Annotated in this window: 50 protein-coding genes, 3 pseudogenes and 1 riboswitch (1 of these 54 cut by a window edge); of the genes and pseudogenes, 16 read left to right on the top strand and 37 right to left on the bottom strand. The window is 69.2% G+C overall.

The annotated features are described in order from the left end of the window. The 3 genes from ABZS97_RS13580 to ABZS97_RS13570 form a co-directional block, all read left to right on the top strand. On the top strand, positions 1–629 hold the 3' portion of the coding sequence (locus tag ABZS97_RS13580) for a ferredoxin reductase (protein ID WP_356137067.1). 427 nt of this gene lie to the left of the window's left edge; 629 of the gene's 1056 nt are visible here — the last part of the coding sequence; its start codon lies beyond the left edge, outside the window; its stop codon occupies positions 627–629. Positions 630–636: 7 nt separating this feature from the next. Then, on the top strand, positions 637–1755 hold the full coding sequence (locus ABZS97_RS13575; protein ID WP_356137065.1) for an acyl-CoA desaturase: 1119 nt from the start codon (positions 637–639) through the stop codon (positions 1753–1755). A 301-nt stretch (positions 1756–2056) separates the two neighbouring features. Continuing rightward, positions 2057–2500, top strand: a complete 444-nt coding sequence (locus ABZS97_RS13570) for an adenylyltransferase/cytidyltransferase family protein (RefSeq protein ID WP_356137063.1) — start codon at positions 2057–2059, stop codon at positions 2498–2500. A 158-nt stretch (positions 2501–2658) separates the two neighbouring features. Here the strand turns inward: ABZS97_RS13570 and ABZS97_RS13565 are convergent, their stop codons facing one another. Beyond that, entirely contained in the window at positions 2659–4578 is a 1920-nt protein-coding gene (locus tag ABZS97_RS13565) for a hypothetical protein (protein WP_356137061.1), read from the bottom strand. 306 nt (positions 4579–4884) lie between these two features. Between ABZS97_RS13565 and ABZS97_RS13560 the strand changes: the two genes are divergently transcribed. Both ABZS97_RS13560 and ABZS97_RS13555 read left to right on the top strand, forming a co-directional pair. Next, positions 4885–5655, top strand: a complete 771-nt coding sequence (locus ABZS97_RS13560; RefSeq protein ID WP_356137059.1) for a calcium-binding protein — start codon at positions 4885–4887, stop codon at positions 5653–5655. Between the two features lie 153 nt (positions 5656–5808). Next, positions 5809–8193, top strand: a complete 2385-nt coding sequence (locus ABZS97_RS13555; RefSeq protein WP_356137057.1) for a Helicase associated domain protein — start codon at positions 5809–5811, stop codon at positions 8191–8193. 103 nt (positions 8194–8296) lie between these two features. Here ABZS97_RS13555 and ABZS97_RS13550 read toward each other — a convergent pair whose 3' ends face one another. After that, the gene (locus ABZS97_RS13550) at positions 8297–9040 is read right to left on the bottom strand and encodes a TetR/AcrR family transcriptional regulator (RefSeq protein ID WP_356137055.1); all 744 of its coding nucleotides are present in this window, start codon (positions 9038–9040) and stop codon (positions 8297–8299) included. 206 nt (positions 9041–9246) lie between these two features. On the opposite strand from ABZS97_RS13550, the gene ABZS97_RS13545 reads away from it, so the two are divergent. After that, the gene (locus ABZS97_RS13545) at positions 9247–10818 is read left to right on the top strand and encodes a carboxylesterase/lipase family protein (RefSeq protein WP_356137091.1); all 1572 of its coding nucleotides are present in this window, start codon (positions 9247–9249) and stop codon (positions 10816–10818) included. 167 nt (positions 10819–10985) lie between these two features. Then, positions 10986–11714: a hypothetical protein gene (locus ABZS97_RS13540; protein WP_356137053.1), complete on the top strand. Its 729-nt coding sequence runs from the start codon at positions 10986–10988 to the stop codon at positions 11712–11714. 181 nt (positions 11715–11895) lie between these two features. Here the strand turns inward: ABZS97_RS13540 and ABZS97_RS13535 are convergent, their stop codons facing one another. Beyond that, positions 11896–12558, bottom strand: a complete 663-nt coding sequence (locus tag ABZS97_RS13535; RefSeq protein ID WP_356137051.1) for a response regulator transcription factor — start codon at positions 12556–12558, stop codon at positions 11896–11898. Beyond that, positions 12533–13705, bottom strand: coding sequence for a sensor histidine kinase (locus ABZS97_RS13530; protein ID WP_356137049.1), 1173 nt, complete (start codon positions 13703–13705; stop codon positions 12533–12535). Before ABZS97_RS13530 ends, ABZS97_RS13535 begins: the two co-directional genes overlap by 26 nt. A 175-nt stretch (positions 13706–13880) precedes the next feature. Between ABZS97_RS13530 and ABZS97_RS13525 the strand changes: the two genes are divergently transcribed. Next, complete coding sequence (locus ABZS97_RS13525) at positions 13881–16151, top strand: MMPL family transporter (RefSeq protein ID WP_356137047.1); 2271 nt, start codon at positions 13881–13883, stop codon at positions 16149–16151. Between the two features lie 67 nt (positions 16152–16218). Here ABZS97_RS13525 and ABZS97_RS13520 read toward each other — a convergent pair. From ABZS97_RS13520 to ssuE, 5 genes and pseudogenes are all read right to left on the bottom strand, one after another. Further along, positions 16219–16763 (bottom strand): annotated as a pseudogene (locus tag ABZS97_RS13520) (transposase). Between the two features lie 130 nt (positions 16764–16893). Continuing rightward, complete coding sequence (locus tag ABZS97_RS13515) at positions 16894–19242, bottom strand: alpha-L-fucosidase (protein ID WP_356137045.1); 2349 nt, start codon at positions 19240–19242, stop codon at positions 16894–16896. Positions 19243–19467: 225 nt separating this feature from the next. Beyond that, positions 19468–20625: an LLM class flavin-dependent oxidoreductase gene (locus ABZS97_RS13510; protein ID WP_356137043.1), complete on the bottom strand. Its 1158-nt coding sequence runs from the start codon at positions 20623–20625 to the stop codon at positions 19468–19470. Between the two features lie 36 nt (positions 20626–20661). Next, positions 20662–20817 (bottom strand): annotated as a pseudogene (locus tag ABZS97_RS13505) (SfnB family sulfur acquisition oxidoreductase); the annotation flags it as partial. A 201-nt stretch (positions 20818–21018) separates the two neighbouring features. After that, positions 21019–21576, bottom strand: coding sequence for an NADPH-dependent FMN reductase (ssuE, locus tag ABZS97_RS13500; protein ID WP_356137041.1), 558 nt, complete (start codon positions 21574–21576; stop codon positions 21019–21021). Positions 21577–21655: 79 nt separating this feature from the next. Between ssuE and ABZS97_RS13495 the strand changes: the two genes are divergently transcribed. Beyond that, entirely contained in the window at positions 21656–21784 is a 129-nt protein-coding gene (locus tag ABZS97_RS13495; RefSeq protein ID WP_356137039.1) for a hypothetical protein, read from the top strand. Between the two features lie 203 nt (positions 21785–21987). Here the strand turns inward: ABZS97_RS13495 and ABZS97_RS13490 are convergent, their stop codons facing one another. The 18 genes from ABZS97_RS13490 to ABZS97_RS13405 all read right to left on the bottom strand — a co-directional run bounded on the left by ABZS97_RS13490 (position 21988) and on the right by ABZS97_RS13405 (position 39187). Further along, positions 21988–23136: an LLM class flavin-dependent oxidoreductase gene (locus tag ABZS97_RS13490; RefSeq protein WP_356137037.1), complete on the bottom strand. Its 1149-nt coding sequence runs from the start codon at positions 23134–23136 to the stop codon at positions 21988–21990. Then, the gene (locus ABZS97_RS13485; protein WP_356137035.1) at positions 23129–24220 is read right to left on the bottom strand and encodes an LLM class flavin-dependent oxidoreductase; all 1092 of its coding nucleotides are present in this window, start codon (positions 24218–24220) and stop codon (positions 23129–23131) included. The genes ABZS97_RS13490 and ABZS97_RS13485 overlap by 8 nt, the downstream gene beginning before the upstream one ends. Next, positions 24217–25587: an NtaA/DmoA family FMN-dependent monooxygenase gene (locus tag ABZS97_RS13480; RefSeq protein ID WP_356137033.1), complete on the bottom strand. Its 1371-nt coding sequence runs from the start codon at positions 25585–25587 to the stop codon at positions 24217–24219. The genes ABZS97_RS13485 and ABZS97_RS13480 overlap by 4 nt, the downstream gene beginning before the upstream one ends. 20 nt (positions 25588–25607) lie before the next feature. Then, entirely contained in the window at positions 25608–26825 is a 1218-nt protein-coding gene (locus tag ABZS97_RS13475) for an LLM class flavin-dependent oxidoreductase (RefSeq protein ID WP_356137031.1), read from the bottom strand. A 77-nt stretch (positions 26826–26902) separates the two neighbouring features. Next, positions 26903–26989 carry a putative leader peptide gene (locus tag ABZS97_RS13470; RefSeq protein WP_356137089.1) on the bottom strand — a complete coding sequence of 29 codons (87 nt, stop codon included), beginning with the start codon at positions 26987–26989 and terminating at the stop codon, positions 26903–26905. 59 nt (positions 26990–27048) lie between these two features. After that, complete coding sequence (locus ABZS97_RS13465) at positions 27049–27810, bottom strand: GNAT family N-acetyltransferase (RefSeq protein ID WP_356137029.1); 762 nt, start codon at positions 27808–27810, stop codon at positions 27049–27051. 86 nt (positions 27811–27896) lie between these two features. Next, positions 27897–28925 (bottom strand): ABC transporter substrate-binding protein, encoded by a 1029-nt coding sequence (locus ABZS97_RS13460; protein ID WP_356137028.1) that lies wholly within the window; start codon positions 28923–28925, stop codon positions 27897–27899. A gap of 63 nt (positions 28926–28988) precedes the next feature. Continuing rightward, a complete protein-coding gene (locus tag ABZS97_RS13455) occupies positions 28989–29786 on the bottom strand; it encodes an amino acid ABC transporter ATP-binding protein (protein WP_356137026.1) in 798 nt (265 codons plus the stop codon). Next, the gene (locus ABZS97_RS13450; RefSeq protein WP_356137024.1) at positions 29783–30763 is read right to left on the bottom strand and encodes an amino acid ABC transporter permease; all 981 of its coding nucleotides are present in this window, start codon (positions 30761–30763) and stop codon (positions 29783–29785) included. The genes ABZS97_RS13455 and ABZS97_RS13450 overlap by 4 nt, the downstream gene beginning before the upstream one ends. 324 nt (positions 30764–31087) lie before the next feature. After that, positions 31088–31196, bottom strand: a riboswitch (SAM riboswitch). A 65-nt stretch (positions 31197–31261) separates the two neighbouring features. Then, positions 31262–32125, bottom strand: a complete 864-nt coding sequence (locus ABZS97_RS13445) for a glutathione S-transferase C-terminal domain-containing protein (protein ID WP_356137022.1) — start codon at positions 32123–32125, stop codon at positions 31262–31264. 132 nt (positions 32126–32257) lie between these two features. After that, positions 32258–32368, bottom strand: coding sequence for a putative leader peptide (locus tag ABZS97_RS13440; RefSeq protein WP_356137020.1), 111 nt, complete (start codon positions 32366–32368; stop codon positions 32258–32260). Positions 32369–32608: 240 nt separating this feature from the next. Beyond that, positions 32609–33421: an ABC transporter permease gene (locus ABZS97_RS13435; RefSeq protein WP_356137018.1), complete on the bottom strand. Its 813-nt coding sequence runs from the start codon at positions 33419–33421 to the stop codon at positions 32609–32611. Beyond that, complete coding sequence (locus ABZS97_RS13430; RefSeq protein WP_356137016.1) at positions 33418–34206, bottom strand: ABC transporter ATP-binding protein; 789 nt, start codon at positions 34204–34206, stop codon at positions 33418–33420. The genes ABZS97_RS13435 and ABZS97_RS13430 overlap by 4 nt, the downstream gene beginning before the upstream one ends. A gap of 46 nt (positions 34207–34252) precedes the next feature. Then, positions 34253–35578, bottom strand: a complete 1326-nt coding sequence (locus ABZS97_RS13425; RefSeq protein ID WP_356137014.1) for an LLM class flavin-dependent oxidoreductase — start codon at positions 35576–35578, stop codon at positions 34253–34255. After that, positions 35575–36630 (bottom strand): ABC transporter substrate-binding protein, encoded by a 1056-nt coding sequence (locus ABZS97_RS13420; RefSeq protein ID WP_356137012.1) that lies wholly within the window; start codon positions 36628–36630, stop codon positions 35575–35577. The genes ABZS97_RS13425 and ABZS97_RS13420 overlap by 4 nt, the downstream gene beginning before the upstream one ends. Before the next feature lie 42 nt (positions 36631–36672). Further along, positions 36673–37404, bottom strand: coding sequence for an ABC transporter ATP-binding protein (locus ABZS97_RS13415; RefSeq protein WP_356137010.1), 732 nt, complete (start codon positions 37402–37404; stop codon positions 36673–36675). Next, positions 37401–38294 carry an ABC transporter permease gene (locus tag ABZS97_RS13410; protein ID WP_356137008.1) on the bottom strand — a complete coding sequence of 298 codons (894 nt, stop codon included), beginning with the start codon at positions 38292–38294 and terminating at the stop codon, positions 37401–37403. The genes ABZS97_RS13415 and ABZS97_RS13410 overlap by 4 nt, the downstream gene beginning before the upstream one ends. Further along, positions 38291–39187 carry a TauD/TfdA family dioxygenase gene (locus tag ABZS97_RS13405; RefSeq protein ID WP_356137006.1) on the bottom strand — a complete coding sequence of 299 codons (897 nt, stop codon included), beginning with the start codon at positions 39185–39187 and terminating at the stop codon, positions 38291–38293. The genes ABZS97_RS13410 and ABZS97_RS13405 overlap by 4 nt, the downstream gene beginning before the upstream one ends. Positions 39188–39830: 643 nt before the next feature. Between ABZS97_RS13405 and ABZS97_RS13400 the strand changes: the two are divergent. Both ABZS97_RS13400 and ABZS97_RS13395 read left to right on the top strand, forming a co-directional pair. After that, positions 39831–40473 (top strand): annotated as a pseudogene (locus tag ABZS97_RS13400) (LLM class flavin-dependent oxidoreductase); the annotation flags it as partial. 241 nt (positions 40474–40714) lie between these two features. After that, positions 40715–41419, top strand: a complete 705-nt coding sequence (locus ABZS97_RS13395) for a hypothetical protein (protein ID WP_356137004.1) — start codon at positions 40715–40717, stop codon at positions 41417–41419. Positions 41420–41573: 154 nt separating this feature from the next. Here ABZS97_RS13395 and ABZS97_RS13390 read toward each other — a convergent pair whose 3' ends face one another. Genes ABZS97_RS13390 through ABZS97_RS13380 form a run of 3 tightly spaced genes read right to left on the bottom strand, consistent with a single transcriptional unit; the run spans position 41574 to position 44153 of the window. Beyond that, complete coding sequence (locus ABZS97_RS13390) at positions 41574–42740, bottom strand: thiolase family protein (RefSeq protein WP_356137002.1); 1167 nt, start codon at positions 42738–42740, stop codon at positions 41574–41576. 1 nt (position 42741) lies between these two features. Continuing rightward, positions 42742–43413, bottom strand: a complete 672-nt coding sequence (locus ABZS97_RS13385) for a 3-oxoacid CoA-transferase subunit B (RefSeq protein WP_356137000.1) — start codon at positions 43411–43413, stop codon at positions 42742–42744. Then, positions 43410–44153, bottom strand: a complete 744-nt coding sequence (locus ABZS97_RS13380; protein WP_356136998.1) for a 3-oxoacid CoA-transferase subunit A — start codon at positions 44151–44153, stop codon at positions 43410–43412. The genes ABZS97_RS13385 and ABZS97_RS13380 overlap by 4 nt, the downstream gene beginning before the upstream one ends. Before the next feature lie 350 nt (positions 44154–44503). Between ABZS97_RS13380 and ABZS97_RS13375 the strand changes: the two genes are divergently transcribed. After that, positions 44504–45097: a CGNR zinc finger domain-containing protein gene (locus ABZS97_RS13375; protein ID WP_356136996.1), complete on the top strand. Its 594-nt coding sequence runs from the start codon at positions 44504–44506 to the stop codon at positions 45095–45097. 34 nt (positions 45098–45131) lie between these two features. On the opposite strand, the gene ABZS97_RS13370 is transcribed toward ABZS97_RS13375, so the two are convergent. Further along, positions 45132–45980, bottom strand: coding sequence for an MBL fold metallo-hydrolase (locus tag ABZS97_RS13370; protein WP_356136994.1), 849 nt, complete (start codon positions 45978–45980; stop codon positions 45132–45134). 219 nt (positions 45981–46199) lie between these two features. On the opposite strand from ABZS97_RS13370, the gene ABZS97_RS13365 reads away from it, so the two are divergent. After that, positions 46200–47375 carry an alpha/beta hydrolase gene (locus tag ABZS97_RS13365; RefSeq protein WP_356136992.1) on the top strand — a complete coding sequence of 392 codons (1176 nt, stop codon included), beginning with the start codon at positions 46200–46202 and terminating at the stop codon, positions 47373–47375. A 2-nt stretch (positions 47376–47377) separates the two neighbouring features. Then, positions 47378–48295, top strand: a complete 918-nt coding sequence (locus ABZS97_RS13360) for an alpha/beta hydrolase (RefSeq protein ID WP_356136990.1) — start codon at positions 47378–47380, stop codon at positions 48293–48295. Positions 48296–48466: 171 nt separating this feature from the next. Here the strand turns inward: ABZS97_RS13360 and ABZS97_RS13355 are convergent, their stop codons facing one another. Both ABZS97_RS13355 and ABZS97_RS13350 read right to left on the bottom strand, forming a co-directional pair. Then, entirely contained in the window at positions 48467–49738 is a 1272-nt protein-coding gene (locus ABZS97_RS13355; RefSeq protein WP_356136988.1) for an aldehyde dehydrogenase family protein, read from the bottom strand. Between the two features lie 144 nt (positions 49739–49882). Beyond that, positions 49883–50038: a hypothetical protein gene (locus ABZS97_RS13350; RefSeq protein ID WP_356136986.1), complete on the bottom strand. Its 156-nt coding sequence runs from the start codon at positions 50036–50038 to the stop codon at positions 49883–49885. A 37-nt stretch (positions 50039–50075) separates the two neighbouring features. Here ABZS97_RS13350 and ABZS97_RS13345 point away from each other — a divergent pair, with 37 nt between their 5' ends. Beyond that, the gene (locus ABZS97_RS13345) at positions 50076–50246 is read left to right on the top strand and encodes a hypothetical protein (RefSeq protein ID WP_356136984.1); all 171 of its coding nucleotides are present in this window, start codon (positions 50076–50078) and stop codon (positions 50244–50246) included. A gap of 201 nt (positions 50247–50447) precedes the next feature. Here the strand turns inward: ABZS97_RS13345 and ABZS97_RS13340 are convergent, their stop codons facing one another. Beyond that, positions 50448–51257: an SDR family oxidoreductase gene (locus tag ABZS97_RS13340; RefSeq protein ID WP_356136982.1), complete on the bottom strand. Its 810-nt coding sequence runs from the start codon at positions 51255–51257 to the stop codon at positions 50448–50450. 171 nt (positions 51258–51428) lie between these two features. Further along, positions 51429–52850 carry an aldehyde dehydrogenase family protein gene (locus ABZS97_RS13335; protein WP_356136980.1) on the bottom strand — a complete coding sequence of 474 codons (1422 nt, stop codon included), beginning with the start codon at positions 52848–52850 and terminating at the stop codon, positions 51429–51431. Positions 52851–53009: 159 nt separating this feature from the next. On the opposite strand from ABZS97_RS13335, the gene ABZS97_RS13330 reads away from it, so the two are divergent. Beyond that, positions 53010–53636 (top strand): TetR/AcrR family transcriptional regulator, encoded by a 627-nt coding sequence (locus tag ABZS97_RS13330; protein WP_356136978.1) that lies wholly within the window; start codon positions 53010–53012, stop codon positions 53634–53636. A 148-nt stretch (positions 53637–53784) separates the two neighbouring features. Here the strand turns inward: ABZS97_RS13330 and ABZS97_RS13325 are convergent, their stop codons facing one another. Together ABZS97_RS13325 and ABZS97_RS13320 are read right to left on the bottom strand one after the other, a co-directional pair. Beyond that, the gene (locus ABZS97_RS13325) at positions 53785–54729 is read right to left on the bottom strand and encodes an alpha/beta hydrolase (RefSeq protein WP_356136976.1); all 945 of its coding nucleotides are present in this window, start codon (positions 54727–54729) and stop codon (positions 53785–53787) included. Positions 54730–55154: 425 nt separating this feature from the next. After that, a complete protein-coding gene (locus ABZS97_RS13320; protein WP_356136974.1) occupies positions 55155–55763 on the bottom strand; it encodes a CGNR zinc finger domain-containing protein in 609 nt (202 codons plus the stop codon). Positions 55764–56014: the final 251 nt, after the last annotated feature.

Raw genomic sequence — 56014 nt, 5'->3', positions numbered from 1 at the left:
CCGCCAAGGTGCTCTACCTGACGGCCGGCAGCGGCATCACGCCCGTGATGGGCATGCTGCGCGACACCGAGTTCGACGACGTCGTCATGGTCCACTGCGCGCCACAGCCGCAAGACGTGATCTTCCGCAACGAACTGCACGACCTGGTCGCGGACAAGAAGCTGCGTCTGACCGAGTTGCACACCGCCACACACGGCATGCTCGACATCGCCCGTCTCGACGAACTCGTGCCCGACTGGGCCGAGCGCGAGACCTGGGCCTGCGGGCCCGCGGGCCTGCTCGACGCCGCCGAAGAGCACTGGACCGAGCACGGCATCCAAGAGCGCCTGCACACCGAACGCTTCCGCCCCGGCATCGTCGTCACCGGCGACGGTGGCGAGGTCACCTTCAGCACCACCGGCAAGACCGTCGACGCGGACGGCGCCACGCCGTTGCTGGACGTCGGCGAGGAGGCCGGCGTACTCATGCCCTCCGGATGCCGCATGGGCATCTGCTTCGGCTGCGTCACGCCGCTCAAGGCGGGCGCCGTTCGCGACCTGCGCACCGGCGAGATCACCGAGGCCGAGCCGGGCGTCCTCATCCAGACCTGCGTGTCCGCCGCGGCGGGCCCCTGCGACATCGAACGGTAGGAGCACCTTGACCGCCATCGACCCCACCGCCCATCTGACCGCGGAGCAGATCGAGGAGCTCGGCCGCGAGCTGGACGCGATCCGCGACGAGGTGATCGCCGCCCGCGGCGAGAAGGACGCTGCCTACATCCGCAAGGTCATCTCGACGCAGCGCAGGCTCGAGCTGGTCAGCAGGGGCGTGCTGCTGTTCTCGATCTTCCCGCCCGCGTGGCTGATCGGCACCGCCGGTCTGTCCGTGGCAAAGATCATGGACAACATGGAGATCGGCCACAACATCCTGCACGGTCAGTGGGACTGGATGCGGGACCCGAAGATCCACTCCACCACCTGGGAGTGGGATCATGTCTCGCCGTCCGAGCAGTGGAAGCACTCGCACAACGAGCTGCACCACACGTACACCAACGTGATCGGCAAGGACAACGACCTCGGCTACGGCATCATGCGCGTCGACGAGGACCAGAAGTGGCACCCGTTCCACCTCGGCCAGCCGCTGTGGAACTTCCTCAACGCCTGCTTCTTCGAGTACGGCATCGCGGCGTACGACCTGGAGCTCGGCAAGAACCTGCACAAGCGCCGCCGCAACAATCCGGAGTTCCGCGCGCGGGCCAGGGCCGTGGGCCGCAAGATCCGCAAGCAGGTCCTCAAGGACTACGTGATCCACCCGCTGCTGTCGGGCCCCTCGTTCCTCCCCACCCTCGCCGCCACGTTCACCGCGAACCTGGTCCGCAACATCTGGACCCACTCGGTCATCATGTGCGGGCACTTCCCCGAGGGCGTGCAGGTCTTCGAGCGCCGGTCGATCAAGGGCGAGACGCGCGGACAGTGGTACCTGCGCCAGATGATGGGCTCGGCGAACATCAGCGGCAGCAAGGCCATGCACTTCATGACCGGCAACCTGTCGCACCAGATCGAGCACCACCTGTTCCCGGACCTGCCGAGCAACCGGTACGCCGAGGTCGCCGTGAAGGTGCGCGCGTTGTTCGAGAAGTACGAGCTGGAGTACGTCACCGGGCCGCTGCCCAAGCAGGTGTTCTCCGCGTGGCACAAGGTCTTCCGGCTCTCGCTGCCGAACAAGAAGCCCCAGGTCAAAACGCCGGACCGCGAGCGGGAACTCGTCGCGGCCTGATCCCGTACCGGCGGCACCACCGGGTTCGGTGAGATCCGTTGCGGACGGCGGGCGACCGCGACGGCAGACCCCGTAACGACACTGGATCCGAGGCAGACGCGGACGGCGCGACGCCGCTGCTGCCGAGCACTCGGTTTGCCGACGGGCGGGCTGAGCGGGACGCATGGGGCTGTGACGTGGACACTGCCGGAACCGATGCTCTCCGACCCTGCTCTGCTGCCAGGGTGGGCGAGCGGAAGTGATGGACAGGGTTTGCATCTCGCCGTTGGCCAGCCGGACGATGCGGAGAGGAACAACAGCCGTGGCCGACCATGCTGAGACGACCAACCAGCCGAATGTCTACGTCGACATGGTGGGTGATCTCTTCCACCCGGGACACGTGGCGCTCCTCAAGGCCGCGCGCACCTTCGGAGAACGGTTGATCGTCGGCGTGCTCTCGGACGAGGTGGTGACCGAGTACAAGCGCAGGCCCATCATGACCCTGGCCGAGCGGGTCACGGTGATCGAGGCATGCCGATACGTCGATGCAGTGATACCGAACGCTCCGGAACGCGTGACGACTGAGTTCCTGGACGAACACGACATCGCGGTGGTCGTGCACGGGGACGACATCTCGCCAGATGCCATCGATGAGGTCTTCGGGCCGGTGGCCGCTGCGGGGAAGTTGCAGCTTGTGGGGTACACGGCGGGTGTCTCCACCACTGACCTCATCGGAAGATGCCTGGCGCGAGGCGTTTCCTCGTGATCTTCGCGTGATGCCGCTCGGCGGACGCGGGTCACTGCAGTTCAGGACACACGGTGCCGCGACATCACCCGTTGGATCGCCGCTGTGTGGCAGGGGTCTACCGCGGTGTGCCGGAGTCGGCATCGGACCGCCACGGCCTCAGTGCGGGGTGTCGGTGTTCAGCGCAGGGCTGCCACGGCTGCTTCGGCCGCGGCCAGGATGCGGTGCAGGACGGGGACTGGGATCGCCGGGTTGGTGACCGCTGCGCATGCCGTCTCGCGGTCGTGCAACAGCCCGGCCAGGACGCGGGCCGGCAGTCGCGGATTGCGCACGGCGGTGCCGCGGACGTGGGCCTGCGGGTCGTTCAGCAGCCGCATCGCGTCGGCCGGTGAAAGCCGGGGGTCCTCAGCCGCGCGGCGGCGCACCTCGGCTTCGGGATCCCGGGCCAGGCGGGCGACGTCGGCCGGTGTCGACTCCGGATCGTCCAGGGCCAGGCGGCGCATTCGCCCGCTGGGGTCGGCGGCGTAGCGCAGCAGGCCCGCACGAGGGAAGTTGGGATGGCTGCGCGGCCGGTCGGGGTGGCTGAAGCTGCCGTCCCACCAGCGCCAGACTTCCAGCAGCAGGTCGCCCGGCGCGTCCTCACACGATTCGGCGAGGAACAGACGGACCACCCGGTCCCCGTCCCGCGACAGGCGCGCCACAACATCCGGCGGGAGGTGCCGGGCTCGAGCAACACTGCGGCGGATCAGCGGGTGGGACGACGCGGCGAGACGGCGCATTGCCTCGGCGTCGCCGTGCAGGGCCTCGACCCAGGGCACGGTGTGCGACATCGACGTCGGGTCGAAGTCATGGCGAACCGTGGCACGTTGCTCCTCGGTGAGGTCGGGGCGCAGCGCCACCGCGGAGCGGATGTCGTCCTGCGGGTCCTCCGCCAGCGCGGCGACGCCAGGCCGGCCCAGGCCCGGGTTGGCGGCCAGCGCCCGACGTACCTCCGCGTCCCCGTCCCGGACCAGCTCCGCCTCCAGCCCGGGCGTGAGCCGGCACCGTTCCAGGGCTCGCCGTGGGTCCGGCAGCGCGGCGAAAACCTCGCGAGGCATGGGTACGCCGGTGTGGTGGGCGAGCAGCGCAGCCGTTCGCACCGCGTAGTCGGTGTCGGCGAGCAGCCGCTCCCGCAGCGACGCAGCGAGGTCGTCCCAGCGGGCACAGGCCGCCGCCCGCACACGGGGATCGGTGTCGGCCGCGAGGTCAGGGAGTTGCTGTGCGGGGAGCCCTGGGAGTTCGGCGGCTTGCGCGCGGGACGGGTCGGCGAGGAGGTCGTCGTACACGTCGTCGGGGAGTTCGGCGCCCCAGATGCAGGCGCGCTCCGCCCAGAGCACGCGTCGGTTGGGCGACGGCTCGGCGCGGACCAGGTGTACCCACTGGTCGGACGTGAGCTTGGGCCGGAAGGTATCGGCGGGCCTTGACCGCACCCGCGGATCGGGGTGTGCCAGGGCGGCGTCGAGGACGGCGGGCCGGTCGCATCCGTGCAGGAAGCCGTCCTCCACATCCAGCAGCCGGATCAGCAGTTCGTCCGTCGCGGTCGAATTGAACCCGATGCCCTCCGCCCAGTGCAGAGGCCACGCACGTCGGCCGGGCACCGCCGCCCACACCTCGGCGCGCTCGACCTCCGTCTCACGCCCGGCGGCCACGGCGGCCTCCTCCAAACGCTGCGGCAGTCGGTCGAGGGCCGTCACCCGGGGCCCACCCACGTCGGGCACCTCCGCCAGCAGCACCTGCCCGTCGAGGGAGAGCGCCACGAACCCGGGGTCGCCCGTCAACTCCGGCACGCCGCTCCCGGCATGCCGGACCCGGGTCCACCAGGAGTCGTTGCCGCCGATCCGGTGCCTGAGGACGGCCACCAGGAACTCGCCGTCGACATCGCAAAGACGGCGCCACCACGCGGCATCGAGCCCTTCCCGGACCACTCCGTCCGGCGCCGCGATCCCCCGCGCGATCCGCCAGCCGGCTTCCGGCGGGAACAGGCTGCCCGGGCTCACCTCCTCGACGACCGTGAGTCCGGCGCGTGCGAGTAGCTCGTGAAGTTCCTCTCGGTGCTGCACGCGGTCATGATCCCTGCCGGATCGTGGTGCGACAAGGTCCTCAGTCCAGGCCCAACCGGCCATCGGTGAGGCCGGGCCCCAGCTTCAGTGCGGATCGCGTCTACGCCGGCGGCGCCTGGACGGCCGCGGCGCGCCCGGCGGCGCGGTCTACGTGACGTACGGCGCAGACATGTTGGCGCCCCTTACGGGAGGTGCAAAGGACCCCGGTCGTGGTACCCCGGGCGGCAGTTGTGACGACCGGGCGCATACGATGCGCCCACCCCGGAGCGACGCGGGTTCCGTCGTCACTCGACCTGTGAGGAAGCCATGCGCATATCCGTCCTCGGTGCCACGATCGGCGCCCTGGCAGTCACCGCTGTCGGTGTGCCGGTCGCTCATGCGGACGGCGCGCCGCCGGTCATCCTCGATGTCACCGTCAATGGCGGAAAGGACGTGGTGATCGGCACCTCCACCAAACTGATCACCGCCACGGTCACCGCGAGCGACGCAGCCACGATCACCAACGGCTCGGTGACGTTGTTCCACGGCGGCACCGACATGAACGACGACGAGTTCGACGCCGTCCTCCATGCGACCAAGAACCAGGCGTCCTGCTCCCGAGTGAGCGGTCACACCTGGAAGTGCAGCCTCCTCATCAACGGCAATCCGACTCTGATCAAGAATTCCGACGCCGGAACCTGGCACGTCTATGCCCAGGCATACGCCGGCCCCAGCTCGTACACGACACTGACTCCCGATCCGGCCCTGCGTGTGCTGCGAGCGTCGAAGCTGACCGTGAACGCGTCCCCGGAGCCGGTGAAGGAGGGCAGGACGATCACGGTCGCCGGGAAGCTCTCGCGTGCTTGGTGGGACGACGAACTCGCGTACCACGGGTACGCCGGCCAGCTGGTCAAGCTGCAGTTCCGCAAAGCGGGGACGAGCACATACAACACTGTCAAGTCCGTCCACACCGACGCGTCCGGCACGCTGAGGACGACGGTCGCCGCCTCCACAGACGGCTACTGGCGCTACTCCTTCGCGGGTACCTCGACGACGGCCCCCCTCACGACAGCGGGCGACTACGTCGACGTTCGATAGCGGGATGCACGGCCCGCCCGGCGAGCGGCACTCTGGCTATCCAGGCCGCGGCGCCCGGCATCAGCCGCGGCACCGGCCGCTCCTACGTCGACCATGCGCTGGACTTCACTTCTGACGAAGCGCCGCACTCCACGAAGAGGAGACCATGGCGGCATGACAGTGAAGTTGCGTGACCACCAGATCGAGGCCGTTGCCGCCATCGTGCGCGGTCTCGATGTCCCGCCGGGCGGTATCCCTTTTCATGGGCTGCGCGGGCAGGTGCACGCCGCGTGCGGGACGGGGAAGACTCTCATGGCGGCCGCGTCGGCGAAGCGGCTGGTGCCCAGGGGGCGCGTCTTGGTGCTGGTGCCGACGCTGGATCTGCTGGCGCAGACGGTGAAGGCGTGGCACGAGGCCGGGCACAAGGGGCCGGCGGTTGCGGTGTGTTCACTGCAGGACGATCCGGAGCTGTGGAGTCTGAAGGTGCGCTCCACGACTAACCCGGTGCAGTTGGCGCTGTGGCACGGCCAAGGGCCGGTCACCATTTACGCGACGTACGCCAGCCTGGGTGTGCTGGCTGAGGCGTTCGAAGGCGTGTACGGGCAGCAGTTGACTCCGGTGGACCTCGCGGTGGTCGATGAGGCGCACCGGACGTCGGGTTCGATGGGTAAGGCGTGGGCGGACGTCCACGATCAGAGGGTCATCCCGGCGTACCGGCGGTTGTACATGACGGCGACGCCGCGGATTTGGCAGGAGCGGCCGAACTGGGAGGTTGCTGAGGGGGTGCGGGAGGCGCTGGTGCAGGAGATGGCGGCGTCCATGGATGACGAGGCCGTGTTCGGGCCCGTGTTGTACAAGCTCAGCCTCGCGTCGGCGGTCTCGCGCGGTCTGCTGGCGCGCTATCAGATCATCGTGCTGGAGCTGAAGGACCCGGTCGTCACTCCGGAGCGGCTGATGGGTGAGGAGCGGCGCAGCGAGGAAGTGCGCGGTCAGCGGCTCGGGGCGCTCCAGGCCGCGCTTCTGCACACCATGAGCGAGCATCAGCTCCAGTCGTGCATCACCTTCCACCACAGGACGATGGAGGCGGCGGCGTACGCGGAGGGCCTGGAGCGTGTGGCGGCGAAACTGCACGCGAACCAGCCCGAGATGTACCCGTCGAGGATCTGGGCCGACTGGCTGTGCGGCGAGCACGTCCCCGAGCGTCGGCGCGGCGTCCTGGGTGAGTTCGGTGCCACGACGCGGCGTGCTGTGCTCTCGAACTGTCGCGTACTGGGCGAGGGTGTCGACATCAAGAGCGTGGACAGTGTGGCCCTGTTGGACCCGAAGGGTGCGCCGCATGACATCGTCCAGGCCATCGGGCGGGCGCTTCGGCAGAAGCCGGGACAGGGAAAGCTGGCCTCTCTCATCGTTCCCGTTTTCCTCCAGCCGGGAGAAATGCCGGAAGACATGTTCACCTCCGGGTCGTATCGGCCTTTGGTGAAGGTACTTGAGGGCCTTCGGGCTCACGATGAAGAGGCCGTGGAGCTGCTCGCCATTCCTCAGGAGCCGCAGAAGGACGTGGCGCAGCCGTCCGAGTACATCGGTGCGGCGCCCGGGGACGGCGAGGAGGAGTCGCGTCTGCTGCTTCGTTTTGCGGCTCCCCGAGATCCGGTGATGGTCGCGGACTGGGTGTCCTTCAACGTGATCGACACAGAGAAGCAGGACTGGGCGCGCGGCTGGGCGGCCCTCAAGAAGTTCACCGAACGTGAGGCTCACGCCAGGGTGCCGTACGGGTACAAGGAAGGCGCCTACCCGCTCGGGCAGTGGATCGCGGAACAGCGACGGGCGTACGGGGGAGGGCAGATGACCGGCCAACGCGCGGCACGGCTGGAGAAGCTCGGCATGGTCTGGAGCCTGGTGGACGAGCGGTTCCAGGAGAACCTGGAGGCCGCCCGGGTGTACTTCGAGGAGCACTGGACGTTGTGCGCTCCAAGGTCGGCGACGGCGCTGGACCGACCGGTCGGGCAGTGGCTCTCCAACCTCCGCCGCCCCGCCGCGCTGGCCGAACACCCCGAGTGGGAGGCGGCGTTGAAGGAAATCGACGAGGACTGGAACCCGGCATGGCCGGCCGACTGGCAGCGGCACTACGCCGCGCTGCGCGAACTCGTACGCGACGAGGACCGGACCGACGTCCTGCCCGGCGTCACCGTGCACGGCATGGATGTCGGGCGGTGGCTGGCCAAGCAGCGCAAGCCGGAGGTCTGGCAGGCCCTGACAGGCGGACAGCACGAACGCCTGGAGCAGCTCGGCATCACGCCGCTGCCCCCGGAGCAAGAGGCGCCCGCCAAGGCGGCCTCCGGCACCTTCGAGAAGGGCGTGGCGGCCCTGGCGCAGTACAAGACCCGCACCGGTACCGTCACCGTCCCCAGGGGACACGTCGAGACGATCGTGGTTGACGGCCAGGAACACCCTGTGAAGCTCGGAGTGTTCCTGTCGAACAGCAAGAGCCGCCGTGCCAAGCTCACCGCCGACAAGCTCCGTGCGCTGGCCGCGCTCGGGCTCGGGTGGGCGGCAGCCTGATCATGGGTTTCCCTGGCCGAACCGGGCCGTTTGCCGGCAACACGACAGCCCTTCCGGTGTTTCGGCGTCCATAGCTGTGGTTTTCCGCTTGTTGAGGCGCAGTTCAGTGGGCTTTCGTTCGTTGAGCGATCAGGACCTCGATTCCGTCCAGGATCCGGGTCAGGCCGAAGTCCACGTCGTCGTCGCCGATGGCGTCGTCGTATTCGTTGTGCGTCATCATGGACGCCAGAATCGGATATCCGTGCTCATGCAGGAGCGGTTGAAGGAACCGTGTCACGGCGGCCGACTGAACCGGAGCCGCACTGCTGTTGCGTACGTCGCGGCGGGCACTGGCGATGCGCCGCGCGTAGCCGTCGAGCAGCAGCGCGCACCCTAGCGATTCGGCAGAGCTCAACCCGGCGCCGGTGAGCGCTTCGAGCAGCACTTCTGTCCAGCGCAGCAGGTTCGGGGTCGCGGGCGCCCCGCGGATGGGCAGGTCGGGCAGCCATGGATGGATGTCGCATCGCTCGATCATTGCCCTGGTCCACCTGGCGGCCGCGGCTCGCCACTGGTCCGTGCCGGTTTCCAGGTCCGGCGCCGGGCCCCACGCGGTCTCGGCGGCGAGCACCAGCAGTTCGTCCCGCGAGCTGACGTACCGGTAGATCGCGTTGGCGGTGAGCCCGACCCGTCTGGCGATGTTCGGCATGGACAGGGCCGCGAAGCCTTCCTCGTCGGCGAGCCCGACAGCTGCTTCGACGATTCCCTCGACGCTCTGCGAGGGCTTCCGGCCCAGTCGCCCCGTCTTGGTGGTCAGCCCCCAGGCCAGGACGAGGCCAGGTGGCAGCCGCTCGTCGTCACTTGTCGGCATCGGGCTCATCTCCATGTCTCGTCCACACGGCATTGACTTTGTGAGTGCCTCACACTTTATATTAGTGTGGACCCCACACGAACTGTTTGAGGATGTGAACGCGCGTGAATCCCTTAGGCCCGGATCTCTCACCAGGACAGCGCAGGAGGAAGGTCCCGGCGCGGCCGCGGCTACGGGCCCTGCTGACCGCTCTGCTCTGCGGCGCCATGATCAGCGGCGCAGCCGGATCCTCGCAGGCAGCACGTCACGCCGAGGGTGGCCAAGGCGGTCCTGCCACCGTGGTCAGGACGGACGCCGGTTTGGTCGAAGGCAGCTTCGGCACGGACACCCGGATGTTCCAGGGGATCCCTTACGCCGCCCCGCCGGTCGGACAGCTGCGGTGGGCATCGCCCCAGCCGGCCGCGTCCTGGCCAGGCGTACGGACCGCGACCGAACCCGGCAACCGGTGTGCACAGGCAGCAGGGCTCATCGACCAGCCGAGCAGCAGCGAGGACTGCCTCTATCTGAACGTCACCACGCCTCTGCGCAGCAGCGCCCGCAATCTGCCGGTGATGGTGTGGGTCCACGGCAACGGCTTCATCAACGGCGCCGGGAGCCTCTACGACGCACAGCGCCTGGCCAGCAGGGGCAAGGTGATCGTCGTCAGCTTCAACTACCGGCTCGGTGTCTTCGGATTCCTCGACCATCCCGCGCTCGACCACGGTCTGGCCAAGCACCTGTCGGGCAACTTCGGCCTGGAGGACCAGCAGGCCGCGCTGCGGTGGGTGAGGCGCAACGCGGCGGCATTCGGCGGCAACCCGGCGAACGTCACGCTCTTCGGCGAGTCGGCCGGCGGCACCAGCGTCTGCGCGCATCTCGTGGCGCCGGGGTCAGCGGGCCTCTTCCACAAGGCGATCCTGCAAAGCGCCCAGTGCACGGGACGCAAATGGTCACCGGGTCCGGCGACCTGGTTCCCGCTGCCGCGCGCGGAGCGCGAGCAGCACGGGCTTGACGTAGCGGCCCAGGTCGGCTGTTCCGACCTCCGGACAGCGGCTGCCTGTCTGCGCGCCCAACCAGTGGAGGAACTCCTCAAGTGGTCCGACTACGGACTGGGATCCGGACCCACGGTCGGCGCCGGCATACTGCCTGCGAGCCCCGAACAGGCCTTCGCCACCGGCCACTTCAACCGGGTCCCCATCATCCAGGGAACCACCCGGGACGAACATCGTCTGTTCACCGCGGCCATCGAAGCCGTGACCGGCCAGACGACGACCGACACCGGCTACCGGCAACAGATCCGGACACTCTTCACCCCGACCGACGCGGCCCGCGTCCTGATCCGCTACCCCACCGACCGCTTCCACTCCCCTGGCGAGGCGCTGTCCGCCGTCATCAGCGACTGGGCCTGGGGGTGCACGGTCCTCGACCGGGACCAGACCCTGGACCGGCAAGTGCCCACCTATGCCTACGAGTTCGATGACAACGAAGCTCCCTGGTTCAGCACCCTCAAGAAACCCAATTTCCCCACCGGAGCGTTCCACGGCAGTGAACTGCAGTATCTCTTCGCCGACGAGCAGCTCCCCGGTCCGGCCACACCCGCTCAGCACCAACTCGCGGACACGATGGTGCGCTACTGGGCCCAGTTCGCCTACACGGGCGACCCGAACGGCCACGGCGCGGCGCCCTGGCCCCGCTTCGGAACCGGCCGGCACGTCCAGTCGCTGCAACCGGGAAGGACGGAACCGGCCGATCTCGCCCAGGAACACCAGTGTCGCTTCTGGAAGACCATCGGCAGCTGACGGCTTCCACGGAGCTGTCCTCCCTGGGCCCGCAGCCCGTCGGTCTGCGGCAGCTCCTACCCGCAGCAGCAACCCTGTTGGGCAGTCCCAGCCCGGGGGAAAACCCCCGGGCAGAGTGGGGGCGGCCATGAGTGACGTGGCTCTCGCCCGCTGGGATGGTGCTGGGCATGAAGCCGACGATGAACCGCATGGCAACTCCCACAACTCCGATGACGCGGGCGACTTTGACCGTCCGTCTGATGTTCGCCGCCGCACCGGCGTGCTTTCTGGCCGGGTGGCTGCTGATGCGGCCGATCGGCGGGCAGGCGGAGCCGGGGGGCTGGTGGACGGCCGCGCACGCGGTCTGGCTGGCGGGGTTCTTGATGTTCGCGGCAATGAGCCTGCACTTCGGCCGGCTGGTCACCGGGGGCAGTGCCGCAACGGCGGGACTGACGGCTGGGCGCAGGGCTGCGCTGCGGGCGAGTGTGGTGGTGGTCCTGCTCAGTTCGCTGGCGAACGTGGTGCAGTTGCTCCTGGATCTGGTGGGCGGGTTCCGTGCTGCGAATCGGACGGAGTTGCAGGACATGTTCGCAGGGGTGAAGGACATTCCCGGTGCGGAAGCGCTGATCTACGGTGTCGGGGCCCAGCTCGTCTTTGTCGGTCTGGTGGGGTTCGCCGTACTGGCCGCGGTCGCGCAACGGGCCGGGGCGTGGACGGCGGCGCTGGTGACTGCAGCCACGGTGGTGTTGGCGGTCGCGATGGGATTCGGACGCAATCACTGGCTGGTGCCGGTCGGTATGACCCTCCTGCTGGCCGGACTCACCGTGCTGGGCGGACAGTTGGCCGAACGTTCGGGCGCACCGCGCGAGTCCCGCCGGGCGCCTACGGCGTGGTTGTCGCGGACACCTGCCAGCTGATTGCCGACTTGCCCAGACCTGCTCTGCCGCGCCCAGGGGACGGCGGCCGAGCAGGTAGCCGAATGCGAGCGACCCGACGACGACCAGGGCGCGTATCGAGTCGTGATCATCGGGCGGTCCTGCTGCTATCGGGTGTCTCACCGTCCCAGTTGACTCAAGGGACATGGCCCGGCACCTCGGCTCAGGTTCCGGGGAGGATACGGCGCGTTTCGTAGGCCCACATCGCGATCTCGACCCGGTTGCGGGCGCCGAGTTTGGCCATCAGGCTGGCCAGATGCGTCTTCACCGTGCTGAGGCTGATGTGCAGTGCATCGGCGATCTCGGTGTTGGTCAGACCGCGAGCGACGGCGAGGAGCACCTGCTCCTCACGGGCGGTGACGGGGGAGACCGGCTGGGCCACGGGCCGGCTGGCGGGCAGGTCCGCGAATGCCTGGAGCAGACGGACGGTGACGCTGGGCGCGATGAGCGCCTCACCGTTGGACGCCGACCGTACGGCCTGGGCCAGAAGGTCCGGTCCCGTGTCCTTGAGGAGGAATCCGCGGGCGCCGGCACGCAGTGCGCCGTAGACGTACTCGTCGAGGTCGAACGTGGTGATGACGACCACGGCCAGCGGGTCGGCGACGCCGGGGCCGGCGACCAGCCGGGTGGCCTCGAGCCCGTCGAGCCCGGGCATGCGGATGTCGAACAGGCAGACGTCGGGACGCAGTTCGCGGGCCAGACGTACCGCTTCCTGTCCGTCGGCGGCCTCGCCGACCACCTCGATCCCGGGCTGGGCGTTCAGCATGATCCGCAGCCCGGTACGGATGATGGTCTGGTCGTCAGCGAGTAGGACGCGGATGGACACCGCTCTCCGTCCTCCCTCTCGGCAGCTCGGCTTCGACATGCCAGCCCTGGTCGGCGCCGGGGCCCGCTTGTAGCTTGCCGCCGAGCAGGGCAGCGCGCTCGCGCAGTCCGGCAAGTCCGTATCCGTCGCGGCCTCGGCCCGTGCGTTGGCCATTGTCGCGCACGCTCACCCGTACCTTGTGCCGTTCCGCGGTGACCCGGACGACGACCTCGGTCGCGTTGACCGCATGGCGCATGGCGTTGGTCACCGACTCCTGCACGATGCGGTAGACGGCCGCGTCCACGGCCGGGGGCAGCGATTCCAGTTCGCCGTCCAGCCCCAGGTCGACCCTGAGGCGGCCACCCGGGGTGCGCACCAGGCGCTCCAGATCCGCGACACCGGCAGGAGGCGCCAGCTCGGCGCCGGCCCCGCGGTCGCGCAGCGCGGCGACCATGGCTCGCATTTCCTCCAGCGTGCGCGCACCCTCCTCCTCGACACCCTCCAGCGCCTCGACGGCGGCAGCCGGGTCGGTGCCCGCGAGCACCCGGCCCGCCTGGGCGATGATCACCATGGCCGACACATGATGGGCCACCGTGTCATGCAGTTCCCGGGCGAGCTGCTCGCGCTCGCGGGAACGTACCTTCTCCAACTGCCGCTCGCGAGCGGTCGCCAGGAACCGCACGGCGGCCCCGATCAAGCCGGGCAGGAACAGGAAGACGAAGCCCCCCACCTGTTCGGCGGCCGGGGTGTCGTCCGTAACGGCCGACATGGCGAAGGCCCCGAGGATCACCGCGCCGCCCAGCACGATCTCCCGTCCCGACCCCCACCGGGGCAGCGCATACACCAGTACGAGCACGATCGCGCCGGTGTTCAGGCCGACGGGCTCGCTGGGTGCGGCGACCAGGGAGGCCACCTGGAGCAGGATCACCGAGCCGAACGCCAGCACGACCATCGCCAGCGGGCGGGTCCGGCGCCACAGGGGCAGCACGCACAGCCAGACGGCGAGCACCACGGCCACCGGCCGCCACACCACGTCCTCGCGCAGTGCGGCCTCCAGCACCACACCGCCCAGGCCCGCGCCGAGCAGTGCCCAGTCCCGCCACACCCGGGCGGGCGCGTCGGGCGGCCGTGGTTCGGTCCACAGGGTTCGAAGGTCGTCTCGCAGCACGGTTCTCAGCCTAGGGACCGCGCCGTGCCGCGCATCGGCCGAAAGGACGGGGCGCTACTCCGTCCTGGGGCCGACGGATCCGCGGCCCGCGAGCCGATGTCCCGCGGCGCCGCGGCGACGAGCCTCGGCATCGGCGGCCGTACAAGGACGGCCGACGAGGTGGTTGGAGGACCCGATGCTCTCGAAAGCCCTCTTGCGCGTGGGCGCAAGCGCCGCCCGCCATCCCTGGCGGGTGATCGCGGCATGGCTGATCGCCGCCACGCTCGCCGTCCTGGCCGCGGTCACCGTCGGCGGGCGGACCGCGGACTCGATGACCGCGCCGGGACTGGACTCCGGGCGGGCCGCGGAACTGATCGAGCGGGCCGGCACCGGCCAGGAGGGGATGACCGCCCAGGTGGTCGTCACCCCCCTCGACGGCGGGGCGACGTTCCTCGACCACGGCAGCGCGCGCACCGCGCTCGCGCGGCTCCAGGACGAGGTGAGGCGGCTGCCTCACGTACTCGGCACGACCGACCCGGCGGGGGCACTCGACACAGGCGGCGACACCGCCGTGCGCGGCGGCCTGGTCTCGGCCGACGGACGGATCGCCGTCGTCCGGGTGCAGTACCCCGACCAGAGCCGGCTGTCGGCCAAGGACCTCCACGCCCTCGTCGATCTCGGCGACCGGCTGCGCGGCGAGCTGCCGCTGCGCATCGAAATGGGCGGGAACCTCTTCTACGTTTTCTCCGACCCCGACGGCGGCGCGAGCGAGCTGATCGGCCTCCTCGCCGCGGCCGCGATCCTGTTCCTGGCGTTCGGTTCGCTCGTCGCCGCCGCGCTGCCGATCGGCATGGCGGTCTTCGGGCTGACCGTCGGAGTCGCCACGATGACGGTACTCGCGGGGATGACGGACGTCCCGACCTTCGCCCCGGTCCTGGGCAGCATGGTCGGGCTCGGTGTGGGTATCGACTACGCCTTGTTCGTGCTGGCCCGCCACCGGGAGTACCTCGCGCGCGGACTCGATCCCCACGAGGCGGCCGGACGGGCGGTGGCCACGGCGGGGCGCCCGGTGGTCTTCGCCGGCGGCACCGTCGTCGTATCGATCCTCGGACTGGCGGTCGCGAACGTGCCGTTCATGACGGTGGGCGGGATCGCCGTCTCGATCGTCGTCCTGATCATGGTGGTCGCGTCGGTGACACTGCTGCCGGCCTTCCTCGGCGCCGCCGGCATGCGCCTGGCCCGGGCCGGCCGGATCGGCAGGGCTCTTCAGAGGCGGAAGCCGGCCCGACTCGCACAGTGGCGGGACCCGGCGGCAGGCGCCGCCCACGCCGCCGGGTGGCGGCGCTGGATCGGGCACGTCAGCCGGCACCCGGTGCCGTACGCGGTCGGCGCGGCGGGGCTGCTGCTGACCGCGACGCTGCCCCTGCTCGGCCTGCGCGTCGGCCTGCCCGACGACGGCTCACTGCCCCACAGCCGTACCGAGCGCCGGGCCTACGACCTCGTCGCCGAGGGGTTCGGCCCGGGCACCAACGGTCCCCTCGTCATCGCCGCGGACCCCACCGGTGATCCGGGAGTGCTGGACCGACTCGTCAAGGCGGTCGCGGCGGATCCGGGCATCGCATCCGTCGCGCCGACGCACATCGATCGGGCCACCGGCATCGCGACCCTCGTGGTGTTCCCGACCACCAGCCCTCAGGACGAGGCCACGGCCGACACCATCGCCCGGCTGCGCACCGACGTGCTGCCCAAGGCGATCGGGCACGGCCCGGCCAGGGCCCACGTCGGCGGCGCCGCCGCGAGCCTGTCCGATGTGGGCCAACGCACCAGCCAACGCCTGCCGGTGCTCGTCGCCGCCGTGCTGGCGATGTCGTTCCTGCTGCTGATGCTGGTCTTCCGCTCGATACTCGTACCGCTCAAGGCGGTACTGCTGAATCTGCTCAGCATCGGCGCGGCATACGGAATCATGGTCGCGGTCTTCCAGTGGGGCTGGGGAGGCGCACTCATCGGGCTGGAAGCGACGGTTCCGATCGTGTCGTTCATCCCGATGTTCCTCTTCGCCATCCTGTTCGGCCTGTCGATGGACTACGAGGTGTTCCTTCTCTCGCGCGTTCGCGAGGAGTACGTGCGCACGGGCGACAACCGCACGGCGATCGTCGAAGGCGTCTCGGGCACTGCGCGGATCATCACGTCGGCCGCGCTCATCATGGTGACGGTCTTCCTGTCCTTCGCCGTCGCCGACGACCCGTCCACCAAAATGTTCGGGCTCGGCCTGGCCACCGCGATCTTCATCGACGCCACGGTCGTACGCATGGTGCTGGTACCGGCAACCATGACACTCCTCGGCCGGACCAACTGGTGGCTGCCGAAATGGCTGGACTGGATGCTTCCCCGCGGCCCGGTCGACACCGACGACACCGACGCGGAATCCACAGGTGAAGCCCCGCGTCCACGGCTGGTTGACCGTTGACTCAACTCCTGCCCGCCCGTGGCGTCCGGCACCTCAGCGCGTCACCCAGGGGCATATCAAGTCACGATCATCGGGTGGCCCTGGTGAGGTCCCTGATCCAGATCATCGAGGCGCGCAGGTGGAGACCGGCAAGGTAGCTGTCGGGAGCCTTGTCGTATCGGATGGCGATGCCTCGCCATGCCTTGAGCTTGTTGATCAGGCGTTCGACGGTGTTCCGCTCCTCGTAGAGATCGGCGTCGTGGCTGACGGGTCGGCCACCTCTGGAGCCCTTCTTCTCCGGAATGACCGCCTTGATACGGCGTTTTATGCACGTGGGCGCGGTTTCCGCGGGACGAGTACGCCTTGTCCCCCGGCGACCGCGTCCGACCGGATGCGGGGTTGGCCGACGGGCCCGCGTACCCGTACCTTCTTCCGGGCGGGGATGAACGCCAGCGGGCGGCACTTGCCGTCAGCGGCGAGGTGGACCTTAGTGGTCTGCCCGCCCGTCCTGACCCGCCAGATCACGCCCTCGAACTGCTGCCGCAGTCGCTCGGGGTACGGGCCGTACTCGCCGATCGGCAAGTACGGCCCGATGAACTCCCGATCCGGATCGGTCAGTTGCACTCGTGTCACGTAAGACCGTCCATCGGCCCGGACCGTGCCGCGAAGCACATCCCGCAAATTGATCACGACTCGATACGCGCCCTGGGGCCGTTGAACCAAGCGCGAATCGGGTTAACGTGGCCTGCGGCCAGCCCGAACCTCAGCCGTGCCACTCCACCTTGAACACCCACACGTACCGTCCCGCCCTGCGGGCCCCCTGCGGTACGTCGATGACAAGCGAACCGTTGCTGACGGTCCAGGTCAGCGGGCGGTCGTAGCCGAGCATGGTCACCTTGTCACCTGTGCGGATCGGCACCGGGGCCTCGACGGTGAGTTTCGCGCCCGGCTGGGCCAGCGAGTGGATGTAGAAGGCCTCGTTGTGGCGGACCGTGAACCGCAGGTCGTCGCCCAGTTGCGCCATGCGCGACCAGTACGTCGTGTCGTAGATCGCCTCGCCGTTGGTCCGCATCCAGCCACCCGTCTCGCGCAGCCGCTTCTGCATGATCTCCGGGATGGTGCCATCAGCGCGCGGACCGATGTCGAGGAGGAAGTTGCCGTTCTTGGAGACGATGTCGACGAGGCTGTGCACGACCTCCTCGGCCGTCATGTAGGAGCCGTCGGGCGTGGCCTGGTTGTAGCCGTAGCTGAAGGGGTCGAGGCCGCGGCTGGACTCCCACTTCGCGACGACCGTGTTCTCGTACGTCGTGTACTCGGGGGTCGTGAAGTCGTGGAAGCCGATACCCGCACGGTTGTTGATGGTCACGTCGATGGGCCGGCGGCGGTTCTTGGCGTGGTTGAAGTACTCCGCGAGGACATGAACGCTGTCGTTGGCGCCGCCGATGTCGCACCAGATGAGCTCCGGGTCGTAGCCGTGGATCAGCTCCAGCATCTGCGGGGCCTGGTAGTCCTTCACGAAGTCCTTGCCCGGGGTGTATCCGGTGTACTGCACCGGGTCCAGGGTGTAGGGGTTGCGAGGGGCGTGGCCCATCCACGGGCTGTCGGGGTTGAACCACTCGGGCATGGAGAAGTACAGGCCGCGGTGGAGTTCGGGCGTGTAGCGCCTGGACGCGTCGAACAGTTCCCTGACCAGGTCCCGCCTCGGCCCCATCTTCACGGAGTTGCGGTCGGAGACCTTGGTGTCCCACAGGGCGAAGCCCTCATGGTGTTTCGACGTCAGCACGTGGTACTGGGCGCCCGCCTCGCGGAACAGTTCCACCCATGCTCGCGGGTCGAACCGCTCCGCTGTGAACAGGGGGATGAAGTCGTCGTAGGCGAAGTCCTCACCGTACTTGTCCCGGTGGTAGGCGTGGACGGCGTTGGCTGGGTCCTGCATGTGGTTCCAGTACCACTCGGCGTACTGCTTGCCGACGGGCGACCAGGCGGGGACGGAGTAGACGCCCCAGTGGATGAAGATGCCGAACTTGGCGCCCTGGAACCAGTACGGCGCCTGGTGGCCGGAGAGTGAGGCTTCGCCGGGCTGGTAGTCGGCGACGCCGAGGGTCAACTTGCCATCTCTGGAGGCTGCTTGTCCGCCCCGTCCGCCGACGGTTACCGTCCCCTCCCGCGTGGTGCCGGGTGCGGTGCCCGTGCGGTTGCGGATGCCGACGTGGACACGGGCCTGTTCGCCGGGGTCGAGTCGGCGGATGCGGGCGGGCTCGACAGTGCGGGCGCCGGGCACGTCCACGCCGACGGACACGCCGTCGGCCGCCAGGATGGCGACGGTGCCCGCGTTGACGACGGTGGCCTCGACGCTCTGCGCGCCCGTGGACTCCAGCAGCGAGTTCGTGGAGTGCGCGTCCCGCAGTGCCAACGCCCGTCCCTGGGCGACCGGCTGCAGGGAGAGCGCGAAGACGTGCAGGGACGGCTTACCCGCCTCGGCCGGATTGGTCGTCGGCAGTGTGAGGGCGACGGCCTCCCGCCGCGGGTCGATCCACAGCTCCGAGGTGCCGATCCCGACGCTGTGCTCATCCTTGGTGCCGTCCGGCGCGTAGCGGTAGGACGCCGCCAGTGAGCCGCCCCCCGCATACCAGTCGGACCCGCCGAGACCGGCGGTCGTGGCCGTGCCGTCCGCGTAGTGCACGGTGACCGTGCCGGAGGCGTTGCCGTAGCTGCCCGCCGTGAGGAACACAGCTGACAGATAACGGCCCTTGGGCAGGTCGACGCGCTGGCCGAGCGCGACCACGTTGTTCTTGGCGCCCGCGGCGGACGACGGGAAGAGGAACGGGACGCCGTCGACCTCGACTCGGCCGGCGGGGAGTTCCTCACCCGGGAACGTGTAGCCCGAGCCGTCGAAGTCGCCGCCGCGGGCGGTGGCGGTGTCGATGGCGTCGTTGTCGAAGAGCGCGTCGAGCGGGACAGGTACCGGGGCGGGAACGGGAACCCACTGCCCCGCCGGCCCGGCAGCCGGCTCCTCGGCCCACGCCTGAGTGCCGAAGGCGGTGGGTAATGCGGCCGCGGCTGTCACACCCGCGGCAGCCCCCAGAACCTGACGTCTTGGGTATGCGCTCATGAGCAACTCCCATTCATCGGAGGTCTCATGCTCCAGCAGGCCGCCATTCGCTGTCAATGTGGCGGCAAGGCAAAATAGTTGACTCAGTGATCGGACGACTCGGACACTCCACGACCGGCAACAAGTGGGCCACAGCGAGCGCCACAGCCACGTCAACCCGTAACAGCGTGCAGCTCGGCGTCGTCAGGAATCACGTGGGCGCCCCCGGACTCCCCCGCAATCACGTCATCGCGGGCCTCCGGCGCCCGCGAAGGGCACCTGGGCTGAGGGGACGGCCTGCTGTCCGTACGGATGCTGCCACAGGCCCTGCGCCTGGAGTTTCGGCAGGACGCCCTCGCCGAACCAGTACGCCTCCTCCAGATGCGGATAGCCGGAGAGCACGAACTCCTCGATGCCGAGAGCGTGGTACTCCTTGATCCGCTCGGCGACCTCGTCATGGCTGCCGACCAGGGCGGTGCCCGCACCACCGCGCACCAGGCCGATGCCTGCCCACAGGTTGGGGTGGATCTCCAGGTCATCACGGCGACCGCCCTGCAGCGCGAGCATCCGCTGCTGCCCCTCGGATTCGCTGCGGGCCAGCCCGGCCTGGACTGCCTTGACCGCCTCCGGGTCGAAGCCGTCGAGGAGCCGGTTCGCCTCGGCCCAGGCCTGCTCGGAAGTGTCGCGGGTGATGACATGCAGGCGGATGCCGAAGCGGACGTTACGGCCCTGCTTGTCGGCCAACGCCCGGATCCAGGCGATCTTCTTCGCGACGGCGGCGGGCGGCTCGCCCCAGGTGAGGTAGACGTCGGCATGCTTGGCGGCGACTTCCCCCGCGATCGGCGAGGAGCCTCCGAAGTACACCTCGGGTACCGGGTCCGGCACCCGGGCGAGCTTCGCGTCCTCGACCTGGAGGTGCTCGCCGCGCAGGTCGACGGTCCTGCCCTCCCACAACCCTCGTACGATTTCCAGGAATTCACCGGTACGGCGGTAGCGGGCGTCCTTGTCGAGGAAGTCGCCGTAGGCGCGCTGCTCGTGGCTTTCGCCTCCGGTGACGACGTTCAGCAGGAGCCGTCCGCCGGTCTGCCGCTGGAAGGTGGAGGCCATCTGCGCGGCGAGCGTCGGCGAGACGAATCCGGGCCGGAAGGCGACGAGGAACTTCAGGCGTTCGGTGTTCTGGCTGACCATGGCGGTGGTCAGCCACGCGTCCTCGCACCATGCTCCCGTCGGCGTGAGCGCGCCGACGAAGCCCAGGTCCTCGGCGGCGCGGGCGATCTGGCTCAGATAGGCGACCGTCGGCGGCCGGTCGCGCCCGGACTCGGTGGCGGGGGTGCCGTGGCCGCCGCCGACGACGTAGCGGCTGTCGCCGTTGGTGGGCAGGAACCAGTGGAAGGTGAGGGACACGCGGGGCTCCGATCAGAAGGTGTTCGTCGGCGCTCCTCAAAGGAGGCCATGGCGGGGCGGCCTGGTGCCGTTCAGGACGTAGCGGCCGATGTGCTGGGCCCTTCAGCAGGCGGCCTTCGCTGCCGTCACCTTGGCCGTGGCCACCACGATCGAGGCTTCGGCGGCCGAGGCGTCGGTCACTGTTGTTCGCGCGTACCCTGCCTGCGCAGGACGCTGACGTACACGAAGTGGCTCTGCGGGATCTGGGCGACGCCGGCGTCGGCGACGGGCCAGCACCCGGAAGATCTAGCCTGCGCCGAGCATCCCGCTCGGCGGCGCCCTTGCGGAAGTCGGCGGCCGGCTCGGAGGCGACGGTATCGCCCTCGGCGTCATTCGCGATGACGTGCGCGACGCTCATCCAGCGGCCGCCAGCAGCGTCGTACGGCCGCCCAGCGCTGCCGAGAACTGGTCCGTGACCTGTGCCAGAGCCTCGTCCGAGTCCGGCGCGACGGTCAGCGTGCCGTCCTCGCCCACCGTGATGTCCTTGTCCAGCGTGAACCAACCCGGCGTGATGTGCGCAGGGCCCATGGAGGTAAGGACCGGACGCAGGGCGTAGTCGATGGCCAGCACGTGGGCGACGCTGCCCCCGGTGGCCAGAGGGAGAACGGTCTTGCCCGCCAGGACGTACTGCGGCAGCAGGTCGAGCAGCGACTTCAGCAGACCCGAGTAGGCAGCCTTGTAGACGGGGGTAGCGATCACCAGCCCGTCCGCCTGCTCGAACAGGGCGGTGGTGCGGACGATCGCCGGGTGAGCGAAGTCGGCCCCGAACAGCGCCTCGGCGGGGAGCGTACGAACGTCCAGTGGGATCACCTCGTGCCCCTGCGAGATGAGCCGCTCGTCCAGGTGGCGCAGCAGCCGAGCGGTACGTGAGGTGGCAGAGGGGCTTCCGGAGACGGACAGGACGGTGGCCATGGGAGGACCTTTCGGTTCGTCGTTTTCGTGTGCGGGCGGCGGTCAGGCGTGGGCAGTGACGGCCTGGACCGGGCTTCCTGTGCCTCCAGTTCGCGCACCGATCGAGCAGGCGATCGTCCGTTCCGTGCTGGCCCGGCACCCGGTCGGTCCCGTGGGCTACGCCGCCGGATACGCCCTGGCCGAGGAACCTCTGCAGCTGCCGGACTGACAACAGGTCGTCGGCCGGGAGTACGAGCCGTGGGGCCGAGAGCGCGTCGTCGACACCGCGGGCCAGAGCCCGCGACAGTCGCCGGTTCTGCTCCTGCGTGGCCTCCCACCGGGCTGACCCCCACCGCGCGGCGTGCGTGGCAGCTCGGCCAAGTCAGCGCGTGCGTCGGCGATTCAAGCGCCTCACCGTCGGGACGCCGGGCATCAGCCCGGCTGGAGGGAGTGACCCCGTCGGCGCCATTCCTCCGCGAGCAGTTCGTACGAGCGGACCCGATCCGTGTGGTCGTGGGTGATCGTCGTGATGAGCAACTCGTCCGCGCCCGTGGCCTCCCGCAGTTGTTCCAACTGGTCGGCCACCCGGCCCGGCGAGCCGACGAACTGGGTGTCGAGGCGGTCCTGGACGAGGGCACGGTCCTCGTCGGTCCACGTGTGGGCACGCGCTTCCTGGGGCGTCGGGAACTCGATGGCTCCCTCGGCGGTGCGGATGCTGCGCACCCACAGGTCGTAGCCGGTGGCGAGTTCGCGGGCCGTTGCGTCGTCCTCTGCGACGACGACGTCCGCCGAGACGCTGACGTACGGCTTCTCGAGGAACTCGGAGGGCTGGAAGAAGGACCGGTAGCCCTCCACCGCCTCCAGGACCGTGGCCGGGCTGACGTGGTAGTTCGCCGCGAACCGCAGACCGTTGCGGCCTGCGACGGAGGCGCTTTGACCACCGCTGCTGCCCAGGATCCACACCTCCACGTCAGCGCCCTCCCCCGGCACGACGTGCGCCTCGACACCCTCCGGGGAGCGGTAGGTGCCCGCCAGCAGGGCGAGGATGTCGTCGATCTGGTCGGCGTAGTCCTGCGACTCGGCCCCCGGCAGCAGGAGGAGTCTGCGCTGCAGTGCGATGCGGGGTGAGCCGAGCAGATGCTCGAAGGAGAAGCGCGGTGGGATGAGCAGGCCGTTCGGGGTACGACCGTCGACGACCGGGGTCGCCGTCGGCAACGGTGCGGCCGGCTGTCCCGGCGGGCGACCGCCCGAGCGGCCCAGGCCCAGATCGAAGCGGCCCGGGTGCAGCGCGTCGAGCAGGCCGAACTCCTCGACCGTGGACAGAGCTGTGCGGTGCCCGAGTTGCACGGCCCCCGCGCCGAGCCGGATGGTGGAGGTGGCGGTTGCGGTCAGTGCCAGGACGACGGCGGGTGACGTGCCGGCCACGCCGGGATTGAGGTGGTGCTCGGCGAACCAGTAGCGGGCATATCCGAAACGCTCGGCCTGGTGTGCGAGGTCGATGGAGTTGCGCAGGGCATCGGCTGCCGTCGAGCCGGACGCAATCGGGACCAGGTCGAGGATGCCGAGGGAGACGTCAGACACGGGCGGACTCCTGAGTGGCCGGTGATGCCTGAAGCACGGGGCCCCAGGCGAATGGCGGATCCGGGATCCCGCGGCGCAGCACGGGGGCGACCTCGGACTGGAACAGCTCGAGCGAGGCACGGTGCTGGGACTCCGTCAGCCCGCTCGCGTCCGCATGCAGGTGGAGCACGGTGTGCCCGAACTGTTCGTGGTAGCGGTGCACCTTTTCGATGACCTGTTGCGGGCTGCCGATCAGAGCGGAGCTGCGTTCGACGAAGTCCTCCAGGGTGTCGAAGACCACGGGGAGGCCCGCCTGCTCGAAGAAGGCTCGATTGGCCTCGAAGATCGGCCGATAGGCGGCAAGGGCCTGCTGGGAGGTCCGGGCCACGTAGATGCCGGCCGTGCCGGCGCCGACTGCGATCCGTGCCGGGTCGTGGCCGTAGTACTCCCAGCGCTCCCGGTAGTAGCGGATCAACTCGGCGTACGGTTCGATCGGGTTGGTGACATTCGCCGAGAACAGCGGGTCGCCGTAGCGGGCGGCCAGGTCGACCGACTCCTTGCTGGTGGCGCTGCCGTGCCAGACCCGGATCGGCCGCTGGTACGGCCGTGGCCACACCTCGGCGTCGGTCAGCGGGGGACGGAAGCGGGTGTCGGCGGTGACCTTGTCCTGGCGCCAGATCTTCCGGAAGACCTCGTAGCTCTCGGCGTTGCGGTCCCACTGGTCCTCTGGCGTGACGTCGAACAGGTCGCGTTGGGCGGCGCCGTTGCCCTTGCCGATGATCAGGTCGAGGCGCCCGCCCGAGAGGTGGTCGAGGGTGGCGTAGTCCTCGTATGCCCGCACCGGGTCCAGCAGGCTGAGCGTCGTGACGGCGGTGAACAGGCGGATGCGCTTCGTCAGTGCGGCCACATGGCTGAGTACGACGGTCGGGGACGAGGAGATGAACGGGCGCTCGTGCCGCTCCCCCACGCCGAAGCCGTCGAAGCCCAACTCCTCGGCCAGCAGGGCACTGTCGAGGACCTCGCGGAAGCGGTCGTGGGTGGACTTCTGCACCCCGGTGATGGGGTCCCGGCGGTGCACGATGAGCGTGATGGCGAGGAACTTCACGATGCCACCCGCTGATCGCCCCGCAGGTCGTCCGCGAGGCCCAGGTGGTGGCGGAGGGTCGGGCCCTCGTAGTCGGTGCGGAAGACGCCCTGTTCCTGGAGCAGTGGGACGACCTTGTCGGCGAAGACGTCGAGGCCGGTGGGGGTGATGTGCGGGGCGAGAATGAAGCCGTCGCTTGCGTCGGCCTGGACGTAGTCGTTGATGGTCCGCGCGACCGTCTCCGGGGAGCCGACGAAGCTCTGGCGGTTGCCGGTCTCGATGACCAGGTCGCGGATGGACCAGTTGTTCGCTTCGGCCAGCTCGCGCCACTCGCGGGCGGTGGCCAGCGGGTCGCGGTACATCCGGACCTGGGCGCGGCCGCGCGAGATGTGCTCCTCGCTCACCACGGGGTCGATGTCGGGCAGCGGCCCTTCCGGGTCGTAGGACGACAGGTCCCGGTTCCAGACGAACTCCAGGTGCTTGATGGCGGTGGCGCCGCTGACCTGCTGGCGGCGGACGTCCCTGGCCAGTTCCTCGGCCTCCGCGTCCGTGTCGGCGAGCGCGAAGGAGGCGGCAGGCAGGATCAGCAACTGGTCATGGCGGCGGCCGTACTTGGCGAGGCGGTTCTTGACGTCCGTGTAGAAGGCCTGGCCGCCCTCCAGGGTGGCGTACCGGCTGAAGATGGCGTCGGCGGAGGAGGCGGCGAACTCGCGTCCCTCGTCGGAGTCGCCGGCCTGGAAGATGACGGGGCGGCCCTGCGGGGAGCGCGGGACGTTGAACTGGCCGTGGATGTCGAAGTGTCGGCCTGTGTGGACGAAGGAGCCGGCCTTCGCGTCCCGCAGGAAGACGCCCGTGGCCTGGTCGGCGACGATCTCGTCGCCGTGCCAGGAGTCGAAGAGTTCGCCTGCTGTGGCCAGGAACTCCTTGGCGCGGGAGTAGCGCTCGTCCTGTGGGAGGAAGCCGCCGCGGCGGAAGTTCTCGCCGGTGAAGGCGTCCCAGGAGGTGACGACGTTCCAGGCGGCGCGGCCGTCGGAGAGGTGGTCGAGGCTCGCGAACTGGCGGGCCACCTCGTAGGGCTCGTTGAAAGTGGAGTTGATGGTGCCGGTCAGGCCGAGGTGGTCGGTGACGGCGGCGAGCGCGGCGAGGATCGTGAAGGTGTCGGGGCGTCCGACGACGTCCAGGTCGTAGATCTTGCCGCCCTGTTCGCGCAGGCGCAGGCCCTCGGCGAGGAACAGGAAGTCGAACTTGGCGCGTTCGGCGGTCCGGGCGAAGTGCGCGAAGGAGCTGAACTCGATGTGGCTGCCGGCCTCGGGGTCGCTCCACACCGTGGTGTTGTTGACGCCCGGGAAATGGGCGGCCAGATGGATCTGCTTCAGCGGCTTGCTCATGGTCGTAAGGTCCTTCCGGCTCAGGCGGTGGCAGCTGCGGCGTAGCGATTGGCGGGACGGGCCAGCCCCAGCAGGCCGCGCAGGGTGTCGGCCTCGTAGGCAGTGCGGAAGAGGCCCCGGCGCTGGAGTTCGGGGACCAGGCCCCGGGTGATTGCGGGCAGGTCGTGCCCGGCGACGGCGGGCCGCAGCCGGAAGCCGCTCAGCCCCTCCTCCGCCAACTCCTGCAGCAGATCGGCGAGTTGGGTGGGCGTACCGGCGAAGATGCGGGCGTCACTGGTGTACGGCTCCCCCGCCAGGGCGTCGAGACGTGCGCGGCGGTCCTCCGCGGCGGTCTGCTCGTCGTCCAGGAAGACCACCAGGTCACCGAAGACGTGCAGGAGTTCACCGGCGCGTCCGGCCGCCTCCTGCTCGGCGCGGATCTCGGCGACGATCGCCCGGGCGTGCGCGGCGTCCTGCGGGGTGACGTAGCCGACTTCAGCCTGGCGGGCCACCAGCCGGTACGGCACGGTCTGGTGGGCGAGGGCGGTGACCAGCGGCTGGCCCTGCGGCGGGCGCGGGGTGATGGAGGGGCCCTTGACGCTGAAGTGCCTGCCCTCGAAGTCGATGTAGTGCAGCTTGTCGCGGTCGACGAAGCGGCCGGTGGCGACGTCCCGGATCTCCGCGCCGTCCTCCCAGCTGTCCCAGAGCCGACGCACGACCTCTACGTAGTCGGCGGCCTCGTCGAAGTGGTCGGTGAGCCGCTCCTGACCGGCCGGGGTCCGCAACTCCGCCAGGTTCAGCGGCGGGAAGGTGCGGCGGCCGAAGTGGTCGGCCTCGTGCGGGCGGGCGCTGATCTGTACGCGCAGGCCCGCGCGGCCGGTGCTGACGTAGTCGAGGGTGGCGATCGCCTTGGAGAGGTGGAATGGCTCCGTGTGGGTGGCGATCACGGTCGGGACCAGGCCGATGTGCCGGGTGAGGGGGGCTATGCGGGAGGCGGTCAGGACGGCGTCGAGACGGCCGCGGACCTGGTCGGTGCGGCCGTCGAGCTCGCCGTAGTGCGAGGACTGCAGGCCGAGTCCGTCCTCGAGAGTGACGAAGTCGATCAGGCCGCGTTCGGCCTCGGCGACCAGGTCGGCCCAGTAGCCGGCGGTGAACAGGTCCCGGGGGCGGGCGACTTGCTCGCGCCAGGAGGCGGGGTGCCAGCCGGCGCCGTCGAGGGCAACGGCAAGGTGCAGGTGGGAAGCGGGAGTTGGGGACACGAAGGTGCCTTCCTGGAGGTCCGTACGAGATCGCCGGCCCGCGGGAGTGGGGGCGCACGGCGGCTGAGGAAACGGGGTCAGGAGCTACAGAGGGAGCCGGCCACGCGCTGGAGGTCGATGTGGGGCCGGGAGTGGAGGCGGACGGCACGCAGTACACGGGGCACGCGTCGCACCTCCGTCCGAGTGGTCCAAGCACTCACCTTCGACAAGGACAACGGCACGGCTATGCCGTTTCTTCCAGAACGGCGGCCCCGGTGTGCCGGACGAGCGAGAAGACGGTACGGCGGCGCAGGGTGAACCCGACCGACTCGTACAGCCGGATCGCGTTCGCGTTGGTGGCCGCAGCGTGCAGGAAGGGGCGTTCGCCGCGCTCCTTGATGCCAGCGGCGACCGCGCGGACCAGGCGGGTGGCCAGGCCTCGGCCGCGGTGGGCGGGGTCGGTGCACACGGCGCTGATCTCCGTCCAGCCGGGCGGGTGCAGCCGCTCCCCTGCCAGGGCGATCAGCCGGCCCTGGTGGCGGATGCCGAGGTAGGTGCCCAGTTCGACGGTACGGGGCAGATAGGGGCCCGGCTCAGTGCGGGCGACCAGATCCAGGATCTCGGGCACGTCGTCGGGGCCGAGCCGCACGGCCTCCGGGTCGGGCTCCGCGCGCAGGGCAGTGTCCACGAGTTGGACGCCGTGTCCGGTGCGCACGACCTCCCAGCCGACCTGCGCCTCGCTCACGCCCCGCACCGCGGCGGTGCCGCCGGGGCCGACGAGTGCGGCGAGGTCGGCCCAGGCGCGCGGGTCGTCCTTGTCGGAGACGGCGTGGAAGGGGGCCACGTCCTGCTGGTATCGGACGGCGTGGGCGATGGGAGTCCCCCCGCTCGAGCGAAGTCGAGAGTGGGGGAGTTCGGCGAAGGAGGCGTGCGGGCCGGTGAGCGCGGCCCAGGCGGGGTTGTCCAGGATGTGCGAGGAGCTGGCGTCGAGAGCGATGACGGACATGGCGTGGCGGTCTCCGGTGTGCGGCTCGGGTTGGCGTGCCGGCGACTCCACCGCGGGGCGGCGGCCGAGTCCCCGGCACACGGTGGTCAGGAGTTGTCGAGCGGCAGTCCGGGCGGGTTGACCTCGGACTTGGCTACGGCCTCGTTGGAGAGGTTGTAGGCCTTGAGCCACTCGGCGTACTGACCGTTCTTGATCAGGTAGTTGATGGCGTCCGCGAGCGGCTTGGCCAGGCCGCTGTCCTTCTTCGCGGTGGCCGCGATCAGGCCCTGCAGACTCGCGCCGGCGCCGGAGTAAGTACCCGCCGTACGCGTGGCGTTGGGCGTGGTGGCCACCTGCCGGTTGTGGTACGCGATGCCGGGGTTGGGGCCGAAGTACGCGTCGATCTTGCCGCTGGACAGAGCGAGGTAGACGCTGTTGCTGTCCTGGAAGTACTTGACGGTGAGCTTCTTGCCCTCCTTGGCCAGCTTCGCCTTCCATTCCAGGAGGATCTTCTCCTGGTTGGTGCCGGAGCCCACGGAGACCGTCTTGCCGGCGAGGTTCTCGTAGTTGCCGTCGAAGTTCCAGGTGCTCTTCTTCGGCACGGTGAAGGCGAGGTTGTCCTGCCGGTAGGAGGCGAACTCGTACTTCTTCTTGCGTTCCTCGGTGTCGGTGACGTTGGAGAAGGCCACGTCGACCTTGCCGCTGTCGATGCCGACGAAGAGGTTCTCCCAGGTGGAGTTCTTCACCTCGGGCTTGAGGCCGAGGACGGTGGCGACGAGGCGGCCGAGGTCGGGCTCGGCGCCGGTGAGGGACTTCTGGTCGCTGCCCACGTAGGCCAGCGGCGGGAAGCCGGCCGGCAGGGCGCCGATGCCGATCTCCAGCTTGCCGCTCCTCCTGACGGCGGCGGGCAGTTCGGCACTGAGGGCCTTGACCTCGGAGACCTTGACGGACGTCTGGTGGGCGGCGCCGTTGGAGACCTGGCCGATGACGACCTCGCCGGACTTGGCGGCGGCCTGGGTGGAGGTGGCCGCGTCGCTGTTGCCACCGCAGGCGGCGAGCCCGGTGGCCAGGGAGGCGATGGCGGTCGCCGCAGTGATGCCGCGTATCAGGCTGCGTCGGGTGAACTGGGTGGGCATGGCCGTTCCTTGTCGCTGGAGATGATGAGGGTGACGTGGGGGGACGTCTACTGGGGGCGGCGGTCAGAGGACCTTGCTGAGGAAGTCCCTGGTCCGTTCGTGCCGCGGCTTGTCGAGGACCTCGGAGGGCGGGCCCTGCTCGATGATCTTGCCGCCGTCGATGAAGACGACCCGGTCGGCGATCTCGCGGGCGAAGCCGATCTCGTGGGTGACGATGACGAGGGTGGTGCCGCTGGTCGCCAGGTCCTTGATGACGGCGAGGACCTCGCCGACCAGTTCGGGGTCGAGGGCGGAGGTGGGCTCGTCGAAGAGGATGACGCCGGGGCGTAGGGCGAGGGCGCGGGCGATGGCGACGCGCTGCTGCTGGCCGCCGGAGAGCTGGCGCGGGTAGGCGCCGGTCTTGTCGGCGAGGCCGACGCGGCCGAGTAGTTCGCGGGCGAGCTCCTGGGACTCGGGCTTGCTGAGCCTGCCGGTGGCAACGGGGGCGGCGGCCACGTTGTCCAGGACGGTCAGGTGCGGGAAGAGGTTGAAGTTCTGGAAGACGAAGCCGATGCGGCCGCGCTGGGTGAGGATGGCCCGCTCGCTCAGCTCCTTGAGCTGCTCGCCGTGCCGCTTCACGCCGATCGGTTCGCCGTTGATGCTGACGTAGCCGATCTCGGGCTTCTCCAGGTGGTTGATGACCCGCAGCAGGGTGGACTTGCCGGAGCCGGACGGGCCGAGGATGACGGTGACCTCGCCGGGGCGGACGGTCAGGTCGACGCCGTCCAGCACTCGGTGAGTGCCGTACCACTTGTGCACGTCGTGGACCTCGACGGTGGCGGCCTCGGCGTCCGCCAGGGCTTCGAGCGTCTTGGCGGTCATACGGCGGCCTCCCGGCGGATGCGGGCCCGCAGGTCGGTGAGACCGGTGCGGAGCTTCTGCAACGGAGTCGGCGGCAGGGCGCGGGTGGCACCGCGGGCGTAGTACCGCTCGACGTAGAACTGGACGACGGAGACGACGCTGGTCAGGATCAGATACCAGACGGTGACGACCAGCAGCAGCGGCACGATGTCGCCGGGGTAGGTGGAGCCCATGGTCTGCGCGGAGCCGAACAGGTCGAGCAGGGAGACGTAGAAGACGAGCGAGGTGCCCTTGATCAGGCCGATGAGCTGGTTGACGTAGTTCGGGACGATGGACCGCAGGGCCTGTGGAAAGACGATCCTGCGGAACTGGTAGCCCTTGGGCAGGGCGAGCGCAGCCGCCGCCTCGTGCTGGCCCTGGTCGACGGACAGGATGCCGCCGCGGACGACCTCGGCCGCGTAGGCGGCCTCGTTGAGGCTGAGGCCGATGACGGCGACGACCATGTCGGTGGCGAGTCTCGACTCGTCGAAGGAGAAGAAGGCCGGCCCGAAGGGAACACCGATGCTCACCGTCTTGTACAGGGCACTGAAGTTGTAGAGGAAGATCAGCACCACGATGAGCGGGACGGAGCGCAGCGCCCACACGTAGGTCCAGCTGACCGCGCGCAGCACGGGGCTCTTCGACAGCCGGGCCAGGGCGAGCACGATGCCGCCGACCAGGCCCAACACCGCGCTGTACGCGGCGACTTCAAGGGTGATCACGAGGCCGTCGAGGATGGTGGGCCGCAGGAACCAGTAGCTCCAGCGGTCCCACTGGTAGAAGGGGTTGGTGACCAGTCCGTGCACGAACTGGGCGATCAGGACCAGGACGACCGCGGTGGCGATCCAGCGCCCTGGCCGCCGCAGCGGCAGAACGCGCTGGGCAGTGAGGGCTTTCGACGGTTCGTCGGCGGTCGGCGCCTCGGGACGGGTGATGGTGGCACCAGGGGGTTCACTCATGGTGGGCTCCGGCTGGGTGGGTACACCCGGGAAGCGCGGCGGCATGCGGGGGCGCACACGACGGCGAGGTACCGGGGGCGGGGAGGACAACGGCACACCGCAGAGGCGGTGTTCGTCAGGGAGTGCGGGGGCTGCGGGGAGGTGTCAGCCCCGACAGCGGGCACAGCCCGGTGCGGTACACAGTGCGCTGTTCACGCGGAGCAGATCGACAGCGCGATCGGCGACGAACACGTTCGCGTACGACCGCACGCAGCCCTGGGAGCGGCGTGCGGCCGTCCTGGGAGCTGCGTACATGGCGTCACCGTCACTGTTCCGGCCCTGTGGGCCTCGCGCTTACCGAAACTTCTTCGGTCCGGTCGTCACCTGGGGCACCCCACCGCGGTGCGAGGGTTGCCGGTCAGCTAGCCAGGGCTTGTCGCTGACGCTCATGACCGTTCTGAGCCGTAGTTAAGACAATTGCCTGAACGAATGTCAACGCCGGTCCACCAGGTGGAACGGCTAACGGGCTGAGTGTGCCGCCCAGTCCAGGATCTGGACGGCTGCACCGGCGGCCTCCAGGCCATGGCAGCGGGCGTGGTGACGGCGTTCGATGCCCCCGAGGTCAAGGTGGCCGCCGAAGGCCGGATGCGCGGCCATGCGGCGGGCGTAGGCCCACAGGGTCGGATGGTCGGCGATGCGCTGGACAGCACAGGCGTCGAGGTGGTTTCGGTGCACCGTGTCGAGTTGGACCAGCGCGGCCCACAACTCGACGTCAGCGGCGGTGATTTCGTCGCGGATCAGGTACGTACGTCCTTCGAGCCAGCGTTCCAGGGCGCTGAGCGTTTCCAGCAGCGTGGTCAGTTCCACGTCACGTTCCACCGGCCCACCACCGGCCGATCCCGCGCGCTGTGCGGCCTGTTCGATGCCCTGCGCGCACATCCGCTCGACCGCCTCGATCTCCGACTCCGCGCCGCACGGGTAGAGCGAGAGACGGTCACCGCCGAAGCGGCGGTCGAGGTCGCGCATGATGTCCGGGGCATGGGTGCTGACGATCCGTCCGGACCAGTCGTCGCTGAGCACCGGCGCGACGGCCGGACCGGTGTAGCGGTGGGCGCTGGCCTCGTACAGCGACCGCAAGGCCGAGTGGCCGCCCTCGGGGCTGTCGGGGACGGCCGGCAGGAAGGTGGCCGGACAGACGGTGTCCAGGCCGAGCAGGCTGTGGGTGATGGCGATGCGCAGGCCGTCGGGACAGGCGGTCGACAGATGGAGGCGGTAGCGGCCCGGAACTGCGTAGTGGCCGCTGCGTGCGTCCCGGCCGATGCGGCCCCGGAAGACGGGCGCGGCTCGATCGGAGGCGTGGGCGGCCAGCGGTGTCACGGTCATGACTCTCCCCAGGAGCGGGCGCGGACGTACGCGCGGCGGAAGCGACGTTGGTCGAGGGAGCGGGGCTCATCCGTGCGCGCCGGAGGCGTGAGCCCCGCTCGCGGGGCGCCGCCGGCACAGGATGGGCGCGGCTCAGCCCTGGGGGCTGATCGCGCTGCAGACACGCAGCAGATCGATGTGACGGCGGGAGGTCAGAAGAGGCGAACGGCTCACTCGGACGGTGACCGGCTCAACGCGCCTCATATTTTCCCTACCTATTCACTAGGATTCCCTCAGTGAGTGTCGATCCGACCGACAGCGGCGTCAAGAGGGCCGTCCCGCATCGCGGACACCTCGATGGACGACGGCCACGCTCGACACACTCAAAACGCGTCTTCGCAATCAACCGTCGGGACGCGGCGACGGTCTCGTGTGAGGGAACTCGCACCGCATGTCCTCGGCCGGTCTAGACGCCCAAGGCGTTGTGTTCCTTCCCGTCCGGGGTCAGGGCTTGAGGCGGCCGGTGGCGAACATCGCCGCCGACCAGGCGGTCAGCGTCGCCGCCAGACCCCAGACCACGGCAAGGGCCCAGCCGGCGCTGACGTCGCCTTGGCCGAGGAACCCGATCCGTTCGACCTGGACCAGCCAGAAGACCGGGTCGAGGTGGCTCACGTAGTTCCAGAACGGCGGCAGTTGGTGGACCGAGTAGAAGACGCCGCCGAGGAAGCCCAGCGGCAGCAGGATGATCGACTCCATGGCGTAGACATGGTCGAGGGACCTGGCGTGGCCGCCCGCGATCACGCCGACCTGCGCGGCGACCAGGAGCACCCCGAGCGTGCCGAACAGCAGGACGACGGGGCGGGCCGGGGTGCCGCCGTGGGTGAGCGGCAGGGCCGCCGCCAGGACGCCCGCGCCCACGACGACGCCTCGGGCGACGCCGGCGCCCACCAGTGCCGCGTTGATCTCCCACCACCTGAGGGGGCTCGCGAACACGTCGTTGATGTACTGGTCCCGGCGGGCCTCGAACAGGCTGGTCGTCCCGTTGAAGAAGCCGACGTTGACGATCGCCTGGGCGAAGAGGCCGGGCACGATGAAGCTGCCGTAGCCGACGCCGTCGATCGTGTCGACATGCGAGCCGAGAGCCGATCCGAAGACCACGACGAACAGCACGGTCGACAGCACCGGGCCGACGATGCTGTAGCGCCAGATCCTCAGGAAGCGCAGGACCTCGCGCTCCAGGAACCACAGGAACGGTGAGCGCTCCGCCCGGAAGGGCTCGTCGTACGCCGGGAGGGCCCGCGTTTCGGTGCTGCTCACGAGGCCATCTCCTTGGCCGTGATCGCCCGTTCGTAGACCTCCGAGATGTCCCGGGCCGCGTACCGCTCCCGCAGCGAGGCCGCGGAGCCGCGGTCGACGATCCGGCCCGCACGCAGCAGCGCGATCTCGTCGCACAAGGTCTCCGCCTCCTCCAGGTAGTGCGTCGTCAGCAGGATGGTGGTGCCGGCCGCGTTGAGGCCCTTGACGACGCGCCAGATCTCCGAGCGCAGCTCGACGTCGACGCCTGCCGTCGGCTCGTCGAGGATGAGCAGGCGGGGGCGGTGCATGAGGGCCCGCGCGAGGACGAGGCGGCGTTGCATGCCGCCGGAGAGTTCGTAGGCGCGTACGTCGGCCTTGTCGTCGAGGCGGAACAGGGCGAGCAGTTCGTCCGCGCGCCGGGCGGCCGCCTTCCGGCCGATGCCGTGGTATCCGGCGTGGTAGACCAGGATCTGCCGGATGGACAGGAACCGGTCGACGTTGATCTCCTGCGCAGCCAGACCCAGCAGTCTGCGGGCCTGACGGCTGCGGTGGTCGTGGCCGAAGACGGAGAGGGTGCCGGCGGTGGGGCGCACGATGTTGCACACCGAGCCGATCAGCGTGGTCTTCCCGGCGCCGTTCGGGCCGAGCAGCCCGAAGAACGCGCCATCCGGTATCTCCAGGTCGAGCCCGTTCACCGCGGTGAAGCCGTCCTTGTACGTCTTGCGCAGACCCTCGACCCGCAGCGCGGGCGGACTCCCGCCGCTTCGGGAAGTGGAAGCGGCGGGAGTCGCGAGCAGGTCAGCCATGGGAAGCGGGCCGGCCGTGGGAAGCGGATCAGGCCCGGAAAGCGGATCAGCCATGGAACTGGTTCGCAGGCACCGGGAGCCCGTAGTGCTCGCGCAGGGTCGTGCCTTCGTACTCCTCGCGGAACAACCCCTTGCCGCGCAGGATCGGCAGGACGTGCTCGACGAAGGCCGCCAGGCCCGACGGCAGCGCGGGGGCCATGATGTTGAAGCCGTCCGCGGCTCCGCCCTCGAACCAGGCGATGATCGTGTCCGCCACCTGCTCGGGTGTGCCGATGAACTCGAAGTGACCGCGGCCGCCCCCGAGCCGGGAGATGACCTGCCGGACCGTCAGCCGCTCGCGCACCGCGAGATCGATGATCAGGTCGGAACGGCTCTGCGAGCCCTCCAGCTTCGGCCTCGCCAGGATGAACTCCGGTAGCGGCTGGTCGAGTTCGAAGACCGACGGCTCCGTCTCGAACACCGCGGCCAGCTGGCGCAGCCCGTACTCCGGGACGCGCAGCTCGTCGAACTGCCGAGCAAGCGCCCGGGCCTCCTCCTCGGTCGACCCGATGTACGGGACGATGCCCGGCAGGACGATGACGCCGTCCGGGTCGCGCCCCACGGCCCTGGTCCGTGCCTTGATGTCGGCGTAGAAACCGGCCGCGCGCTCGTACGTCGTGTGGGCGGTGAAGATCGCCTCGGCGTGGCGGGCCGCGAAGTCCTTGCCGTCCTCCGAGGAGCCGGCCTGGACGAGCAGCGGGTAACCCTGCGGCGGGCGCTCGACGTTGAGGGGTCCGGCCACCTTGAAGTACCCGCCCTCATGGCCGAGCCGGTGCAGCCGCGCGGGGTCGGCGTAGCGTCCCGCGGCCTTGTCCGCGACGACGGCATCGGACTCCCAGCTGTCCCACAGCGCCTTGGCGACCTTCAGGAACTCGTCGGCCCGGGCGTAGCGTTCGGCGTGGTCGGGGCGGTTGTCGAGGCCGAAGTTGGCGGCCTCGTCGGCCCCGGCAGAGGTGACGATGTTCCAGCCGGCGCGACCGCCGCTGACGTGGTCGACGGACGCGAGCCGCCGGGCCAGGTTGTACGGCTCGTTGTACGTCGACGAGACAGTCGCGATGAGGCCGATCCTGCTGGTCGCCTGAGACAGCGCGGTCAGCAGGGTCAGCGGCTCCAACTGGCCCGGAGGCCGGAACTCGCCGGTACCGATGAGCGCCGGGCCGTCCGCGAGGAACAGCGAGTCGAACTTGGCGCTCTCCGCCAGCTGGGCCAGTTCGATCCAGTGCCGCAGGTCGAAGTCCGCCCGGGGATTGCTGTGCGGCAGCCGCCACGCCGCCTCGTGGTGACCCGCTTCCATGAGGAAGGCGTTGAGGTGCAGCCGCCGTCTCTCGCTCATGACGTGACCTTCAGCTTCGAGCTGTCGTAACCGGCCGGGAGAAGGTTGTCGGTGATCGACTTGACGTCGACCTTCTTGGCGATCTGGCCGGCCTCCAGGAAGACGTCGGCGAGCTTCTGCTCCAGCTCGATGTCCGCCTGCTCCACCGGAGTCACCCGGTTCGAGTAGGCGGCCAGGGACGCCTTGGCGTCAGCCAGCGGGATGCCCTGCTCCTTCGAGAGGGCCTGCGCGTATTCGTCCGGGTTCTTGACGGCCCAGGCGAACTCTCGCGACAGCCTCTTCAGGACGTCCGTGAGAGCCGCACGCTTGGTCTTGTCACTCAGCGACTTGTCGGTTGCCACGTAGTAGCTGCTGGTCTGGTCGATCGGCGGGAGGCCTTTCACCAGGATGCGCGCGCCGTTCTTGACCGCGATCGCCGACTGCGGGTTCCAGATCGACCAGGCGTCCACCTTGCCGGTGTTGAACGCCGTCGCGCTGGCCGCCGGGTCGAGGAAGACCAGCTTCGCGTCCTTGGGGCCCAGGCCGACGCTTTTCAGCGCGTTCAGGGCCAGACCGTGCGCCGAGCTGCCCTGCGGAACCGCGATCTTCTTGCCCTTGAGGTCGGCGGCCGTCTTCAGCTTCGAGTCCTTGGGCACGATGATGTTCTCCACGGCCTGGTCGGGCGTGAGCGAGCGGTTGACGGCGACGACCTTGAAGCCGTACTCCTTCGCGGCGCCGGTGATCGGCGGTACGTCGCCGACGCTGCCGAGGTCGATGTCGCCCGACGCGGCGGCCTGCACGAGCGGCGGACCGTAGGTGAAGCGGGCGAACTTCACCTTGTAGGGCGCGTTGTCGAACACGCCGGTCCGCTCCGCCAGGGCCTCGCTGCCATCACCACTGTTGTCGCCGATGGTGAAGGTGTACTTGCTCCACTCGGGGTGCTTGGCGTTGCTCGCGTCCGCGGCGTTGCTCAGCGGCGCGGTGGTGTCCGACGAGGATCCGCAGGCGACGAGGGTGCTCGCGAGGGCGAGCGAACCGACGGCGCCGATGAGTCTGGTCGTTCTTTTTCGCATGGTGACAGTGCTTTCTGTGCAGGGTGAGGGAGTTCGGGGAGGTCAGTGGTGGCCGGCGAGGCCGAGGTCCGCCAGCAGTCGGGCACGGAGTTCCTCGCGTGCGACGCTCGCCTCACGGTCCGCGGCGGAGAGGTCCACCTCGTGCGAGCTGCCGATACGGCCACTGCTCATGACGACGATGCGGTCCGCCAGCGCGATCGCCTCGTCGACGTCATGGGTGACGAGCAGCATGGCCGCCTGATGCTTGGTCCGCAGCGCCCGTACGAGGTCGTGCATGCGCAGCCGTGTGATCGCGTCAAGGGCGGCGAACGGCTCGTCGAGAAGGACGAGTTCGGGCTCCGATACCAGCGCGCGGGCAAGTGACACCCGCTGGGCCTCGCCGCCGGAGAGCTCCTTGGGCCACGCCTTCTCACGGCCCGAGAGCCCGACCTCGGCGAGCACGTCGCGGGCCCGCTGCTCCGCGTCGGATCCGTGAAGGCCGAGCGTGACGTTGCGCAGGACGCGTTGCCATGGCAGCAGCCGGTCGGCCTGGAAGACGATCGCACGCCGTGCCGGGACCTCCACGCGCCCGCCGTCGGGCCGGTCCAGGCCGGCGAGCAGACGCAGCAGGGTGCTCTTGCCGCAGCCCGAGGGGCCGAGCAGGATCACCAACTCCTCGTCGGCGATGGTGAGGTCGAGGTGGTCGAGCACCACCCGGTCACCGAACTGACGGACCACCTGCTCGACGACGACGCCGGTCTGCCGACGGGGCTCGGTCGCGATCGTGCTGCTCATGACGCCTCATAACTGGGTCGCCACCGCAGCAGCACCCGCTCGAGAGCCCGGACGAACTGGTCGGCGATCAGACCGAGGAGCGAGTAGATCACCAGCCCCACGAAGACCTGGTTGGTCTGGAGATACGTCTGCCCCTGAGTGATGAGGAAGCCAAGTCCCTGGTCCGCGTTGACCGTTTCGGCGGCGACCAGGCCCAGGACGCTGTAGGCGAGGGAGAACCGCAGGCCGACCAGGAATCCCGGCAGGGCTCCGGGCACCAGCACGCGCGTCACCAGGCGCCACGTTCCCGCGCCCGTCGTGCGCGCCATCTCGATCAGCCGCTGGTCGACGCCCCGGATCGCGGCGAACAGGTTGAGATACATCGGGACACCGGCACCGAAGGAGATCAGCAGTACCTTCGTGAGCTCGTCGATGCCGAACCACACGATCATCAGCGGCAGCACCGCGAGGAGGGGGATCGTGTTGAGCACCTGCACGAGGCCGTTGAACAGGTACTCTCCGCTGCGCAGGAGCCCGCCGAGTACCCCCGTCACGATGCCCACGGTCAGACCGATCGCGAGACCGATGCCGGCCCGCTGCAGCGAGATGGCCAAGTCCGGTCCGAGGACGCCCTGTTGCCACAGATCGGCGGCAGATTTCACGATCGACGTCGGCGCGGGGGCGTAGGTCTTCGACACCGCTCCGGCCCGGGCGAGGATTTCCCAGGCAAGGAGGAGCGCGACCGGGGTCGTGTAGATGCCCAGCGGCCAGCGCAGCCGCTCGCGGAGTGTGTCGAGCAGCGTCCGGCCTCGGGCGTCGCGCGGCAGGAACACCTCGCGTTCCCGCGCGCTTGTCGTCTCGGCGTCCGGGGACTTCGTGAGGGCCGGCGCCTTGAGGCTGAGCTCGGTCATGCCGCCACCGCCAGCACGCTGCTGTAGTGCGAGGCGTCGCCGACGAGCTGTTCGCTGCGGCGGCCGTCGACGCCGGTCGGTACCTCTCCTGCGATCGTCACCCGGTTGAGGCGGCGCGGGTGGTCGTCGTAGTTGTCCACCGCGTAGTGCTGGGTGATCCGGTTGTCGAAGATGAGCAGCTGGTTCGGGGACCATGTCCAGCTGAGGATGTTCTCCGGGCGGGTCACGTACGACTGGAGGATGCGCAGCAGATCGGCCGAGTCGCTGCTCGACAGGCCGACGATCCGCTTGGCGAACCCGCCGATGAACAGCCCGCGTTCGCCGGTGAGCGGATGGACTCGCACGACCGGGTGCTCGGCCTCGTAGGGCGTCGAGACGAAGGCCCGGTCGTACTCCTGTCGCTGCGCCGTCGTGGCTGCGGAGCGCGCGTAGTCGTACTGGTTGGTGTGCACGACCCGCAGCGTGTTCGCGAGGGAGCGCAGCGCTTCGGGCAGGTCGCGGTAGGCCGCGGCGGCGTTGGCGATGAGCGTCTGACCGCCATAGGGCGTGGTCACGATGGACCGGAGCGTGGTGAGTTGCGGCGGGTTGACCACGAAGGTGACGTCCGTGTGCCACTCGTTGGCCTTGGACGTCGCGCTGTCGACGGCGAGGACATTCGTCGTGCCGTCGGCTGCCGGCACGTTCGGGTGGGCGGTGGTGAGGTCGCCGAACCACCCGGCCACACGCTCCTGACCGGCGTTGTCGAGGTTGACGTCGGCGAAGACGATCGCCTTGTGCTCGTTGAGGGCGTCACGCAGCGCCGTGACCGTCGAGTAGTCGGGCGGCGCCGCGAAGTCGACGCCCTCGACGACCGCGCCGATGCGGCCGGTGAGTTTTCGGATGGACAGAGTCATGAGGGGATCCCTCCCGGGCAGATGGGCACGCCAAGGGGTGCTGGGGAACGGGGAGTCGAGTGCAAGGGGTTGGTACTGCGCAGGAGTGGTCGACCACGCGGAACACCGGGCTGGGCCGGCCGGAGAGAAGACCCGTGGTCGCAGAAGACGCGTGGTCGCAGGACCGCTACAGCCGCGTTCTCAGCGACCGCTTCGGTGTGCGCGAACAGGCTCCCGGCTCATACGAGAAGGAGATGAGAGGCGAGGCGAGCCCTCAGGAGAGGGATACGACGATCCCTTGCCGCGTCAGCGACAACAAAACGCGCTGGAGACGTGCGCCAGATCGATGTGGCGCCGCCGAGTGAGGTCCACGCGCGGGTTCATAAGACGGGAGTTCAGCAGAGATCCGCCACGTCGGTCAATAACTTTCCGGACAGGTCTTGCATTGCGGACACGGAGAACCCCTCCGCCTGTTCGTGGAGATCGCAGAGGCCGCCGCACTTGCCCCTCACGTGCGCGTCAAGGACCGGCGTCCGCGCGCCCGCACCGGCCGGTCGCCCGCGCTCGGCCCACTGCCCTCGATCAGGAGCCTTCCACGGCCGCTTTCCTGCCCGCCGCCACCCGTGAGGTCCGCCTCGTTACCGTCCCTGATGGGCTGCCCCTGATCGGAGCGCAGCCCGGGGCGGCCGTCGACGCCGAGATCGACGGCGACGGAGCCCACCCCGCGGCCTGGCGCCGCGCCGCCCACTCCCCCGATCAGCTGCTCACCCCGCGCCGTGTGGCCCGGGTCGCCGCCATCGCCGAGAACGCCGGGTTCACCCTGATCGCCCTGGATGACGGCGTGCTGCCCGGGGCCGCACCGGATCCGGTGGGCCGTATCGGCGCGGTGGAGCGGGCGGCCTTCCTCGCGGCATCCACGAGCTCCATCGGGATCGCACCTGTAGTCCCGGTGACGTATGCCGAACCCTTCCGTGTCTCCAGCCAGTTGGCGTCCCTGGACCACATCTCCGCCGGTCGCGCCGGGTGGGTGGTCACGGAGGAGGAGCGTCCCGAGGCAGCCCGCGCCTGGGGCCGCATCTTGGTCGCCGATGCCGACGCACAGGCGCGGGAGTCCGGGGACGGGGTGGAGGTGGCCCGCGCCCTGTGGGACTCGTGGGAGGACGACGCGGTCATCCGGTCCCTGGCCACCAGCCGCTATCTCGACCGGGAAACGGCTCCACTACATCGACTTCTCCAGTGACACGTATGCCGTCAAGGGACCGGCGATCGTGCCGCGCCCGCCGCAGGGGCAGCTCGTCGTCCTGGGCCCGCCTTCGCCGACGCCAAGAAGGGCTGCCTGATGCGCCGCGGGTTCACGATCTCGCGGATCCCGTGCGCGGCCTGACGACAGCCGAGTTCGTCGTGGAGGAACCTACCGTCCCACTACCGCTGTCCGGCTGGTCGAACGCCAGTTGACAGGCCGTTAGTTGGTGCTAGCTTTCGCTTCGTCAAGTGCTGATTTGTCATGTACTGGTTCATCGAGGAAGGCGTTCGATGGAGAGTCACAGGATGACGCGCCGGTCGGTGTTGACCGTGACGGCGGGGATGGCAGCGTTGGGTTCCGGGGTGTTCACGGGAACGGCCGAGGCGGCGACAGGGGCGACGGCACAAGCGGCCGCCGCCGCCCCGCCGACCGGGACCGTGCGAGTGTTCTGGCTCAAGCCCTCGGATGTCGCATTCGACCAGCGGTACCCCGATGGCATCACCGGCGTGATGAAGGAGGCGCAGCGCTTCTACCGGCAGGAACTCGGCGTGACGTTCAGGCTGAACACGCCGGCCGTGGAGGTGGTCAATGGTGACCACCAGCGGGCCTGGTACGAGAACACACCGAACGGCGACGACCGGTACTGGTGGGTGGTCTTCAACATGCAGCAGGAGCTGCTGGCCAAGTTCGGTCTCGGCGCCCCGGACCCGCGCTGGCTGTGCGTCGGCGAGATCAGCGCCGAGGGCGAGGGCTCCGGTGGCGGCGGTGGCGGCGGCTGGGTGGTACTCAGCGGCCACGACGCCGACGGCGCCGCCGGGATCGGCGGCGCCATGAACCGGTGGTACGGCGGCATGGTGCACGAGCTCGGCCATGCTTTGGGCCTGCCCGACTCCACGCACACTGACGGCACGCCGATGTCCGCGTCGTTCTACGACTATCCGAACTGCCACTTCAGCCAGGACCAGAAGAACAGGATCCGGAGCGGCCCGTACGGCAGCTTCCTGTCCTGAGTTGCCGCTGCGCGCGTGCGACCTGCGCGATCAGTTCCTCCGCGATCGGTTTCTTCGCGATCGGTTTCTTCGCGAGGGTGACCAGGTGGTCATAACACTGCCTGCCGTCAGATTCGCGGAGTCGGCGAGTGCCCAGTACGTCCGCGTCGCCTCTTCACCTCTCGAGCACGACAGCGAGGCCCTGGCCGACGCCGATGCAGATTGCCACGACTGCGATGCCGCCACCCCGGCGGGCGAGTTCGTGGGCCGCGTGGCCGATGATGCGTCCCCCGGATGCTCCGAGCGGGTGGCCCATCGCGATCGCGCCTCCGTGCGTGTTCACCTTCTGCGGGTCGAGGTCGCTCCACAGGCGCAGACAGGCGAGCGACTGCGCTGCGAAGGCTTCGTTCAGCTCGACCAGGTCGACGTCGGCCCATGTGCGCCCGGCGCGGGCGAGTGCGCGGTTGGCCGCCTCGACGGGAGCGACGCCGAAGATGTCGGGGTCGTTGCCGAAGGCCGCGCGGCCGGCGATGCGGGCGAGGGGTTCGCTGTCGAGCACACCCTCGCGTGCGACGAGCACGGCGGAGGCGCCGTCGTTGATGGGCGAGGAGTTCCCGGCGGTCACCGTGCCGCCCGCGGCGAACACCGGGCGCAAGCCGGCGAGTACCTCGACGGTGGATTCGTCACGGATGCTCTCGTCGCGGGCGAGGTGGTGGCCGTCGACTTGGACGATCTCGCGGTCGAAGATGCCGTCCGCCCATGCTCGGGCGGCCAGGCGATGGCTGCGCGCCGCGAACGCGTCCTGCTCCTCACGTGAGATCCGGTGGATTCCGGCAAGCTTTTCGGCGGTCTCGCCGTTGGAGATCGTCCATTCCGTCGGCAGGCGAGGGTTGACCATGCGCCATCCGATCGATGTGTTCCACATCGTGTGGTTGCCCGCGGGGAAGGGCTTGGTGTTCTTCTCGACGACGTACGGTGCGCGGCTCATCGATTCCACGCCGCCCGCGAGCACGATGTCGGCGTCGCCGGCCTCGACGGCTCGCGAGGCCTGGATGACGGCCTCGACCGAGGACCCGCACAGGCGGTTGACCGTGACTCCCGGGACCGAGGTGGGGAAGCCGGCGAGCAGCGCGCCGAAACGTGCCACGTCGCGGTTGTCCTCGCCCGCCTGGTTCGCATCGCCGAAAATCACGTCGTCGATGCGCGCGGGATCAAGGCCTGTGCGCTCGACGGCTGCGCGCATGACGATCGCGGCGAGGTCGTCGGGGCGCACGTCGGCGAGGGCCTTGCCGTACCGTCCGAAGGGGGTACGCACGGCGTCGTACACGAAGCTCGCGGGCATGTCAGTTGCCTTCCAGGGATGCCGCGGCGTCGGTGACGTCGGCGAGGTTGAGGCCGGTCAGGGCGGCTAGGGAGTCCACCGTGTTGTCGCCGAACGTCTCGCGCACGCGCAGTCCGTCGGGTGTGACATCGAATATCGCGTGATCGGTGTAGATGCGGGTCACGCAGCGCACTCCGGTCAGCGGGTAGGTGCAGGCGGCGACGAGTTTCGGTGTGTCCTGCTTGGTGAGCAGGTCGGTCATCACATAGACCGCCTTCGCGCCGATCGCGAGATCCATCGCTCCGCCGACGGCGGGGATCGCGCCGGGCTCGCCGGTGGACCAGTTCGCGAGATCACCGGTTTCCGACACCTGGAAGGCGCCGAGCACACACACGTCCAGGTGTCCGCCGCGCATCATCGCGAAGGAGTCGGCGTGGTGGAAGTACGCCGAGCCCGGCAGCGCAGTTACTGGCTGCTTGCCGGCGTTGATCAGGTCGGGGTCGACGGTGCCGGGCTCGGGTGCGGGGCCCATGCCGAGCATCCCGTTCTCGGTGTGCAGAACGACCTCCGTGTCGTCCGGCAGGTAGTTGGCCACCAGGGTGGGGGCGCCGATACCGAGGTTCACGACCGATCCCTCGGGGATGTCGGCCGCGATGCGACGGGCGAGGTCGGGGCGGCTGATACGCGTGCTCATCGGCTCTCCTCCTGCGCCAGCGGGCTTCCCTCGATGTCGACGCCGCCGACGAACACGCCGTCGTCGAGCCAGCGGCGTTCTCCCACGGCGACGACGTGGTCGATGAAGATGCCGGGCGTCACCACGGTCTCGGGATCGATGTCACCGAGCGGCACGATCTGGTCGACCTGGGCGATGGTGGTGGCCGCCGCGGCCGCCATGATCGGGCCGAAGTTGCGGGCGGTCGCGCGGTAGACGAGGTTGCCCCAGCGGTCGGCGCGCAGGGCGCTGATCAGGGCGACGTCAGCTCGGATCGGGTATTCGAGCACATAGTCGCGGCCGTTGATCGTGCGCAGCTCCTTGCCCTCGGCGAGCTGCGTGCCGACGCCCGTGGGTGAGAAGAACGCGCCGATACCCGCGCCCGCGGCGCGGATGCGTTCGGCGAGATTTCCCTGTGGCACGAGCTCCAGCTCGATTTCCTTCGCGCGGTAGAGACCGTCGAACACCCACGAGTCACTTTGCCTCGGGAACGAACAGATGATCTTCCGTACCCTTCGCGCCGCGAGAAGCGCGGCAAGGCCCGTGTCTCCGTTGCCTGCGTTGTTGTTGACGACGGTCAGGTCACCTGCGCCATGGGAAATGAGCGCGTCGATCAGCTCCACCGGCTGACCCGCGCGGCCAAATCCACCAATCATGACGGTGGCGCCGTCGCGGATCCCTGAGACGGCGGCTGCGGTGTCCGTGACGGTCTTGTCGATCATTGTTCCTCCACGCGTTCGGGCATCGCGCGACCTCTCAAGCGATTTCACATGGCCGGCCCGCGTGGTGACAGTGCACGTCGACCGACACCATCTGACGCAGGCATATCCTTTATGCTTATGTCATATCACAGCGTGGGCGTCCTGGGCAGGCTCGACGAGCGTGAAGTGCAGCGCCCCCTCGGCCAGCCGCCGGACAGGTCGTGAGCGAACGCCGGGCTGGTGGCCGAGCACGGCCGGGGCAGGGGCGCCCATCACCCGCGCGTCGAACGCACAGCATCGCCGTTCGGGTCCTTTTCGGCGGCGATCCCGTCCTCCTCGCCAATGAGGACTGGAGCTAATAAGCTATGCCTATGTCTCAACTTGCGAGCGAACGCTACACCGACCGCATCGCCACCGGACCGCTCGTCCTCGTCCAGGAGGTCTTGAACACTCGCGCCGCCGGCAAGCCCGCGCTCGAGGACCTGCTCTCGACGCCGGATTCCGCGACGTCGTGGCTCTCCGGCGCGCTGGGCGAATGGAGTCGACGTACCGGGGCGCAGGCGCCGGCGATCGAGGTCGATGAACCGGGGCTGGTGCGGCTTCAGCAGCTACGCGCGTCGCTGCAGATGACCGTGTCGGGTGCAGTGCGTGACACTCCGGTCCGATCCGCGCCGAAGGGGGTGAGCGGCGCGCTCGAGGTGCGGATCGACGCCGATGGCGTCTTCTCGCTGGCGCCGCGCGGCAGGGACGTCCCGTGGGTGGTCGCGGCCGTGCTCAACGAGATCACGAACGCCCAACTGACAGATACCTGGCGTCGTTTGAAGATGTGCCGTAACCGGGTCTGCTCGGTTGCCTTCTATGACGGCACGAACCCCAACAACGGCGCCTGGCATGACGTGCGCATCTGCGGTAACGCCGTGAACCTTCGGGCCTCGCGGCAGCGTCGGGCCGCCGCGCGCTCGTAGCGCGCCGCAGGCGCCCGACCGGCGCGCCGACTACTCAGCCCTTCGCCGCCCGACAGGAGCCCCACAGCGCACCGGGATTGATGCGCGACGGGTAACGCTCCAGCATGTACTCGTAGAGTTCGAGGGTGCTGCCGGTGCGACGCACCCCGCTGTTGAAATCGAGAATGTAGCGGCGAGTCTCCTCGATGTGACGCGGATCGTCGTCGGCGGCCGGATCCTTGTGGCCCGCGACGATCGCGGTCGGCGCCAGCGCCTCGACCGTGTCGAGAGCCCTCAGCCACTCGGCACGCCCGTCTGCGTCCGATGCCGCGAGCATGAGGTGCACGTTGTTGTAGATCACGTCGCCTGCCACGACCAGCCCCAGATCGGGAACGTGCAGGCAGGTGGTGTTGTCGCTGTCGGTGTGTCCCAGGCGGACCGGGCGGACCTCCGCCCCGCCCACCCTCAGGACCTCACCCTCGAGCGGTTCGGCGAGCACCAGTCGCTCAGGGATCTGCTCGGGGAACCAGGCGCGCCAGACCGCCTTGAGGACCTCGGGCGAGGACTGGTAGGCCATGTCCTCGACGACCTCGGGCAGCGCGAAGGCGCGCGCACCGGGGTACTGCTGCAGAACGGCTCCGAGACCGAACCAGTGGTCCCCGTGGCCGTGCGTGACGTACACGCTCGTCACCGGGGCGTCATGCTCACTGAGCCACCGCAGCAGGTCCTTTGACTGCGCGATCGTGAAGAGCGGATCCACCAGCAGCGCCTCTCCCCCGTTCGAGATGAGGATGCTCGAAGTCGGTGACCAGGAACGCTCGCCCAGATCAGGCGGCACGTCGGAGTTGGTGGTCGGCATGCCGTCCGCGATGTGTACGGCGTAGGTCAAAGCGTTCGACGTCATTTGGTGGACTCCTCGGATTCTCGGGTGGTCGCTTCCGCTCCGGCCGGAACGCGGAGGAAGCCGGCAGACCGGCCCTCATTCCGTCGATCACAGAGCGATGACATTGACGCAAGCATAGACCCTATGCTTACGTCATAGTGCTCGCGTCGACCAAGAATCTCGAGAGCCACTGGCTCCGATTCGTCGCCGCAGTAGAGCGATCGTCAAAGGAGACACGAGATGAACAGCCCAGCGACGAAGGCGCCGACCGCGGTGCTCGTCCACGGATACCTGGACGACGGCGCCATCTGGAACAGCGTCCGCACCGTCCTCGCCGAGCGGTCGATCCCCTCGATCGCGTTCGAGCTCGCCGGCATGGGTGCGCGCGCCTCGGACCACGGGCCGTTCACGCTCACCCGCTGGGCCGACGACCTCGAGAACGTCGTGCGCGCGACGGAGGGCCCCGTCGTGCTCGTCGGCCACAGCATGGGAAGCCAGATCGCCGAACTCGTCGCCGCTCGCCTGGCCGGGCAGGTGCGCTCGCTCGTCCTGGTCAACCCGATCCCGCTCGCGGGCACTCACCTTCCGCCGGAACAGATCGCCCCCTTCCAGGCACCCGATCTCGGACTCGACGCACAGCGTGCCTTCCGCGACGCGCTCGCCACCGCGTTCCCGGCCGAGGAAAATGACCGGCTCGCCCAAGTGACGCTGCACATCGACCCGTCGACGATCTCCGACACGGCGACGGCATGGAACAACGGCCACCCTGACGGACAGCAGCCCAGCAAGTTCCACGGGAGCGTCACTGTCCTGCGCGGCGAGAACGACCCCTTCGTCACGGAAGAGATCGTCTCCTCGTATGTCGCGCCCCGCTTCCCGGACGCCGCCTCGCAGACGGTCTCCGACGCGGGTCACTGGGCGCACGCCGAGAACCCGGCGGCGGTCGCCGCCGTCATCGGCACGGTCGTCGAGGCGACCGCGTCGGGCTCCGCCGACGGCCGCCCGGCCAAGGCCTGGACGGCCGCGTTCGAGCAGCGCACCCAGGACTCCTTCGCGGCGGCGCTCTCGCCGAACGTGCGGATGGAGGCCAGCGCGCTCGCCAAGCCACTGGAGCGCAAGGAGCAGGTCGAGGCCCTTATGGCCGGGGTGAGCTCCGTGTACGAACGGCTCGAGTTCGTCCGGAAGGTGCAGGACGGTCCGCGGACGTATCTGGAGTGGGAGGCCGCCGCGTTCGGCGGCTTCGAGATGAAGGGGATCACGATCCTCACGCGTGATGACGAAGGGCTCATCACGGAGATCGCCATCCACCACCGCCCCCTCGGTGCCGTGGTGCAGATCAACGCGAAGGTCGGGGCGGCCCTGACCGCGGCTGGCCTCATCCCCGCCGAGTACTTCAACTTCACGGAAGGCGAATGACCATGACAGAACGCATCGACGTGGAGTTCACGGCGGACGGGGGCGTGACTCTGCGCGGCTGGCTGTACCTGCCGGACGTCGAGGGTGCGCGCCCCGCGCTCACGATGGCCCACGGATTCGGCGCCAACCGGGAGATGGGCCTCGACCGGTACGCGCGCAAGTTCGCCGACGCCGGGTTCGTGGTGCTGGTCCACGATCACCGTACGTTCGGCGCGAGCGACGGCGAGCCCCGCAACGACGTCGACCCGTGGCGTCAGATCGAGGACTGGCGTCGCGCGATCAGCTTCCTGGAGGCTCGGCCGGAGGTCGACGCGGACCGCATCGGAGTGTGGGGTTCGAGCTTCTCGGGCGGTCATGCGATCGTGCTCGGGGCGACCGAGGTGCGGATCAAGTGTGTGGTGTCGCAGGTGCCCACCATCAGCGGATTCGAGCAGTGGCAGCGCAAGGTCTCGCCGGATCGCATCGCCGCCTTCGAGCTCGCCCAGGCCGAGAACGAACGCGCCCTGGCCGCCGGCGGTGAACTGCGGTACCAGACCTCCATCGGCGACGATCCGGCCGACCCGGCCCTGTACAACAGCCCGGACGCAGTGCGCTTCTACCACGACCTGGTTCCGCCGGGCCGCGAGAACAACACGGTGACCCTGCGCTCCAGCCGGGCCGCGCGGCTGTACGAGCCGGGCGGGTGGATCGCCCGGGTCTCGCCCAAGCCGCTCATGATGATCGTCGAGACCGGAGAGACGGTGGTCCCGGCAGACATCCAGCTGGCCGCCTTCGAGCGTGCGCTGGCCCCGAAGGAGCTGGTGCTGCTGCCCGGCGGGCACTTCGACGCCTACAAGGTGCACTTCGAGGAATCCAGCGGCGCCGCGCTGTCGTGGTTCCGCACCCACCTCGACCCGGACGCGGCCTCGACCGACTCGTGAAACTGAGGCGGTTCGGGCTGCTGCTGGAACCGCCTCCCCAGGCGGGTGGCCGATGCGACACGTCGACGTAACCATGCTGCCGCCCCTGTCAGTTCGGCCGGCGCCGGAGATCCGGGCCGGCCGACATGAAACAGAACGAGACCAGCGACCGCGCCTCTACCGGGCGTCGGCTCAACTGTGCGCGGATGCCGCGGGTCGGACGACGTACTGGCGCAGATACAGGTCGCGGTAGGTGACGGGGCCGCGAGGGCCGGGGACCCGGTCGATGTTGATGCCGGTTTCCGGCAGGCGCAGGAGCTTGAAGCCGTCGAGGAGGCGTGTGGTGGAGTTCCAGAAGACGCCTGAGCCACCGTAGGCGTCCATGAACTGGGCCGCGGTGTCCGGGTCGTGTGTGGCGATGGCAGCGGCCAGTCCGGAGGTCTCCTCGTTGGCGATCCGTGCCGCTTGGACCGGGCCGTCCGCCTCGTCGATCGTCACCGTCGCTGCGTTCTCGGAGTCCAGGGACCACTCGTAACCGCGCGCGTGGGTGTGCGGCGGCAGCGATGCCGCAATGCCCAGGCCTTCGAGGGTCTTCACAATGCCCGGAAGCAGCTTGTCGTGGACGGCCCGGTCGATGAGGAGAAGATTGAGCCGGTTGCAGACGCCCAGCCGGTCCAGGCTGCTGGTGACCAGCTCGTGCACCAGCTTCTCGTCGGCGTCCCGGGCCACATACAGCACTCCGCCGCCGTCCGCGTGGGCCAGCGTGCGCACACCGTGGCGGGCGGCCTCGCGACCGAGTTCCCGGGTGCTTTCGCCGCTGCCGCGCAGGATGACCAGGGGGATGGTCTCGGGCAGCGACACCAGCGCGTACGCCGCCGACCGGTCCTCGCTCGGCACCAGCTGGATGGCGTCCGGGTCCAGTCCCGCGTCGGTGAGAGCGGGCGTGACCACGTGAGTGATCAGGGCCTGGGAGGAGCGCAGGGCCGCCGAACCGGTGCGCAGCACGCCGCCGTTGCGGGACTTGAGGAACTGCGAGGCGACGTCGAGTGTCACATTCGGACGCGCCTCGAAGTTCGCGCCGATGACCCCCACGGGGCGGCGGCGCTCCAGCAGGACCAGGCCGTCGGGACGCTCCTCGAGGACGGTGTCCCGCGGCTCGTGCGGCACGTCCGCCAGCGTACGCAACGCCTCGGCCATCTCCTCCAGTCGAGGGCCGGTCAGCCGCAGGCGATCCTGCAGTGCCGCCGACATCCCGCTTGCGGCGGCCGATCGCAGGTCTTCCTGATTCGCCGCTGTCAGCACGTCGCGTGCCGTCTGCAGCCGCTCCGCCATGGCCCGCAGCGCGGTGTCGATCTCCACGTCCGACGCCCTGGCCAAGGCCGCCGAGCCCTGCGTCGCCCGTACGGCGCAGGCGTGAACCGCCTCCTGGACAGAGCGGGGCACGCTCATCTCGTTCCTGCTCACATCGGTCCCTTCATGGTCCAGGCGCACTACTCGGCACATGGCCGACAGGAGGATCGTTCAACAATCTTCGAGCGCTGCCACTGTAAACCGCCCGGTTTTCGCTGGGCAAGGGAAGGAGTGCCGTTCCTCTCCCGTGCTACGTGCTCAAAAGGTGACCACCGGCTTGAGCGCGACCCCGTTCTCGCTGTCCTCGAAGGCCTGGTTGATGTCCTCGAACGCGTAGCGCTTGATGAGCTTGTCGAACGGGAACCTGCCGGCCTCGTAGAGGGCGATCAGCTGCGGAATCAGTACCTGTGGCACTGCATCGCCCTCGAGGACGAAGGTCACACTGGCGCCGGTGAGCAATTTCGAGCGGGGCGGTCTCGGACACCTTCATGACGCTCCGCTCGGCGACGTTCGTCACGCCGGCGAAGGAGGACTGTCCGAAGAAGTGGGAGGAGACGGCGGAGCCGTCCTCGGCGCGGAAGACCGTGCTGCCGTCCTGGCGCGCGAGATCGTCTGTGAATGATTCCCCTGCGAGTTCGGCTCGGTGACGGGCGCGGCGAGCCATGTGACGGGGGTTGGGCACCGTGTTCACGCAGGCTGGCGCTGGTGCGAAGCCCGCTCACCAGCGCGGTGCGCCGGGAAGGGCGATTGATGATGTCCAGCGCCGCCCGGAGGTCGTCGATGGAGGCATCGTCAGTGCGACGTAACGGTGGTCTGGAGAGCGTCAGTGGCCAGACCGACTCGAGCCCATCTGCCACTGCGTCATCGCGCCGAAGGCCAGAGCGGTGACTCGGCGTGTGGTGAAACGGGAGACGAGGGTGCCCACCCAGTTGAATGTGCCGGACACGACGCTGGGCGGCGGGTTGCGCCGGTCCAGCGCGCGCAGTGCGGTGGTGACCACCTGGCGCGGGGTCTGCTTCGGGACACCGCGGGCCATGTCGTCGGAGCCGAGCGCGTCGAAGAACTCGGTGCGGGTCGGACCCGGGGAGATGGCGAGCACGCGCAGGCCGGTCCCTCGCGATTCCTGCCACAGCGCCTCGGTGAAACTCAGCACGAAGGCCTTGGTCGCCCCGTAGACGGCGGCGTTCGGCCACGGCTGGTACCCGAGTGTGCTGGCGACGTTGACCAGGACACCGGTCAGCTGGTCGATGAACGCCCTGGTGACGTCGACCAGGCTGCTCACGTTCAGGCCGATCTCCTGCTGCATGCGTTCCGGATCATCCTGGCAGAACGGGGCATGAGTACCGAAGCCGGCGTTGTTCACGAGGCTGGTGACGGTGATCCCGCGCCGGGCCACCTCCTTGGCCAGCGCTTCACCGGCGGCCGGCACGGTGAGGTCGAAGGGCACCACCGTGACGGTGATCCTGTGCTTCGCGGACAGCTCGTCGGCCAAGGCCTCCAGCCGGTCCGCGCGGCGGGCGACCAGCACGAGGTTCGAGCCGCGCTCGGCGAAGCCGCGGGCGAACTCCGCGCCGAGTCCTGCACTCGCCCCGGTGATCAATGTGGTCTGGGTACGGTAGTCGATCTTGCCCATGACTGTCGGGGACGTGGCGCGCCCTTGCGGGTACCTCTTCCCCTTCTCCTTTCGATCTTGCGACGGTCGGGAACCGTCATCTGGTGTCGAGGCGGGCCCGGAGGCCCGGCTCGGCGATGGTCGTGATGCTGAAGGTCGTCATCCCTGACTGCGGGGCGGTGATCACCCGGCTCACGTGATGCGTCGCAGGATGCGGTCCTTGCCGCGGGTGTAGGGCGGGTACGTCACGCGCAGCGTGTCCGCTCGGAGCGGCTTGTCGAGCACGGACTTGATGTGACTGAACGTGTCCATGGAGTACGAGCCGTGGTAGCGGCCCATGCCGCTCTCACCGACCCCGCCGAAGGGCAGTCCCGGCACGGCGAGCTGCATGGTCGTGACACCGAAGCCCAGGCCGCCGGAGGAGGTCTCCGTGGTGAGGCGCCGCTTGGAGCGCCTGGACGCGGTGAAGGCGTAGAGAGCCAGCGGCTTGTCCCGTCCGGTGATGAAGGCGATCGCGGCGTCAAGGTCGGGGACCCGGACTATGGGCAGGATGGGGCCGAAGATCTCGTCGCGCATCACCGGGGAGTCGGGGTCGACGTCGGCCAGCACGGTGGGGGCGATGTAGCGTGCGTCGCGGTCGTGGTCGCCGCCCACGACGGTTCGGCCGTCCTTCAGGAGGCCGGCCAGCCGGTCGAAGTGGCGCTCGTTGATGATGCGGCCGTAGTCGTCGCTGTGGGCCGGATCGGTGCCGTACATCTCGCGGATCGCATTGCGCAGGTGCGGCTCTATCTCGGCGCCCGCCTCGCCTATCGCGAGCACGTAGTCGGGTGCGACGCAGGTCTGGCCCGCGTTCGAGAACTTGCCCCAGGCGATGCGGCGGGCGGCCGTCGCGAGGTCGGCGCCGGGTTCGACGATGGCGGGGCTCTTACCACCCAGCTCCAGGGTGACCGGGGTCAGATGGCGGGCCGCGGCGGTCATGACGATGCGTCCGACCGCGCCGTTGCCGGTGTAGAAGATGTGGTCGAAGCGCTGCTCCAAAAGGGCGGTCGTCTCCGGCACGCCTCCCTCGACGACGGCCACGGCCTGCGGGTCCAGGACCCGGGGCAACCAGTGGGCGAGCACGGCCGAGGTCGCGGGGGCCACCTCGCTGGGCTTGAGGACGACGGCGTTACCGGCGGCCAGTGCCCCGATGACCGGCGCGAGCGCCAGATTGACCGGGAAGTTCCAGGGGGCGATGACCAGCACGACGCCCAGCGGCTCACGCACGGTCCAGGCCCGGGACGGCACGAGCGACAGGGGTACGGAGACCCTCTTCGGGCGCAGCCACCGGTCGAGATGACTCAGGGTGTGGTCGATCTCCTTGACCAGGAAGCCGATCTCCATCATGTACGACTCGGTCGCGCTCTTGCCGAGGTCGGTGTGCAGCGCCTGAGCGAAGTCGTCCTCATGCTCCGTCAGTAGACGCTTCAACGCCTGCAGTTGCTGCTTGCGCCAGGCCACGGGCTGGGTGCGGCCGGTGTCGAACGTGGCACGCAGTCGCGCGACGGTCTCCGCCGCGGGGGCCGTCGTAACGGCGATGTCCGGCTGACCGCCGGTGGGTGCGTTGGTGTTCATACCCGGAAGCATATACGAAACGAAAGCCTTTCGTTTCGTATGCCGGTATACTTGCCGTGTGACCTACCCCACCCTTACTCAACGTTCCGTACGGCAGCCCGACCATCCAGTCCGCTCCGCCGCCCACCCATCCCGCCGGATCTCTTCGGGAGCCGCCTGATGACCGGGGCGCAGGCACGTCGGGGGCGCCCCCGCGATGCCTCCCGCGACCGTGCGCTGCTCGATGCGACTCTGGCCGTTTTGACCGAGAGCGGTTACGGCGGGCTCACCACCGCCGCCGTCGCGTCCCGCGCCGGAGTGTCCACCGCCACTCTCTACCGCCGCTGGCCGTCCAAAGAGGTCATGGTCGTCGACGCCGCCGCCGCGTACGCCAAGGAACTGACGGCGCAGCCGGACACCGGCACACTCGAAGGTGACCTGCGTGCCCTGCTCCGCGACAAAGCAGCTTCCCTGACCGGCAACGAGGGAGGGGTGCTGCGCACTCTGATCGGCGAGGCCGCGTACAGCCCCTCCCTGGCCGAGGCCCTCACGAACGCCTTCATGGTCCCCGTGCGCCGACGTATGGAGGAGATAACGCAACGTGCGGTCGACCGGGGCGAGATCCCGCCGGTGGAGCACGCCGACCTGCTCGGCGACCTGGTGATCGGTCCCATGATGAGCAGGTTCTTCCTCACCCCCCTGCCGCCGAACCAGGTCGACGCTGCGACCGCGGCGGAGACGGCCGACCACATGCTGCCCTTCCTTCTGCGCGCCTTCGGACACGAGAGGCGCGGTTCGGACAAGTGACGCGCACGCCCGCCGGGTCAGCGGCCTACGAAGGTGGCTGGCGCCGGCGGGCGCGGGCCATTCCGTGGGCGACATCGCCCACGGAATGCCCATGCAGGTCGCCGGCGGCAGCCTCTGCCCCCTGTCCGTTCCGGAGCAGAGTGATGGGTCAGTTGTTCAGAAAGCTCAGGATGTGATCGGCGACCGGCTTGGGCTGCTCAAGGTGGAGGAAGTGTCCGGCACGGGGTACGACGACGCGTTCGAAGCCGTTCTTGAACGCGGCTTCCATGCCGTCGCTGAGCTCCACGGACATGCAGTTGTCGTCGGCCCCGTGGAGGTAGAGCGACGGGACGGTGATGGCGCCGCTTGCCCGGGCTTCCAGGGCTCGCGTCGCCTCACCGGCGGGGGGTGAGAACAGCTGGCGGTAGTAGCCCAGGGTCTCGGTCAGGACTCCTGGAGCACGGAAGGTTTCCTTGAGCGCGGCCCGCTCCGCGTCCGGCAGCTCGTAGCCGGGCGACCACTCCTGCCAGAGCCGGTCGATGAAGGCGAAGTCGTTGAGCTCGACGGCCGGCTCCGCCAGGGCCGTCTGGAAGAAGTACATGTACCAGCTGCGTCGCTGCTGGTCGCCGTTGGTGAGCCAGGCGGTGCGCAGTTGCGGCCCGTAGGGAACCGCCATGCCGACAAGTCTGCGGACGCGTGTGGCGTCGAGGCTCGCCGCCGCGTACGCCGCCCGGGCGCCGAGGTCGTGCCCGACGAGATCCGCCCGATCACGCCCGAGCGCTTCGATCAGATTCAGGACGTCCTGCCCGGTCGCCGACGCGCGATAGGAGCCGTCGGGCGCCGCGCCGGCGGGCCAGTATCCGCGCTGCGCGGGAGCGACCGCCCAGTAGCCGCCCTTTGCGAGGCTCTCGAGAATCCCCTCCCAGGAGCCGGCATGGTCGGGAAAGCCGTGGAGGCACAGGACGAGCGGCCCGTTCCCGGCCTCCAGGATCGGAACGTCCAGTCCGCCTGCCTGAATCGTCCGACGCCGGATACCGTCACCTGCCGAGGACCCGTCTGCCGTCGAGTCCCTGCCGGACGGATGCGTCGGCGGTCGCTGCGTCTCGGGTGCCATGCGTTCAACCTCCAGGCCGCCTTCGCGGCGTCGCGGGCCGGCAGGACCGGCCGAGTAGTGAGCCCTGATGTCTTCGAGTGCGGCCACGGCGACGTCACACGGGTTGGCCCTGGGGGGCGCTGCAGGGCGCGCCATCGGCCGTGGGCACGACAGAGCGCAGTGCCGCCACGCGTCGTACCGCGCCACATCTTCGCCGGAAACTCCCTCGTGGCGCAATAATCGTATGGCCTTCACTTATTTCACCTCAAGTGAATGTGATGCCCGCTACCCCCTCACCCTCTGACCCCCGGGCTCACCTCTGACCCAATTAGGAAAGGAGCAAACTTATTATGCTAATTTCAGAGATGACGGCCCGTGTCACACAAACAGGCAGCACGGCCGCCGACGTCCCCCAGATGGACCGGACGAAGGCGTTCGACGCGCAGTCACCCGGAGGTACGGACACGCTGACGTGCCCGGTGGGCACGCAGGTTCTCGGGGTTGCCGCAGGTCTTGGTGGAGTGCCATACGCCGCTGTTGTTGCGGGAGCGGTCGAAGAATGCCGTTGTGCAGCGCGTATTGCGGCAGATCTTGAGTCGGCGCCAGGTGTCCGCCTGCTGAGCCTGGAACACCTCCAGGAGCACCAGGGCGGCCACATACCGCCAGCCCTGGCCGCGAGGCTCCAGGACGGCCCGGCCGTTGCGGTCCATCCGCACGGCCGCCGCCGCGACATGAACAGCGGGCGCAACGGTCTGGTCGTCGGCGTCCATGCCGTCGTCGTTGCGTGAGGCGAGAAGCCGCCGCAACTCGGCACGCAGGCCGCGCAGTTCCTCGAGATCGCTCTCGGTGAGCTGCACCTGTGCGGCAGCCTGCTCCCTCTCCTGCGCCCAGCAGTCCAGCGCCTGATCGACCCAGGCCTGTGCGTCGGCGAGGCCGTCCAGGAGATCGGCCGCCCGGGGCCGGCCGGCGGGAATGGTGTTGAGCAGGTCGTGCACGAGCGCCAGCCCGGGCGGCGCCGGATCGACCTCGTACCGCGTGGACGCGGACCACACCATGACCCTGCCTCTCTTTCGCTGATCGTTCGGCTCTACCGACATGACCGTGACCGTTTGGCCACTGACTCAGGGTACGACACCCCTGCCCTCTTGAAGTGAAAGGAGCTAACGTCGTAAGGTCCTTTCATCTTGATTGGTGACGCAGCCATACGAAGGGTGTCGCTCATGAGCTCGTCCGGCCCCCGGAGCCCCCAGGAGACTCCCCCTGCCACCGAGGGATGGGCGGCAGCAATCGCCGACCAGGCGCTGCC

It is taken from the genome of Streptomyces sp. NPDC005485 (assembly GCF_040606085.1).
Classification (GTDB): Bacteria; Actinomycetota; Actinomycetes; order Streptomycetales; family Streptomycetaceae; genus Streptomyces.
This window is presented reverse-complemented; position numbering and strand designations above follow the sequence as displayed.

What these genes read in the sequence shown, in the direction of transcription:
- ABZS97_RS13560 (WP_356137059.1), top strand. Translation starts at nt 4,885, where the DNA reads ATGCGCATATCCGTCCTCGGTGCCACGATCGGCGCCCTGGCAGTCACC.
- ABZS97_RS13555 (WP_356137057.1), top strand. Translation starts at nt 5,809, where the DNA reads ATGACAGTGAAGTTGCGTGACCACCAGATCGAGGCCGTTGCCGCCATC.
- ABZS97_RS13550 (WP_356137055.1), bottom strand. Translation starts at nt 9,040, where the DNA reads ATGCCGACAAGTGACGACGAGCGGCTGCCACCTGGCCTCGTCCTGGCC.
- ABZS97_RS13545 (WP_356137091.1), top strand. Translation starts at nt 9,247, where the DNA reads ATGATCAGCGGCGCAGCCGGATCCTCGCAGGCAGCACGTCACGCCGAG.
- ABZS97_RS13540 (WP_356137053.1), top strand. Translation starts at nt 10,986, where the DNA reads ATGAAGCCGACGATGAACCGCATGGCAACTCCCACAACTCCGATGACG.
- ABZS97_RS13525 (WP_356137047.1), top strand. Translation starts at nt 13,881, where the DNA reads ATGCTCTCGAAAGCCCTCTTGCGCGTGGGCGCAAGCGCCGCCCGCCAT.
- ABZS97_RS13515 (WP_356137045.1), bottom strand. Translation starts at nt 19,242, where the DNA reads ATGAGCGCATACCCAAGACGTCAGGTTCTGGGGGCTGCCGCGGGTGTG.
- ssuE (WP_356137041.1), bottom strand. Translation starts at nt 21,576, where the DNA reads ATGGCCACCGTCCTGTCCGTCTCCGGAAGCCCCTCTGCCACCTCACGT.
- ABZS97_RS13480 (WP_356137033.1), bottom strand. Translation starts at nt 25,587, where the DNA reads ATGAGCAAGCCGCTGAAGCAGATCCATCTGGCCGCCCATTTCCCGGGC.
- ABZS97_RS13465 (WP_356137029.1), bottom strand. Translation starts at nt 27,810, where the DNA reads ATGTCCGTCATCGCTCTCGACGCCAGCTCCTCGCACATCCTGGACAAC.
- ABZS97_RS13460 (WP_356137028.1), bottom strand. Translation starts at nt 28,925, where the DNA reads ATGCCCACCCAGTTCACCCGACGCAGCCTGATACGCGGCATCACTGCG.
- ABZS97_RS13455 (WP_356137026.1), bottom strand. Translation starts at nt 29,786, where the DNA reads ATGACCGCCAAGACGCTCGAAGCCCTGGCGGACGCCGAGGCCGCCACC.
- ABZS97_RS13450 (WP_356137024.1), bottom strand. Translation starts at nt 30,763, where the DNA reads ATGAGTGAACCCCCTGGTGCCACCATCACCCGTCCCGAGGCGCCGACC.
- ABZS97_RS13445 (WP_356137022.1), bottom strand. Translation starts at nt 32,125, where the DNA reads ATGACCGTGACACCGCTGGCCGCCCACGCCTCCGATCGAGCCGCGCCC.
- ABZS97_RS13440 (WP_356137020.1), bottom strand. Translation starts at nt 32,368, where the DNA reads ATGAGGCGCGTTGAGCCGGTCACCGTCCGAGTGAGCCGTTCGCCTCTT.
- ABZS97_RS13430 (WP_356137016.1), bottom strand. Translation starts at nt 34,206, where the DNA reads ATGGCTGACCTGCTCGCGACTCCCGCCGCTTCCACTTCCCGAAGCGGC.
- ABZS97_RS13425 (WP_356137014.1), bottom strand. Translation starts at nt 35,578, where the DNA reads ATGAGCGAGAGACGGCGGCTGCACCTCAACGCCTTCCTCATGGAAGCG.
- ABZS97_RS13420 (WP_356137012.1), bottom strand. Translation starts at nt 36,630, where the DNA reads ATGCGAAAAAGAACGACCAGACTCATCGGCGCCGTCGGTTCGCTCGCC.
- ABZS97_RS13415 (WP_356137010.1), bottom strand. Translation starts at nt 37,404, where the DNA reads ATGAGCAGCACGATCGCGACCGAGCCCCGTCGGCAGACCGGCGTCGTC.
- ABZS97_RS13410 (WP_356137008.1), bottom strand. Translation starts at nt 38,294, where the DNA reads ATGACCGAGCTCAGCCTCAAGGCGCCGGCCCTCACGAAGTCCCCGGAC.
- ABZS97_RS13405 (WP_356137006.1), bottom strand. Translation starts at nt 39,187, where the DNA reads ATGACTCTGTCCATCCGAAAACTCACCGGCCGCATCGGCGCGGTCGTC.
- ABZS97_RS13395 (WP_356137004.1), top strand. Translation starts at nt 40,715, where the DNA reads ATGACGCGCCGGTCGGTGTTGACCGTGACGGCGGGGATGGCAGCGTTG.
- ABZS97_RS13390 (WP_356137002.1), bottom strand. Translation starts at nt 42,740, where the DNA reads ATGCCCGCGAGCTTCGTGTACGACGCCGTGCGTACCCCCTTCGGACGG.
- ABZS97_RS13385 (WP_356137000.1), bottom strand. Translation starts at nt 43,413, where the DNA reads ATGAGCACGCGTATCAGCCGCCCCGACCTCGCCCGTCGCATCGCGGCC.
- ABZS97_RS13380 (WP_356136998.1), bottom strand. Translation starts at nt 44,153, where the DNA reads ATGATCGACAAGACCGTCACGGACACCGCAGCCGCCGTCTCAGGGATC.
- ABZS97_RS13375 (WP_356136996.1), top strand. Translation starts at nt 44,504, where the DNA reads ATGTCTCAACTTGCGAGCGAACGCTACACCGACCGCATCGCCACCGGA.
- ABZS97_RS13370 (WP_356136994.1), bottom strand. Translation starts at nt 45,980, where the DNA reads ATGACGTCGAACGCTTTGACCTACGCCGTACACATCGCGGACGGCATG.
- ABZS97_RS13365 (WP_356136992.1), top strand. Translation starts at nt 46,200, where the DNA reads ATGAACAGCCCAGCGACGAAGGCGCCGACCGCGGTGCTCGTCCACGGA.
- ABZS97_RS13360 (WP_356136990.1), top strand. Translation starts at nt 47,378, where the DNA reads ATGACAGAACGCATCGACGTGGAGTTCACGGCGGACGGGGGCGTGACT.
- ABZS97_RS13340 (WP_356136982.1), bottom strand. Translation starts at nt 51,257, where the DNA reads ATGGGCAAGATCGACTACCGTACCCAGACCACATTGATCACCGGGGCG.
- ABZS97_RS13335 (WP_356136980.1), bottom strand. Translation starts at nt 52,850, where the DNA reads ATGAACACCAACGCACCCACCGGCGGTCAGCCGGACATCGCCGTTACG.
- ABZS97_RS13330 (WP_356136978.1), top strand. Translation starts at nt 53,010, where the DNA reads ATGACCGGGGCGCAGGCACGTCGGGGGCGCCCCCGCGATGCCTCCCGC.
- ABZS97_RS13325 (WP_356136976.1), bottom strand. Translation starts at nt 54,729, where the DNA reads ATGGCACCCGAGACGCAGCGACCGCCGACGCATCCGTCCGGCAGGGAC.
- ABZS97_RS13320 (WP_356136974.1), bottom strand. Translation starts at nt 55,763, where the DNA reads ATGGTGTGGTCCGCGTCCACGCGGTACGAGGTCGATCCGGCGCCGCCC.